The sequence below is a fragment of the Sorangium sp. So ce281 genome (assembly GCF_051527395.1).
Lineage (GTDB): Bacteria > Myxococcota_A > Polyangia > Polyangiales > Polyangiaceae > Sorangium > Sorangium cellulosum_B.
In genome coordinates this window covers 7784530-7842200 of sequence record NZ_CP150322.1, presented here as the reverse complement: position 1 = coordinate 7842200, position 57671 = coordinate 7784530, and the positions used below count along the sequence as shown (strand labels likewise).

General features: G+C 71.7%; 48 protein-coding genes (2 of these 48 only partly in view). 26 read left to right on the top strand and 22 right to left on the bottom strand.

Annotated features, from left to right (window positions below):
- The 4 genes from tssI to WMF27_RS29685 all read left to right on the top strand — a co-directional run.
- On the top strand, positions 1-175 hold the end of the coding sequence (gene tssI, locus WMF27_RS29700; protein WP_437943183.1) for a type VI secretion system tip protein TssI/VgrG. 2492 nt of this gene lie to the left of the window's left edge; the window shows 175 of its 2667 coding nt (coding positions 2493-2667); its start codon lies beyond the left edge, outside the window; it ends in the stop codon at positions 173-175.
- 43 nt (positions 176-218) lie between these two features.
- On the top strand, positions 219-1202 hold the full coding sequence (locus WMF27_RS29695) for a type VI immunity family protein (protein ID WP_437765504.1): 984 nt from the start codon (positions 219-221) through the stop codon (positions 1200-1202).
- 306 nt (positions 1203-1508) lie between these two features.
- On the top strand, positions 1509-2543 hold the full coding sequence (locus WMF27_RS29690; RefSeq protein WP_437943182.1) for a hypothetical protein: 1035 nt from the start codon (positions 1509-1511) through the stop codon (positions 2541-2543).
- A 139-nt stretch (positions 2544-2682) separates the two neighbouring features.
- Positions 2683-3570: a hypothetical protein gene (locus WMF27_RS29685; RefSeq protein WP_437765506.1), complete on the top strand. Its 888-nt coding sequence runs from the start codon at positions 2683-2685 to the stop codon at positions 3568-3570.
- 100 nt (positions 3571-3670) lie between these two features.
- Here WMF27_RS29685 and WMF27_RS29680 read toward each other — a convergent pair whose 3' ends face one another.
- The 5 genes from WMF27_RS29680 to WMF27_RS29660 all read right to left on the bottom strand — a co-directional run bounded on the left by WMF27_RS29680 (position 3671) and on the right by WMF27_RS29660 (position 8571).
- Positions 3671-4192 carry a hypothetical protein gene (locus WMF27_RS29680; protein WP_437765507.1) on the bottom strand — a complete coding sequence of 174 codons (522 nt, stop codon included), beginning with the start codon at positions 4190-4192 and terminating at the stop codon, positions 3671-3673.
- Positions 4193-4578: 386 nt separating this feature from the next.
- Positions 4579-4959: a hypothetical protein gene (locus WMF27_RS29675; RefSeq protein ID WP_437293875.1), complete on the bottom strand. Its 381-nt coding sequence runs from the start codon at positions 4957-4959 to the stop codon at positions 4579-4581.
- Between the two features lie 276 nt (positions 4960-5235).
- Positions 5236-5703: a peroxiredoxin gene (locus WMF27_RS29670; RefSeq protein ID WP_012238595.1), complete on the bottom strand. Its 468-nt coding sequence runs from the start codon at positions 5701-5703 to the stop codon at positions 5236-5238.
- A 139-nt stretch (positions 5704-5842) separates the two neighbouring features.
- Positions 5843-7048, bottom strand: coding sequence for a serine/threonine-protein kinase (locus WMF27_RS29665; protein WP_437765509.1), 1206 nt, complete (start codon positions 7046-7048; stop codon positions 5843-5845).
- A 101-nt stretch (positions 7049-7149) separates the two neighbouring features.
- Positions 7150-8571, bottom strand: a complete 1422-nt coding sequence (locus WMF27_RS29660) for a hypothetical protein (protein WP_437765510.1) — start codon at positions 8569-8571, stop codon at positions 7150-7152.
- Positions 8572-8710: 139 nt separating this feature from the next.
- Between WMF27_RS29660 and WMF27_RS29655 the strand changes: the two genes are divergently transcribed.
- A complete protein-coding gene (locus WMF27_RS29655) occupies positions 8711-9445 on the top strand; it encodes a hypothetical protein (RefSeq protein ID WP_437765511.1) in 735 nt (244 codons plus the stop codon).
- Between the two features lie 63 nt (positions 9446-9508).
- Here WMF27_RS29655 and WMF27_RS29650 read toward each other — a convergent pair whose 3' ends face one another.
- The 4 genes from WMF27_RS29650 to recA form a co-directional block, all read right to left on the bottom strand.
- Positions 9509-10480 carry an HDIG domain-containing metalloprotein gene (locus tag WMF27_RS29650; RefSeq protein WP_437765512.1) on the bottom strand — a complete coding sequence of 324 codons (972 nt, stop codon included), beginning with the start codon at positions 10478-10480 and terminating at the stop codon, positions 9509-9511.
- 187 nt (positions 10481-10667) lie between these two features.
- Complete coding sequence (locus tag WMF27_RS29645) at positions 10668-11528, bottom strand: hypothetical protein (protein WP_437765513.1); 861 nt, start codon at positions 11526-11528, stop codon at positions 10668-10670.
- 298 nt (positions 11529-11826) lie between these two features.
- Positions 11827-12336 carry a SixA phosphatase family protein gene (locus WMF27_RS29640; RefSeq protein WP_437765514.1) on the bottom strand — a complete coding sequence of 170 codons (510 nt, stop codon included), beginning with the start codon at positions 12334-12336 and terminating at the stop codon, positions 11827-11829.
- Positions 12337-12356: 20 nt separating this feature from the next.
- Positions 12357-13532 carry a recombinase RecA gene (gene recA, locus WMF27_RS29635; RefSeq protein ID WP_437765515.1) on the bottom strand — a complete coding sequence of 392 codons (1176 nt, stop codon included), beginning with the start codon at positions 13530-13532 and terminating at the stop codon, positions 12357-12359.
- Positions 13533-13824: 292 nt separating this feature from the next.
- Here recA and WMF27_RS29630 point away from each other — a divergent pair, with 292 nt between their 5' ends.
- Positions 13825-15207, top strand: a complete 1383-nt coding sequence (locus WMF27_RS29630) for a serine/threonine-protein kinase (RefSeq protein ID WP_437765516.1) — start codon at positions 13825-13827, stop codon at positions 15205-15207.
- Here WMF27_RS29630 and WMF27_RS29625 read toward each other — a convergent pair.
- The 3 genes from WMF27_RS29625 to WMF27_RS29615 form a co-directional block, all read right to left on the bottom strand.
- Positions 15155-17275, bottom strand: a complete 2121-nt coding sequence (locus WMF27_RS29625; protein ID WP_437765517.1) for an ATP-binding domain-containing protein — start codon at positions 17273-17275, stop codon at positions 15155-15157. The two genes, WMF27_RS29630 and WMF27_RS29625, sit on opposite strands and share 53 nt — an antisense overlap.
- A 90-nt stretch (positions 17276-17365) precedes the next feature.
- Positions 17366-17980 (bottom strand): TetR/AcrR family transcriptional regulator, encoded by a 615-nt coding sequence (locus tag WMF27_RS29620; RefSeq protein WP_437765518.1) that lies wholly within the window; start codon positions 17978-17980, stop codon positions 17366-17368.
- A 73-nt stretch (positions 17981-18053) separates the two neighbouring features.
- Positions 18054-18788 (bottom strand): tyrosine-protein phosphatase, encoded by a 735-nt coding sequence (locus tag WMF27_RS29615; protein ID WP_437765519.1) that lies wholly within the window; start codon positions 18786-18788, stop codon positions 18054-18056.
- Positions 18789-18859: 71 nt separating this feature from the next.
- Here WMF27_RS29615 and WMF27_RS29610 point away from each other — a divergent pair, with 71 nt between their 5' ends.
- Both WMF27_RS29610 and WMF27_RS29605 read left to right on the top strand, forming a co-directional pair.
- The gene (locus WMF27_RS29610; protein WP_437765520.1) at positions 18860-19399 is read left to right on the top strand and encodes a hypothetical protein; all 540 of its coding nucleotides are present in this window, start codon (positions 18860-18862) and stop codon (positions 19397-19399) included.
- Positions 19400-19562: 163 nt separating this feature from the next.
- On the top strand, positions 19563-20705 hold the full coding sequence (locus WMF27_RS29605) for an ArsA family ATPase (RefSeq protein WP_437765521.1): 1143 nt from the start codon (positions 19563-19565) through the stop codon (positions 20703-20705).
- Positions 20706-20797: 92 nt separating this feature from the next.
- Here WMF27_RS29605 and der read toward each other — a convergent pair whose 3' ends face one another.
- Together der and era are read right to left on the bottom strand one after the other, a co-directional pair.
- Positions 20798-22594, bottom strand: coding sequence for a ribosome biogenesis GTPase Der (gene der, locus WMF27_RS29600; protein WP_437765522.1), 1797 nt, complete (start codon positions 22592-22594; stop codon positions 20798-20800).
- Complete coding sequence (gene era / locus WMF27_RS29595; RefSeq protein WP_437765523.1) at positions 22591-23523, bottom strand: GTPase Era; 933 nt, start codon at positions 23521-23523, stop codon at positions 22591-22593. Before era ends, der begins: the two co-directional genes overlap by 4 nt.
- 612 nt (positions 23524-24135) lie before the next feature.
- On the opposite strand from era, the gene WMF27_RS29590 reads away from it, so the two are divergent.
- Positions 24136-26718, top strand: coding sequence for a glycosyltransferase family 39 protein (locus WMF27_RS29590; protein WP_437765524.1), 2583 nt, complete (start codon positions 24136-24138; stop codon positions 26716-26718).
- 129 nt (positions 26719-26847) lie between these two features.
- Positions 26848-27348 carry a TIGR02266 family protein gene (locus WMF27_RS29585; RefSeq protein WP_437765525.1) on the top strand — a complete coding sequence of 167 codons (501 nt, stop codon included), beginning with the start codon at positions 26848-26850 and terminating at the stop codon, positions 27346-27348.
- A gap of 77 nt (positions 27349-27425) precedes the next feature.
- Here the strand turns inward: WMF27_RS29585 and WMF27_RS29580 are convergent, their stop codons facing one another.
- Together WMF27_RS29580 and WMF27_RS29575 are read right to left on the bottom strand one after the other, a co-directional pair.
- On the bottom strand, positions 27426-28433 hold the full coding sequence (locus WMF27_RS29580) for a zf-HC2 domain-containing protein (RefSeq protein WP_437765526.1): 1008 nt from the start codon (positions 28431-28433) through the stop codon (positions 27426-27428).
- Positions 28434-28452: 19 nt separating this feature from the next.
- Positions 28453-29073, bottom strand: a complete 621-nt coding sequence (locus tag WMF27_RS29575; protein WP_012238576.1) for an RNA polymerase sigma factor — start codon at positions 29071-29073, stop codon at positions 28453-28455.
- 533 nt (positions 29074-29606) lie between these two features.
- Here WMF27_RS29575 and WMF27_RS29570 point away from each other — a divergent pair.
- The 10 genes from WMF27_RS29570 to WMF27_RS29525 all read left to right on the top strand — a co-directional run bounded on the left by WMF27_RS29570 (position 29607) and on the right by WMF27_RS29525 (position 43982).
- Positions 29607-30491, top strand: a complete 885-nt coding sequence (locus tag WMF27_RS29570; protein ID WP_437765527.1) for a hypothetical protein — start codon at positions 29607-29609, stop codon at positions 30489-30491.
- Positions 30492-30517: 26 nt separating this feature from the next.
- Positions 30518-32926, top strand: coding sequence for a tetratricopeptide repeat protein (locus WMF27_RS29565; protein WP_437765528.1), 2409 nt, complete (start codon positions 30518-30520; stop codon positions 32924-32926).
- Positions 32927-33264: 338 nt separating this feature from the next.
- The gene (locus WMF27_RS29560) at positions 33265-37296 is read left to right on the top strand and encodes a tetratricopeptide repeat protein (RefSeq protein WP_437765529.1); all 4032 of its coding nucleotides are present in this window, start codon (positions 33265-33267) and stop codon (positions 37294-37296) included.
- A complete protein-coding gene (locus WMF27_RS29555; RefSeq protein ID WP_437765530.1) occupies positions 37293-38645 on the top strand; it encodes a tetratricopeptide repeat protein in 1353 nt (450 codons plus the stop codon). The genes WMF27_RS29560 and WMF27_RS29555 overlap by 4 nt, the downstream gene beginning before the upstream one ends.
- A gap of 14 nt (positions 38646-38659) precedes the next feature.
- Positions 38660-38908, top strand: coding sequence for a hypothetical protein (locus tag WMF27_RS29550; protein ID WP_437765531.1), 249 nt, complete (start codon positions 38660-38662; stop codon positions 38906-38908).
- 9 nt (positions 38909-38917) lie between these two features.
- Positions 38918-39541: a hypothetical protein gene (locus WMF27_RS29545; protein WP_437765532.1), complete on the top strand. Its 624-nt coding sequence runs from the start codon at positions 38918-38920 to the stop codon at positions 39539-39541.
- Positions 39542-39731: 190 nt separating this feature from the next.
- Complete coding sequence (locus WMF27_RS29540; protein ID WP_437765533.1) at positions 39732-41177, top strand: AgmX/PglI C-terminal domain-containing protein; 1446 nt, start codon at positions 39732-39734, stop codon at positions 41175-41177.
- Between the two features lie 212 nt (positions 41178-41389).
- The gene (locus WMF27_RS29535; protein ID WP_012238568.1) at positions 41390-41965 is read left to right on the top strand and encodes a hypothetical protein; all 576 of its coding nucleotides are present in this window, start codon (positions 41390-41392) and stop codon (positions 41963-41965) included.
- A 38-nt stretch (positions 41966-42003) separates the two neighbouring features.
- Entirely contained in the window at positions 42004-43389 is a 1386-nt protein-coding gene (locus tag WMF27_RS29530) for a hypothetical protein (protein ID WP_437765534.1), read from the top strand.
- A complete protein-coding gene (locus WMF27_RS29525) occupies positions 43389-43982 on the top strand; it encodes a polysaccharide biosynthesis/export family protein (RefSeq protein WP_437765535.1) in 594 nt (197 codons plus the stop codon). The genes WMF27_RS29530 and WMF27_RS29525 overlap by 1 nt, the downstream gene beginning before the upstream one ends.
- 49 nt (positions 43983-44031) lie before the next feature.
- Here the strand turns inward: WMF27_RS29525 and WMF27_RS29520 are convergent, their stop codons facing one another.
- Both WMF27_RS29520 and WMF27_RS29515 read right to left on the bottom strand, forming a co-directional pair.
- Complete coding sequence (locus tag WMF27_RS29520) at positions 44032-44931, bottom strand: PPC domain-containing DNA-binding protein (RefSeq protein WP_437765536.1); 900 nt, start codon at positions 44929-44931, stop codon at positions 44032-44034.
- On the bottom strand, positions 44928-46949 hold the full coding sequence (locus WMF27_RS29515) for an OmpA family protein (protein ID WP_437765537.1): 2022 nt from the start codon (positions 46947-46949) through the stop codon (positions 44928-44930). Before WMF27_RS29515 ends, WMF27_RS29520 begins: the two co-directional genes overlap by 4 nt.
- A gap of 175 nt (positions 46950-47124) precedes the next feature.
- Between WMF27_RS29515 and WMF27_RS29510 the strand changes: the two genes are divergently transcribed.
- From WMF27_RS29510 to WMF27_RS29500, 3 genes are all read left to right on the top strand, one after another.
- Positions 47125-47784: a Maf family protein gene (locus WMF27_RS29510; protein ID WP_437765538.1), complete on the top strand. Its 660-nt coding sequence runs from the start codon at positions 47125-47127 to the stop codon at positions 47782-47784.
- Positions 47781-49322 (top strand): hypothetical protein, encoded by a 1542-nt coding sequence (locus WMF27_RS29505; protein WP_437765539.1) that lies wholly within the window; start codon positions 47781-47783, stop codon positions 49320-49322. The genes WMF27_RS29510 and WMF27_RS29505 overlap by 4 nt, the downstream gene beginning before the upstream one ends.
- 84 nt (positions 49323-49406) lie before the next feature.
- The gene (locus tag WMF27_RS29500; RefSeq protein WP_437765540.1) at positions 49407-49670 is read left to right on the top strand and encodes a hypothetical protein; all 264 of its coding nucleotides are present in this window, start codon (positions 49407-49409) and stop codon (positions 49668-49670) included.
- On the opposite strand, the gene WMF27_RS29495 is transcribed toward WMF27_RS29500, so the two are convergent.
- Positions 49651-50709 (bottom strand): RluA family pseudouridine synthase, encoded by a 1059-nt coding sequence (locus WMF27_RS29495; protein ID WP_437765541.1) that lies wholly within the window; start codon positions 50707-50709, stop codon positions 49651-49653. The genes WMF27_RS29500 and WMF27_RS29495 overlap by 20 nt on opposite strands.
- Before the next feature lie 65 nt (positions 50710-50774).
- Complete coding sequence (locus WMF27_RS29490) at positions 50775-51335, bottom strand: SMI1/KNR4 family protein (protein WP_437765542.1); 561 nt, start codon at positions 51333-51335, stop codon at positions 50775-50777.
- 920 nt (positions 51336-52255) lie between these two features.
- Between WMF27_RS29490 and WMF27_RS29485 the strand changes: the two genes are divergently transcribed.
- Positions 52256-54013 carry a MopE-related protein gene (locus tag WMF27_RS29485; RefSeq protein WP_437765543.1) on the top strand — a complete coding sequence of 586 codons (1758 nt, stop codon included), beginning with the start codon at positions 52256-52258 and terminating at the stop codon, positions 54011-54013.
- Positions 54014-54093: 80 nt separating this feature from the next.
- Positions 54094-54621 (top strand): phosphohistidine phosphatase SixA, encoded by a 528-nt coding sequence (sixA, locus tag WMF27_RS29480; protein WP_437765544.1) that lies wholly within the window; start codon positions 54094-54096, stop codon positions 54619-54621.
- Between the two features lie 32 nt (positions 54622-54653).
- Here sixA and WMF27_RS29475 read toward each other — a convergent pair whose 3' ends face one another.
- Positions 54654-55688, bottom strand: coding sequence for an AAA family ATPase (locus WMF27_RS29475; RefSeq protein WP_437765545.1), 1035 nt, complete (start codon positions 55686-55688; stop codon positions 54654-54656).
- Positions 55689-55818: 130 nt separating this feature from the next.
- Between WMF27_RS29475 and WMF27_RS29470 the strand changes: the two genes are divergently transcribed.
- On the top strand, positions 55819-57363 hold the full coding sequence (locus WMF27_RS29470; RefSeq protein ID WP_437765546.1) for a flavohemoglobin expression-modulating QEGLA motif protein: 1545 nt from the start codon (positions 55819-55821) through the stop codon (positions 57361-57363).
- Between the two features lie 60 nt (positions 57364-57423).
- Here the strand turns inward: WMF27_RS29470 and WMF27_RS29465 are convergent, their stop codons facing one another.
- Positions 57424-57671, bottom strand: the final stretch of a protein-coding gene (locus WMF27_RS29465; RefSeq protein ID WP_437765547.1) for an RNA polymerase sigma factor. The gene runs 601 nt beyond the window's last position; the window shows 248 of its 849 coding nt (coding positions 602-849); the start codon falls outside the window, past its right edge — the gene reads right to left on this strand; its stop codon occupies positions 57424-57426.

The following is a 57671-nucleotide window of genomic DNA, read 5'->3' as shown; positions in this document are numbered from 1 at the left end:
GACCCCCGGCGATGTGGTTGAGATCGCGGCCTTGACCCTACTCGTCGTGGGCTTGGTTCTCGATGATGCCGTTCCAGGAGCTCAGATCGACGATGTGGCCATTCCACCTGCGGTGGCCAGGATCTTGACCAAGCTCGGCCCCCTGCTCAGAGGCCCGGTGCTGGTTGCGCCCTAGGGATTCCGCCGTGCGCGGCACGGCGAGCGTAAGGAGAGAATGTATGTCAGAGGAGCTGCAAGAGATCCTGTCCGTTCTCGATGAGCATCTCAGCGTCAGGGATGGCGAAGGACGCACCGTGCTTCAGATCGCGCTGCTGGCGACGGTGTACTTCGATGACCCTTACAGGCATGAGGTGCGGGAGGCGGTGGTGTCTTGCTGTGAGGACTATTTTCAGCGGTGCGGTCAGCACCTCCGCTGGGCGCTGAATCCAGACACCAAACTTATGGAGCCTTTCGGGAGAGGGAACGGCTCGAACCCGCGGGCGTGGCTGCTGGTTCGTGGAGAGGACGAGAGTTTTTCGTTCATCTATCATGGTTCGGATCACGAGCGGGGCGCGAGCGCATTTTTCTTGGATGGTCTTGGTATGGAGCGCAGACCCTACAGGAAGCTGGGCTACTTCAGGGTGATGTTCCCCTTGCTCTGGTTCGCGGATCGTCAGTGTTCTCTCCCCGATGTCCTGTTGGGGATTTGCTCCAAGCTGCGGCCTGTCGGTGGGTATGGCGGAATCGGCGTTGCCGAGTCCCCCGATGACTTGATAAACGGCAAGTATGAGCCCATCGTCTATAACTGGGCGCAGCGCTTCCCGGGGCTTGAGGCCGACTACCCCATCAGCCACGGACAGTGGCAGAGCAAGGGCAGAGAAGGCGGGAAAGGTGGTATCAAGGGTGTCAACTGGTTGACCGTCGTCGGAGACGGCTGGCTCGCGGAAATGGGTGGGGCCGACGCTGTGGCGGCTGGGGTTGCCGCGCTGGACAGCCGGTTCTCGGTTCACCGTTACGAAGGTGGGATCATGATCCAGGCCGGCCCTCATCCGCAGCTGGGCAGCGCCGAGCACAACCGCTGGCCCGAGCTCTACGTCAAGCTCGCCAAGTACCTCAAGCCGATCCGCATCACCCAGCACCGTCCGTTTCATCAGGGCGGACCAGGCCCGCGGTTCGATCTCGAGCGCAGCGAAGCCTGGCTCAGGCGCTTCGACGACCGGTGAAGAGGAGAGCGCGGGGACGCGCCCCAATTTTTCGAAGAAAGAGTGAGAAATGACAGGCTCTTCCCGGAATGGACCGGCATGCTGGTCGTGCGATGCATCTGCGGTTCCTGCTGGGTATCGCGCCTTCCGCCGAGGTCGTATATAGGCGGACCGTCGGCGGCGAGGGCGTGACCCTCCTGTCAAAGCGGCGAAGGAGATGAAGACATGGCTTTCCGAGGGCTGGGCCCGGTAGTGCTCGCAGCCTCGCTGGTGATGGCGCCGACGCGCGTCTCACTCGGCGCTCCTGCGGGAAATGACGAGGCGCGGGTGGAGACGGTGCGCGAGCTGAAGCGCCGCGGGGAGGCGCTGCTCAGCGAGCAGGACCACGCGCTTGCGCGCGACGCGTTCCTCGCGGCGTGGTGGGTGGACAAGCACTGGACGACGGCGGGCCGGCTCGGGGAATGCGAGCTGAAGCTCAGGCTGTACCGGGACGCGGCGGAGCACCTCGCGACCTTCGTGAGGGGGAAGGAGAACGAAGCGCCGCCGGTGACCGACGAGATGTTGGATCTCTATTTCGAGGCGCGCAGCAAGGTCGGGACACTGGACGTCTCGGTGGTCGCTGGACCGGCTGAGGTGCTGGTGGACGGAGTGTACGTGGGGACCGGGCCTTTCGCGGTTCCGCTGTTCGTGGAGCCGGGGCAGCACGCGGTCGAGGCGCGGCTCGCCGGCAGGACCAACGTGGCGGTGCTCCGCGTGAAGGCGGGCCAGACGCAGAGAATCATGATGAACTTCGGGGTCGAGCCTGGGCACGGATCGGTGTCGATCGTCGACGAGGAGCGGCAGGACTGGGACGGCGTTGCGGCGAAGCCCAGCGGCGGCGTGCCGGAGGGGAACGACGCGGCGGCGGCGACGGTGGAGGCGGACCCGACGACGGCGGCGGCGATGGCACCGCCGGCGCAGGGCGCCGGGGTGGGGCGTGAGGGGCAGCCGAATAGCTACCTCGTGGCGGGTGGCGCGGCTGCGGGCGGCGCGGCGGTGGGGACCGGCGTGGCGCTGGCGATCCTGTCGGCGGCGACGGCCAGCGATGCGGATGAGCTGCTGGCCCAGTTGAAGGCTGGTAGCGTGCGCTGCTCGAGGCCGCCGCAGGCTGGAGGCTGTGCCGAGCTGTTGTCGCTGCGGAAGGAACAAGACCGCCTGGCGAACACGGCGATGGCAGCGCTGATCGGAGGAGGTGTTCTGTTGGCGGCGACGGCTGCGTACACGTTCTGGCCTCGGTCGACCGCGCAGCCGACGACCGCGATTTGGGCGATGCCACTCGCATCGCGTCACAGCGGCGGGCTGTGGATCGGCGGACAGTTCTGAATGCAAGCCGGCGAGCGCAGGAGGATCTCATGAAATGCTTGATTGGAAGGATGCTCGCTTCCGTCGCGTTCGCTGCGATCGGGGTGGGGGGAGCCGCTGCTTGCACCAACACGGCGGGAGATTGCTTGCTGACGAACTCGTGCCCTCTGGCCATCTCGAGCGCTGGCGCTGGCGGCGGCGACACCCGGCCGAGTGCGTCCCGAGCGGGCACGGCGAGCCTGTGGAGGATGGCTGCGGCGTGTTCGTGTCGAGCAGCCTGGGCGAGGACAGCGGCGGAGGCGCGAAGGCGGCGCCCGCGAAGACGCTCGCAGCGGCGAGCGAGCGGATCCGTCAAGAGAATGCGCCGGGCCGGATCTACGCCTGCGCGGAGGAGTTCGCGGAGGCAGTGGAGCTGCCGGCAGGCGCGAGCCTCTACGGTGGGCTCGACTGCAAGCGCGGCTGGGCGTGGTCTCGGGATGCGAAGACGACGATCGCGGCCGGTCCGGATCAGGTGGCGCTCGCGGTGCGGGGCGCGGAAGGTACGACGCACATTGAGGGCGTGCTTGTCCAGGCGGCTGATGCGCAGACCGAGGGGGCGTCGTCGATCGCGATGCTGGTGGAGGGGGCGAGGGTGGAGCTCGTGCGGAGCGAGCTTGTCGCGGGCAGCGGCGCCGATGGGGCGCCGGGAGCACCGGGGGCGGAGCCAGTGGCGCCAGCCGATCCGGTGCCGCCCGCACAGGCCGGTGCGGCGGGCAATGGCGGGGTGAACGCGTGCAGCGATGTCGACGAAACGCCGGGACCGGATGCGATGGCGTCGGGCGGCGCGGTGGTGGAGAACGCGTGCGACGGGGAGAGCTCCGTCGGCGGCAAAGGAGGCGACGGCGCGATCGCGAGCGGCTTCGATGGCGAGGCGGGGGGCAGCTGTGTCGCTCGGACAGGCAGGGCTAGAAGACCGATCACGTTGAGGATTCGAGAGAAAACAACAGGGAGACGAGGGGGCGGGGAGGAAGAGAAAGAAAAATCTCCCCGTCTCCCCGTCTCCCTGTGAAACTTCTGCTCCTTCTCGGGGTTTCAACCTGTTCGGCGCGCTAGGATCGCCAGCAGCGCGAGCGCCCTTCTGGCGACCAGCTCAGCCTCCCGAGCGGTCGCTACGCGTCGCCGTCCGCCGGCGCCGCGGGCTCCCCGGCGGGCTTCTTGTCCGCCGGCTGCTCGGCGGGCTTCTTGCGCCGCCCGATCGCGAAGAAGTCGACCGCCGGCTTCAGGGAGCGCTCCAGCTTCGCGTCCGCGGCGGCCATCCGGGAGAGCGTCGTGTAATAGGCCGTCGCGGCCCACCACGCTTCGCTCTGGGCTTGCAGGATGGTGTCGGCGATCCGCTGGGCGAGATCGTCGACGGCGGCCTGGAGCGGCTTCATGCGCTCGATCAGGAGCAGATCGGCCTTCATCCCCTCGACGCTGATCTTGGGGAGCGTCACGCCGTTCGCATCGGCGAGCTCCCCGACGTGCCTGGCGATCGGCTCGCCGCCGGTGCGCATCTTCGTGGTGGCCTTGCGCTCCTCCGCCGTGAGCTCGACGGTGAACTTCTTCACCTTCTCCTCAAGCGACGACAGCTCCTCGACCAGCCCCTGGATCACCTTCTCCGAGGGGACGTTGTTTCCTACCTTGTTTTGCACGTAGAAACCTCCCGCATGAAAGGGCGACCGTACGGGGACCGAGCGAGCTCGTCAAAGCGGCAGCAGGCTTCCGGCGCATACACGCTAAGTCCGCGTCCAGTCCTTGATTTTTCAGAGTCGTATGCGCCGGCGGCGGAGTCGTATGCGCCGGTCGCCGAGTCGCCTCCGGCACTGCCAGGGGCGACCGAGGCGCCCGCGGACACCGCTGCGCCGCCCGCAGCCACCGCTGCGCCGCCCGCGGAGACCGCTGCGCCGCCCGCAGACACCGCCGCGCCGGCGGCGAACCGCGGAGAGACACGGGCGCGGTGGGGTTCGAGCGGCGCAGCTCCCGACGATGCCCGCGCGGCGCGGGCACCGAGAGCCCCGCTCCCGGGACCCTCGGCGAGCTACTCCCCCGTTCCCCCGTCCACCGCCGGGACGAGCTCGATATCGACGTTCTGAGGCACGAAGCTCTCGCACTCCTCGTTCATGACGGGCGCGAGCGTCTGCTCGAAGTCGTCGTAGCCTGTCCCCGAGATCTTCACCCACGTCACCCCGGCCGTCCACAGCTCGCAGACGAGCGTCTCCAGCGCTTCGGGAGGAGGCTGCGCGCGATCGACGGCGCACACCAGGTTGGCCTCGTCGAGCGTCTTCCAGGTGGTCGGATCGCTCAGGACGAAGATCGGCTCGTCCGCGGCGCTCCACGCGATGTGAACGGTGGTATCCGGCGGGACGGTGGCGCCCCTCGCGCGCACGGTGATCGTGAACAGCGCCTGTCTCGGCCCCATCGGACAGCCGCTGGCGTCGCCCGTACTCGAGCCGCCGGACCCGCCGCCCCCCGCGCCTTTACACGCGCCCACCACGGAAGCGCTCGCGATCGCCGCCGCGGCGATCGCCGCGAAGACCGTGAGCGATGCGATTCGACCGGGAGCAAAAGGAGGGCGTCGTGCCACAAGGGCGACAGGGTAGGGGCGACATGCCAGCAAATCCAGCGTGAGCAAGTTTTTGCGCAAGTGGAGCGCGCTCCTCCATGCGCCCTGCCCCCTCGCAGGCGGTCGCGGCGTTCAGGCCTGGGCCTTGAGCTCCGCGATGTCCTTGAGGAGGGCCTGCTCGTGCCCGTCGGGCTTCACCTTCAGATAGGTCCTTCGCAGCACGCCCGACGGATCGATGACGAATGTCGTCCGGTCCCAGTACAGGGTGCCTTTCCACTCGCTCTGCCCGACGCCCGCGGCCTTGAGCAGCTCGTGGCGCGTGTCGGCGAGCAGGTCGATGGTGAACGAGAACTTGTCGCAGAAGCTCTTGTGCGACGTGACGTCGTCCTCGCTGACGCCGACCACGGCGATGTTGGCGTCGTCGAAATCGGCCTTGGAGGCGGTGAACGACTTGCCCTGGATCGTGCATCCCGGCGTGTCGTCCTTCGGATAGACGTAGAGGACGAGCCATTTGCCCGCGAAATCCTCGAGCTTCACGGTCTTGCCGTCCTGGTTCGGCAGGGCGAAGCGCGGAAACGGCTTTCCAATCTCGACGCTCATCTTCTCTTTGCCTTTGCTGTGGGCCGGAGGAACGCTCCCCCTGGCCGGTGACGGGTCATGGGATGGGACGGATGGGACAGCGCAGCGGCGCGGACGTCACGTCGCTGGTCTGGCCTGGCCTGGCCTACCCACGCGCGATCTAGCGCGGGATGAGCCCCCGGAACCAGGCCGTAACCGAGGACGAGGACTCGTCCTGGAGCGCGTCCGGGCCTTCCAGCTCGTCGGCGAGCCCCCCGAGCGGCCCCTCGCTGCGCGGGGGCGGCGAGCTCGGGTGCTCGTCCCCGTGCGTCAGGATCGTGGCGCCCTCCAGGGTGGGCAGCAGGCTCAGGCCGCTGCCGCCGGCGGTCGGCTCCTTCGTGAGCGACTTGAACTCGAGGAGCATCATGTCGATGAGCTCGGCGATCTTCTGCGTCCCGTCGACCGCCCGCGCCGGCCCGCCCTTGGCGCGCTCTACGAGCGCGGCGACGTCGTCCTCGCTCACCGGGCGGCCGTAGCGGTAGAGGAAGCGGGTCAGGTCGCGGCCGAGCTCGCGCGCCGACAGGTAGCGAGCCGCCGGGTCGCGGGCGAGCGCGCGGCGGATGATCTGCTCCAGCTCGCGCGGCACATCGCTGTTGACCTGCTGGAGCGAGGGGATCACCGCGTCGCGCACCAGCCGCACCGTGATGTAGTCGGAGTCGCCGAGGAACAACCGGCGCCCGGCGAGCATCTCCCAGAGGATGATCCCGAGCGCGAAGATGTCCACGCGCTGGTCGACGCCCTGCTCGAGCACCGTCTCGGGCGCCAGGTAGCCGAACTTCCCCTTGATGATGCCCGCGTCGCTCTCGGCGAGCTGGCTCGACGCCTTCGCGAGCCCGAAGTCCACGATCTTCACCTCGCCGTAGCGGGTGATGAGCACGTTGGCCGGCGTGATGTCCCGGTGCACGATCTGGAGCGGCTTTCCGTCCGCGGTCGCGAGCTCGTGCGCGTAGGCGAGGCCCTGGCACATCTTCGCGGCCATGAAGACGGCGACCTCGACGGTCATCGGCCGGCCCACCTTCTTCTGGTGATCGAGGAGGGCCCTCAGGTCGGCGCCGTCCACGTACTCCATGACGATGAAGTAGGTGCCGTCGCCGACGCCGATGTCGAACACCGACACGACGTTCGAGTGCGAGAGGTGCGCCGAGAGGCGCGCCTCGTCGAGGAACATCGCGATGAACTGCTCCTTCTTGCTGAGCTGCGGCAGGACGCGCTTGATCGCGACCTGCTTCTTGAACCCTTCGATCCCCGCGCTCTCGGCGACGAAGACCTCCGCCATGCCCCCGGAGGCGAGGCGCTTGATGACCCGGTACCGCTGCTGCTCGGACATGCCCTGTCTATCGTCCTCCCGCCCCGTGCCGCCTGGCCGTCCAGTCTAGCGGCTCGGGACCCGCCGCGGATCAAATCCACGAGACGGCACGCGCCCTCGGGTCACCGGAACGTGGCGAGCGCCGCGACCGCCGCGAAGGAGAGCCCGACGAGCGCGGCGAGGGCGAGCGCCGACAGCAGCGGCTCCGCCCGCACGGCGGCGAGCAGCCGGTCGCGATCCTCCCTGGACAGCGGCGCGCCGTGGGCGCCGTCCTTGCCCTCGCCGCCCGAGGCGGCCGCGACGTGCGCCTCCAGGCGGCGCCGCGCGGTCCTGGATCGCAGCGCGAGCAGCAGCACCTGCGCCGCCGCGGACGCGGCGAGGACCGCGAGGCCAGCGCGCCGCGCATGCGAGGCGCGGGCCCGCTCGCGCGCCTCGGCCGCCGGCATCCCGTCCGCGAGCAGCGCCACGCGCCGCGGCGAGGCGGACGCCGCCGCGGGCGCGATCGGCCAGGCCACCGTGCCCGCGCCCTGCTCGTAGGGGTCGCTCGCGACAACGGCCCAGTCCGCCTCCCCGGGCGCGGGGCTGTCCGGGAGCGCCACCCTCCCCGAGAAGAAGCCCGCGCCGTCCCCCGCGAGCGGGACGATCGTCCCGCGCGCACGGCCGCGCGCACCTCCGATCGAGACGTAGGCGCGCGGCCTCGGCGTCGGGGAGATCAACCGGAGCTCGGGCCGTTCGCCATCGAGGCCGCCCGGATCGAGCCAGATGGCTCCCGGGATCACGGGCAGCTTCCCTTCCCAGGTGCCGCTCGCGGTCCGTGCCCCTGGCGGTGCGCTCCCCGGGTGGGTCGCGCGGAGCGTGAGCTCGACCGTGTGCGCCAGCGGCTTGAGCGTGAGCTCCGCGGCGCCGCGCGCATCGGCCGTGATCTGCGCCGGACCGCCGCCGTGCCCCGCGAGCTCCGCCCCGACGGCGCTCGCCTCGAGGCGCGCCCCTGCCGCGGGCGTTCCGTCCTGCGTCTCGAGCGCGACGCGCACCCGCTCCGGGAACGGAGCTGCCAGGGCTCCCCGCGCCGCCGTGACCTGCAGGCGGAGCTCCCCGTGCGCCGCGCCTGGCAGCGCGGTCGCGTGCGCCGCGCCTGGCAGCGCGCTCGTGTCCGCCGCCGGGAGCGGCGGCAGCAGCGGGAGCTGCCGCTCCAGGAGCGTGTCGCTGCCCAGCGCGATCCGCACGGTCACCGGCTCCCGCAGCCCCGCCGGCGCGCGCAGCAGCGCCTCGCCGATGCCGTCCCTGTCGAGCGAGCCGGTCCATCGTCCGAGCGGCGCCCCTGCGGACGCGGCGCTCACCTCGATCTGCCGGATCGCCGCCGGATCGTCGGCGCCGTGGAGGCGGCGCACCCCTTCGATGCGGAGCGCCAGCGCCTCGCTTCCGGCGATGGGCGTCCCCCACACGCGCACGCCGGTGGCCATGCGCGGCGAGCCTGGCCCCAGGATCGCGAGGGCTGCCAGCCCGATGCCCAGCGCGGGCAGGACGTACGTCGCTGCGTTGGGCATCGAGAGCATCCTGTCCCAGCATACCTCTCCGTCCTTGCGGCGCGGGCGGGGTGCGGCTCCCGCCTGGCTGCTCGCGCGGAGCGCTGGCCTGGGCTGAGCCCCTTTGCGTCCGGGCGTCTCCTCCGATAGGAAGCCGCCGATGGCAGCCGACAGACCGGTGAAGCGCAAGCGCAAGGGTTCGGGGACCACGGGGCAGGGCGGTGAGATCGTGTTGCGGCAGCGGACCGATCCGCGGAGCGAGCGGCGCTTCGAGCCGAAGGCGTCGCTCGAGCTCGGCCTCACGATGCTCGGCATGTCCGTCGCGGCGCTGCTGGCCGGGGCGGGTGTTTACGGTCAGTGGTTCCGGGGCGAGGACGCGGGCGCGCACCCGGCAGCCACGTACCTGCTCCTCGGCGCCTTGCTCCTCGGGGCGGCGGTGGGGCTCTTCGGTCAGTGGTCGATGAAGTCGCTTCGTGTCGGTGACGCCGGGGTGGGGCTGGAGAGCGGGCCTGGCGAGATCGAGCGCATCGGCTGGCACGATGTGACGGGCCTGTTGCTCACGGAGACCGCGCTCACGGTCCAGGGCAGCGGCACGGCGATCGCCATCCCGCTGCGAGCGCACCTCGCGGCGGCCGCGCGCGTGCTGGCCGAGGCGAGGGCGCGTATCCCCGCGCGTGCGGCGGACATCAAGGAAGGCGCGCTGCCTCCGCCCGACGATGCCGCCGGCGAGGTGCGCTCGCTGGAGCCGCCGCAGGTCGCCGGCCTCCGCTGCAAGGCGACCGACAAGCTGATCGCCTTCGAGGCCGACGCTCGTCTCTGCGGCCGTTGCGGCGAGCACTACCACAAGGAAGGCGTCCCCCAGCGCTGCGTGACCTGCGAAGCGCCTCTGCGCTGAGCGCCTTGATTTCATGGGGGCCGGGCAGCCGGCACCCCCTTCCGGGCGCTCCGCTCCACGCCCTCAGATCGCGAATCGCCCCGCGTGCTCCCGGAGGAACGCGATGTAGACGTCCGCCTCCTGGTGCGACGCCACCTCGCCCGCCTCGACCGACTCCTCGAGCGCGCGCTTGAGCTCGCCGATCCGCCGCGACGGCGGCAGCCCGAACGCATGCATGATGGCGTCGCCGATGCCGCTCGGCAGCGGCGGCACCACCGCGTCCTCCGCCTGGACCTGGAGCACCCGCTCGGCGAGCTCGCTGATCTGCTTCAGCCCCTTCCGCTTCTTCTCGGGCCGCTTCGTGGTGATGTCCGCCCGCGACAGGTCGAGCACGTCCTTCAGGCAACCGCCCATCTCCTTGGCGAACCGGCGCACCGCGCTGTCGGTCCACGACGCGTCGTACTGGCTCGCCCGGAGGTGGTGCAGGATCAGGAAGCGGATGCTGCTCTTCAGCGCATCCTCCTTCGTGAAGAGCGGCAGCCGCCGGTCGATCTTGTCGAACATGCGCGCGCCGACCTCGGCGTGACCGAAGAAGTGGACCTCGCCCGTCGGCGAGATGGAGCGCGTCCTCGTCTTGCCGATGTCGTGGAGCAGGGCCGCCCAGCGGACCTCGAGCCTCGGGACGGCCTGACGCACCACCTGCTTCGTGTGCTTCCAGACGTCCTTGTGGCGCCACTCCCCGTCGCCGAAACCCACCATCGCCTCGACCTCGGGCAGCATCGCGGCGAGGGCGCCCGACTCGAGCAGGGCGTCGAGCCCGGCCTCGGCGTCGTCGCTCATCATGACCCGGTCGAGCAGCTTGCGGACGTCGGGCAGGTGGGCGGCGGCCGCGGCCTTGAAGTCGGCGGGCCGCCCGGAGATCACCCTGGACGAGGCGCGTGGCTCGGCGCCCGCCTCGGGCTGCTCGGCCTCCGCCTTCTCTGCTCGCTGGACGGCCCACTCGAGGGCCTCCATCGCCCGCTTCGGGCTCGCTTCCTGGGTGAGAATCTCCTGCACGCTGGCCTTCCACACTTTCGAGGTTACGGGGTCGCCCACGGGGCGCCGGCTGGCGCGGCCCGAACGGGGGTTCGCCGGTTTAGAGCCAGCCGCACCTTCGCGCAATGGTTCGTCGCGTTCGTCGCGTTCGTCGCGTTCGTCGCTCGACACGCCGCCGGATGACGTGCGTCCGCAGGCGATGGATGCGTCAGGTGCGGAGGAGCCGCCCCACGTGGTCCTTCTCCCAGGCGAGGGAGCGCTCGTAGTCGCGGAAGAGCCGCTCGCGGGCGAGGAACTGGGGCGGATGGAGCATCCGGCGCCCGTGGCCGTGGCTCGCCGGCATCACGTGGTGGAGCATCTCGTGGTAGATGACGTAACAGATGAAGTAGCGGGGGACCCAGGGCCGGTCGAGCACGGGGTGGATGCGGATCAGCCGCTCGACCGCCGAGTAGCTCCCGAGCTTGATGGTGCGCCGCGGCTTCCGCGCCTTGGTCCGCTTGCCCCAGGTGATCAGCGCGTCGACCCCGCCGCCGAAGTACCCGTGGTTCAGCTTCTGGAACAGGATCAGCAGGTCGTGCGTCCGCCCCTGCGTCGAGAGCGGCGTGCTCACCGGCCGGCTCGCCCGGATGCGGTGGCCGTTCTCGTCGATGTACTGGCCGACCACGAGCGAGGCGGCCCGGTCCTGCGTCACGACGTACCGGACGAGCGCCTCCTGCACGACCGTCGGCGCATCCAGGAACATGTGGTGGACGCGCGCCTGCAGGATGCCCTCCCGGAACGAGGAGGAGATCATCTGCCGGTAGTTGTCGGTCACCGAGAGGAGGACCGGCCGCTTCTGGGCCAGCTCCAGCCGCCGGATGAGCGCCTGGCGCGCCCCCTCGTGCACGTAGATGTGCGGCTGGCCCGGCGGCAGATCGATGTCGATCGGATGATGACGGGGGTCCGGCACCCGGACGACCGCCCGGGCGACACGCGGCAGCAGGGAAGTACGCGCCGCGCCCTTCCCACCGCTGCGCGACAGACGGCCTGGAGGGGGTTGAGCGAAGGGGAAGGCCATCTGTCCCGCCATCTCAATCCTCCTTATTTGGGCGTATTCTCGGGTGGGATCCTTGTCAAGCGAGCGGCCGAGAACATCGAAATCATTCGGATTTGTGACTATGGAAGCGGGGGGGCCGGCCCCACCGGAGGGAGACGGACGGCGTCCCGGCCGCCGCTCGCCGGTGATCTGGATTTTCTTTGCAAATTCATGTGGTTGGTGTGAAGGCCACGAGCGCCTGCGCCGGTCGGGCCGCCTTCCGCCTCGGACGCGCGTCTTCTGCTCCTGCTCTCTCTCCCGCCATGACCGGGCGCCGTGCGCAGCGCCTCGCTCATCGCGAGGCGAGCGCCCGGGGATCGAGGATCTGCGTCATGCGCCAGCGGCCCTGCGCGCGCCGGGAAGGCTCCGGCTCGAGGGCGACGACCAGGGCAGTACAGAAGCCGGCGGGGAGCAGCGCTGTCGCGCCCCGGCCGGGCGTGTCGACGAGCGTACGGACGAGGTGCTCGACGTTCGGCTGGTGCCCGACGAGCAGCGCGTCGGCGCCGCCTCGGGCGAGCACGGCGACCAGCGAGCTCGGGAGCCCGGCGTCGAGCGCGAGCTCGTCCCGGAGCGCGACCTCCGGCGCGCCGCAGATCGGCGCCGCGATCTCGGCGGTCTCTCTCGCGCGCGCGAGGGGGCTCGCGAGCACCAGCGGCAGCGGGGCGCCGCCCCGGAGGCGGTGGAGCTCGAGCGAGACCCGCGCCACGCGCTCGCGGCCCTCGGGGGTGAGCCTCCGGTCCGCGTCGCGCCCGCTGGTCGCCCGCTCCTCCGCCGGGCCGTGCCGCATCACGTAGAGGTGCATGGCGTCGGTGGCGGCCGGCGTCAGTTCGTCTTGCCCGGGGGACGGCGGGCGTCCTGGCCGGACGGGGCTGCCTCACCGCGACCCTTCGCCTGCGCGGGGGCCTCGGCCGCGGCTCCGCCCTTCGGGCCGGGGCTCGCGGCGCCGTTCGTCGGGGCGGCCCCGCCGACGCGCGAGATGCCGTGCTTCGCGAGGACCATCGACTCGATCTTGTCGAGCACCGCCGGGTGCTGCTCGAGGTAGGTGCGGGCGTTCTCCCGGCCCTGACCGATGCGCTCGCCCTGGAACGAGAACCAGGAGCCGCTCTTCTCGATGATGCTCGCCTCGGTCGCGAGGTCGATGACGTCGCCGCTGTGGCTGATGCCCTGGCCGTACAGGATGTCGAACTCCACCTCGCGGAACGGGGGAGCCATCTTGTTCTTCACGACCTTGACGCGGGTCCGGTTGCCGACGACCGCCGGCTCCTTGCCGCCCGCGGCGGCCTCCTTGATGGCGCCGATGCGGCGGATGTCGAGCCGGACCGAGGCGTAGAACTTGAGGGCGTTGCCGCCGCTCGTCGTCTCGGGGCTGCCGAACATGACGCCGATCTTCATCCGGATCTGGTTGATGAACATCAGCAGGCACTGCGAGCGCGAGGTCGTGCCGGTCAGCTTGCGGAGCGCCTGGCTCATCAGCCGGGCCTGGAGGCCGACGTGGCTGTCGCCCATGTCGCCCTCGATCTCGGCCTTGGGGACGAGCGCGGCGACCGAGTCGACGACGATGATGTCGACGGCGTTCGAGCGGACCAGCATGTCGGCGATCTCGAGCGCCTGCTCGCCGTAGTCGGGCTGGGAGATGAGCAGCTCGTCGGTCTTCACGCCGAGCTTCTTGGCGTAGTTCACGTCGAGGGCGTGCTCGGCGTCGATGAACGCCGCCGTCCCGCCCGCCCGCTGGACGGCCGCGATGGCGTGGAGGGTGAGGGTCGTCTTGCCGCTCGACTCCGGCCCGTAGACCTCGACGATGCGGCCGCGCGGGTAGCCGCCGATGCCGAGGGCGATGTCCAGGCCGAGCGAGCCGGTCGCCACGGCCGCGACCTCGTCGTGCAGCGTCTGCCCGTCCTTGAGGCGCATGATCGCCCCCTTGCCGTACTCCTTCTCGACGCTGGCGATCGCGAGCTCGAGGGCGGCAGACTTCTGCTTGGTGTTCTTCTCGTCACTCATGCGTACCTCGGGAGGGAGCGATGGGAGGGGGCGACGGCGGGGGGACCGCGGAGGTGGACCCACGACGCGCGGGGCAACAGTTTCCGGCAGCTTTACTGTCCGGTTGTTCAGGAAGCAAGACCTCCGCATCCCGGATAGGACCGAAAACGTCCGAGCAGCGGGCCGGCCCGGCAGGCGCTCCGGAGGGCGGTGATGTCGCGGTCGGAAGCGGTTCCTGGTTGAGGTCGAGTCTCACAACCAGGGCAACAATCGTGATCGTCGCACACAGGGAGCACTGGCGGGCTCTTCAACTGTGCGCCACATCTTCCACGTGGGGGGCGGGGGGCGCTTTTTCCCGGGGTTTTCCCTGGGTCGGTACGAGCTCGTCCTGCGGGTGGCCGCAGGCGACGTGGGTGAGGTCTGGGCGGCGCGGCTGAGGCGGGAGCACGGGTTTCAGCGGCTCTTCGCGATCAAGGTGCTTCGCCCGGAGCTCTCGCCCGATCCCGACGCCGTCCAGACATTCCTCGACGAAGCCGCGCTGGCCGCGCGCATCAGGCACCCGAACGTGGTGCCCGTCGTGGATCTGGGCGAGACGGACGGCACGTTCTTCTACGTCATGGAGTGGGTGAGCGGGGAGCCGCTCTCGTCGGTGCTGCGCGCCGCGCGCGGGCGCCCGGCGCCGGTGCTCGTCGCGGCGAGGCTCGCCTACCAGATCTGCGCGGCCCTCGACGCCGCGCACGAGCTGCGGGACGAGGGCGGCAACCCCCGGGAGCTCCTGCACTACGACGTCTCGCCGGACAACGTCCTCATCACGTCCGAGGGGCTCGTCCGCATGGTCGATTTCGGCATCGCGAAGCTCGAGGAAGGGCGGATGTCCGAGCGACGGCCGCAGGCGCTGCGCGGCGACGGCGGGCGCGCTTCAACGGTGGGCGCGGCGGGCGCGGCGGGCGGCGAGGGGGGCGCGTTCCTGTTCCGGAGCAGCGCGCCGTACATGGCGCCGGAGCACATCCGGGGGCAGCCGTGCGATCGGCGGTCCGATCTCTTCGGGGTCGGGGTGCTCCTCTACGAGCTCCTGTCGGGCGCCCATCCCTTCCAGGCCGACGACAGCGAGAGCACGATGACCCACATCGCGAGCGAGCGGCCTGCCGCGCCGCTGTCGTCGCGGGCGGCGCCGTCCCGGCGCGGGTTCGCGGAGCGCCTGAGCGCGCCGCCGCCGCCCGAGCCGATCCCGCCCGCGCTCGATCGCCTCGTCTCCGAGGCGCTCGCCAAGTCGCCCACCGCGCGCACGGCGACGGCCGCGAAGCTCATGCGCGCGCTCGAGGAGGCGATCCCGGGCGCCGCGAACCCGGGCAACGACGCGCTCGTCGCCGGCTGGCTCGGACAGATCCTGGGCGCCGCGTCCCACCTCCGCACGCAGCAGCTGCGCGCCGCGCTCGAGTCGCTCGATCCCGGGGATCGCTCGGCCGACGACGAGGCGGAGCCCTCGCCCGCCCAGCGGCGCTGGCTGCAGGCGCTGCTGGTGTTCGGGGCCGCCGTCCTCGGGGTCGCGCTCGCCGGGATCGCGGCGGTGAGGGACAGCCCGCTCCCGCCCGCCGCCGTCTCCGCGCCGGCCGGGCCGCGCCCGAAGGGCGCCGCGGCGAGCGTCAGCTCGCCCCCACGTCGCCGAGGAGCGGCGACCACGCCGCTCCCGAAATGAGCCAGAGCTGGTGCGAGGTCCGCGTCACCGCGACGTGGAGCCGCCGGCGGGCCTCGTGGTTCATCGGGTACGCCGCAGCGGTCGCGTCGGGCACGACGACGTAGTCGAACTCGAGCCCCTTCGCGCTGTCCACGTCGGTGACGTCGATGCCCGGCTCGAACGAGAACGCTCCCTCCAGCACGAGCCTCGCCTCCGGCAGCTCCGCGATCAGCGCGTGGAGCTCCCGCGCGGCGCCTGCGTCCCGCGCGATGACGGCCACCGAGGCGCGGGGCTCCCGCCCGACGAGGTCGCGGAGCGCGCCGGCGAGGAACAGGTGCGCCTGCGCCTCGCTCGGGAAGCGGAAGAGCCCGACCGGCGCGCCGTCCCGGGCCGCGCGCGCGGGCGCCTCGGGCGCGAGCTCGCCGAGGAGCCGCCGCGCGAGCTCCGCCACCGGCCGCGGGCACCGGTACGACACAGCGAGGCGGCAGGTCGCCGCGTCGCCCACGCCGAGCGCCGCTCGCGCCGCGTCCCACCCGGCGAAGCTCGAGGAGGTCTGCTGCGCCTCGTCGCCGGCGAGCGTGACGCTGCGCGTCTCGCCAAGGAGCTTTCCCAGGACGAACAGCTCGAACAGCGAGAAGTCCTCGGCCTCGTCGAGCACGAGGTGCGACCACCCCGCCCCGTCCAGGCCGCGGCGAGCGGCGCGAAGGAAGAGCAGGATCGGCAGATCGTCGACGTCGAGCGTCCCCGCGAGCTCGTCCGGCGTCCCTTCCGCGATGGCGCGGCCGTCGAGCGCCCGCTTCCTCTCGGCCACGGTGATCGAGGCGAGCTGCCGGTCGAGCGGCTCGGCGATCTGCAGCAGGGTGTGCCGGACGGTCTCCTCGACGGCGCTCCTGGGGAGGTCCCCGCCCGAGGCGGCGACGACGCCCTCGAGGAACCCTCGATCCGTGAAGACGTCGGCGAGGCGGCGGCGCAGCCGCGGGAGCGTCGTGTTCGCCGGGGCGAGCCTGGCGAACCGCTCGCGCAGCGCACTGTAGAGCGCCGGGTGGCGCTTGAGGCTGGAGACGAGCGCCGGGGGATCGTCGCACAGGGCGATCGGCTTGCCGAAGACCTCGCGCGCGGTCGCCGACGACCAGGCGTCGAGCGTCTTCACCTGGGCCTCCCCCGCGCCGAGCGGCGAGAGCAGGCGGCGCGACAGCCGCGCGAGGCCCTCCTCGGGGACGACGACGTTCATGGCCGAGAGCGGGCAACGCGCCGGATCGAGCGCGGCGATCCGGGCGAGGCGGTGCAGCGCCACGGTCGTCTTTCCGCTCCCGGCGCTGCCGAGCACGAGGAGCGGCTGCTCGGGGGGCGCGCACACGGCGGCGTACTGGTCGGCGTCGAGCAGGGCGGTGACCTCCGCGGCCTTCGCGTGGTCCGTGGCGCCGGCGCCGACGCCGAGGCTCCCGGGGCGGGCGGCCGTGCCCGCGCCGCCCGGCTGCATGGCGAGCGCCGCGCGCTCGGCGAGGGTCCATCGCCCGTCGCCTCGCCGCGTCAGGACGAGGCCGTCGCCCACGATCCGGGTGAGGGCGCCGCGCTCCACGACGACGATGCGGCGCGCCTTCACCACGCCCTCGGCCACGCGCCCCGGGAAGACCTCCTCGTACTCGTCGCCCTCGCGGTACCGGTAGAAGATCTGCGCCACCGGCGCGACGCGCCAGTCGAGGATGCGCACGTCGGCCGACGGATCCAGGAACGTCGCGTGGCCGAGCAGGTAGTCCTTCGCCCCTTTGCCCTCGTCGATCCGGAGGTGGGCGAGGTACGGGCAGAGCGGGTCGGGCAGCGCCTCCCTGGGCTCCTGCTCGATGAGGCGCTGCCGCACGCTCATCTCGAGGAGCACCGCCGGCAGATCGTCGGCCGAGGCCGCGGCGGCCTCGTCGCGGAGCTCCCGGAGCGCCGCGACGGACCTGAGCTCGCGCGGCGCGCGCCCGCCGACGCGCGCCGCGCGCTCCTGGGCCCTGTCCAGCGCGGCGCGCACGCGCTCGAGGAGCGTGGCCTCTTCCTCGAGGACGGCGCGCGCCTCGACGGGCAGATCAAGCGTGCTCTCCAGCATGATGGGCCTCCTTGCGCCCCTCGCCTCCGCGAGGGGTCGAGCTCGATGGGTGAATGGTTCGTTCACTTTTGAGGCGAGGCAAAGCGAAGGTTACGCGAAGAAGCTCCTGAGTCCGGCAAGGTGGTATTTCGAGTAACCGTGGACCGCTTCCCGGATGGCGTCCTCGTCCTCGAAGCGGGCGAGGGCGTTCACCATCGTCCTGACGAAGCCCTGGTAGATCTGGTCCAGGTTGAACCGCATCGCCTCGGTCACCGAGAGGCACGGGTCGAGGGCGCGGAAGTGCTCTATCGCCAGCGCGATGAGGCGCTCGACGGTCCCCTCGGAGAACCGCTCGTACCTGGAGCCGACGGCCCGCCCCAGGAGGATCACGACGCGCAGCCGGTTCTCGATGCAGAAGCGGAGGAGCTCCTCGGAGATCAGGTGGTAGGCGGCCGTCGGCGGGAGCGCCCGGACGTCCTCCACGCCGTCGAGCGCCTTCACGCGGCGGCGCAGCAGGATCGTGAAGGCGCGGGCGAAGCCGTCGTCGACGATCCCGTAGAAGAGCGCGTCCTTGTTCGCGAAGTACCGGTAGATGTTGCCCGTCGAGACGCCCGCCGCCCGGGCGATCTCGGCCATGGTCGCGCTCTCGTACCCCTTCCGCGCGAAGATCATCAGCGCGGCGGAGGTGATGCTCTCCTGGACGTCGTCTTTGAGGTACTGCGCCATGGTGAATAATGAACGTTGCGTTCACTTATAGCGACGGGCGCCGGCGCGTCAAGCGAGCGGGCGGATCGCGGCCTCAGGGGTCGACGGTGCCTTCGAGGATCGCGCGCGGGCCGTCGAGGAGCATGAAGCGCGCCTCCTCCTCGCCGACCCTGGCGAAGAGCGCCTTGATGCCGTCGCGCACGTCGGGGACGTCCTTGGCTGCGTGGGCGTCGCTGCACGCGGCGTAGTAGTAGCCGGCCTCGAGCAGCTGCTCGGCGGCCCGGCGGGGGGTGCGCCCGTACTTGCCGGTGAGCGCGGCGACGTCGAGGAGGAGCACCGCGCCCGCGTCGAGCAGCGGATCGAGCGAGGCGATGTCGTCGAAGACGGGCTCGTAACGCTCCGGGTGGGCGATGACGGGGCGGAGCTTGCGGCGGCTGAGGTCGAAGAGCCGCTCCGCGGCGCGGGCGGGGAAGCTCCGGGTCGGGAACTCGACGAGCGCGGCGCGGCCGCCCGGGAAGGGGAGGGCGCTGCCGTCGAGGAGGCGCTGGAAGACGATGTCGTCGAAGAAGTGCTCCGACGAGAGATCGAGCGCGGGCAGGTCGCGCGCGCCGGCCGCGGCCCGCAGCGCGGTGCAGGTCGCGTCGTAGGCGGCCTGGAGGCCCTGCCGGGTGTTGTCGAACATCCCGGGGCGCATGTGCGGCGTCGCCACGACGGTGTCGAACCCGGCGCCGCGGAGCGCGGTGAGGAGGGCGAGGCTCTCCTCGACGGTGCGGGCGCCGTCGTCGACGCCCGCGACCCAGTGGGAGTGCAGATCGATGAAGCCGCGCATCGTCGCTCCGAACTTAGCAAAGTTGGCCGCCCTCGTGCGCTGCGACCATCCTTCGCGTCGAGGAGGTGTTCGTGTCGCTCTCGTTATCGAACCAGCAGCTTGTGCCTCAGCTCGCGTCGGATGGCTGCGCTGGCGGCCAGCGCGGCGGCAGGCCGGGAGGCCGCGCAGAGCGCCCGGTCGATCCCGGCGCACCCTCGGTCGAGCAGGGCACACCGGCCCAGGATGAGGGGATCCCCACCTCCGAGCGGCGGCGCCGCCGCAGCGACGATCCGGTCACCGCGCTGCACTACCAGCTCTCGACGACCCGCGCGGAGGCGAACCTGGACGTCGTGGTCCTCGTGGACGACAGCGGCTGCCTCGTCGCCGGGGCGGGCGCGTGGCCGGCGTGTGAGGAGCTCGCCGCCTACGCTCCGCTCCTCGCCAACCCGGACGCCGTGCAGAGCGCGGCGGTCGGCTCGCGCATCGCCACGCTCACCGCCGACGTCGAGGTCCAGAGCCTCTCGGTGTCAGGCGGCGAGGTGCTGCTCTGCGGCCGTGGCGGCACGGCGGAGCGTGGCGCCTCCATTGCCCGGGCCGCTGCGGGGTGCTTGCGCATCCTCCGCGCCGCCTGAGCGGTCGCTGCGCCGCAGGCTGGGCGCTCGCACCCCCCGGGTTCGTGCTACAAGGGGCCGCGGCCTCAGGTCGCGCGCAATGCCCGGCTCGCTCGCACCCCCTCGGAACAGCCCGCCCGCCGTCGACGCGTCCCTTCAGGCAGACCACGCCGGTCTGGCCCCGTTGCTGGCCTCCAGCAGGGTGATCCTCTGCGTCGGCTGCGGCGGCGTCGGCAAGACGACAACGACTGCAGCGCTCGGCCTGGCCGCTGCCCGCCGCGGCAAGCGCGTCCTCTGCCTGACGATCGATCCGGCGCGCCGGCTGTCCCAGAGCCTCGGGCTCGAGGAGATGACGACGGAGGCGCAGACGATCGAGCCCGTCCGCTTCGCCAGGGCGGGGGTCGACGTGCCCGGCTCGATGACGGTCATGATGCTCGACACGAAGTCGACCTTCGACGGCCTCGTCGCGTCGCTCGCCCCCACGCCCGAGCAGCGCGACCGGATCCTCGGCAACGTCCTCTACAAGTACATCTCCACGTCGCTCGCGGGCACGCAGGAGTACATGGCGATGGAGAAGCTCTACGCCGTCAGGGGCGACCCGAGCTACGACCTCGTCCTGCTGGACACGCCGCCCACGGCGAACGCGCTGGATTTCCTCGACGCGCCGGAGCGCCTCGTCGGCGCCATCGACGGCGCGGCGACGCGGTGGTTCGTGCAGGCCTTCCAGAGCTCCGGCAAGCTCTCGCTCAACCTGCTGGCGCGCTCGACCGCCGCGGTGCTGCGGGGCATCGGCAAGCTGACCGGCAGCGGCTTCCTCGAGCAGATCGCGGGGTTCATCAGCGAGATGAACGCGGTCTTCGGCGGCTGGAAGCAGCGGGCGGACGCGGTGGCGTCGGCGCTCCGCGGCCCCGACGTGGCCTACGTGCTCGTGACGACGCCCGATCCGCTCTGCGTGCGCGAGGTGCTGTACTTCGCCGATCGCCTGCGCGAGCAGCAGATGCATCGCGACGCGTTCGTCGTGAACCGCGTCCACCCGGTGTACGGCGCGCTCCCCGGCGTCGGCGAGATCGCCGCCGCGCTCGACGGGAGCAGCCTTGCGCTCGCCCCCGGCGCCGCGGCGCGCCTGCTCCAGGCCGCCAAGGACGAGAGCCGCATGGGCAAGCTCGATCAGCTGAACCTGATCGCCCTCGAGGCGGCGCTCGAAGACGAGCAGAGCGCCGGCAGCGTCCGCGTCGACGTCCCGGCGTTCCCGTACGACATCCACGACGTGGCCGGGCTCGCGAGGATCGCCGACGTGCTGGCGCCGCTGCCCGGGGCGGCGGGGTAGCCCGGGGCAGCTCGTCGGTTCTTCTGGCTGCCCCGGGGTAACCCGGAGCGGTCGGTGAGGAGGCAGCTGGGCTGCCCCCGGCTTATCCCCGCCTATCCCCGCCGCCTGCGCTCCTTGTACTTCACGCGGACCGGCACGCCCTCCAGCGCGAACGCCTGCCGGAGCTGGTTCGCCACGTAGCGCCGGTAGCTGAAGTGGAGCTTGGCGGGATCGCTCGCGACGACGACGAACAGCGGCGGCGACGTCTCGGCCTGCGTGACGAAGAACAGGCGGGGCGCGCGGCCGCCGTGCGTCGGCGGCGGGTGCGTGAGCAGGATCTGCTCGAAGAAGCGGTTGAGCTCCCCGGTGGGCACGCGCTTCCGGTAGGCGTCGGCCACCTGGGCCACGGTCTCGATGAGCTTCGCCACGCCGCGCCCGCTGCGCGCGCTCACGTGCACGATCGGCGCCCACGACACGAACGAGAGCTTGTCGCGGGCGTCCTGCTCCGCCTTGGCGAGCGCCTTGCGGTCGAGGAGATCGATCTTGTTGAGGCCGATCACGACGCCGCACCCGCGATCGACCGCGAGGCCGAGGATCTTCGCGTCCTGCTCGGCCACGCCCTCGGCCGCGTCGCAGAGCAGGAGCACGACCTCCGCCCGCTCCATGGCGCGGATCGCGTGGATCACGCTGACCGCCTCGACGGCGCTGTCCTCCTTCGTCACCTTCGACTTGCGCCGGATGCCGGCCGTGTCGATGAGCAAGAACCGCTTCCCGTCGCGCTCGGCCAGCGTGTCGATCGGATCGCGCGTCGTGCCGGGCGTCGCGTCGACCAGCATGCGCTCCTCGCCCGCGACGCGGTTGACGAGCGACGACTTCCCCGCGTTGGGCCGCCCGATGATGGCGATGCGGAGCGCCCCCGCGGCCGACTCCTCGGGCGCCGCGGGCTTCGCGGGGAGCGCCGCCTCGATGGCCATCTCCAGATCCGAGATGCCGCGGCCATGGAGGGCGCTGATCGGGAGGAGCCGCTCCATCCCGAGGCGATACAGCTCCACCGCCTCCGCCTCGGCCTTCGGCGAGTCCGCCTTGTTGGCGACGTAGATCACGGGCTTGCCGGCGCGGCGCAGCAGGCCGAGCTCGGCGTGCTCGGACGGCGTGACCGGCGTCACGGCGTCGAGCACGCACACGATGACGTCGGCCTCGGCGATGGCGAGGTCGATCTGCCGCTTGATCCCCTGCCGCATGGGATCATCGCTCTCGGGGTCGAACCCGCCCGTGTCGATGAGCGTGAAGCGCCGTCCCCGCGAGGTGACGTCGCCGTAGTGGCGATCGCGGGTCACCCCGGGCTCGTCGTGCACGATCGCGACGCGCTTGCCGATCAGCCGGTTGAACAGCGTGCTCTTGCCGGTGTTGGGCCGCCCGACCAGCGCCACGATCCCGGCCGACGGGGGCGGCGCAGGCGCATCGGCCGCGGCGTCCTCGGCGGCCGCGATGATCTCCTCGGCCAGGTCCGCCGCGAGCTCCTCCCTGCCCTGCGCCGCCTCGTGGCCGATCGGCTCGGCGAGAGCACGGCCCTTGCTCGGGCCTGATCTGCTGCCCTTCTTCGATCCGGCGGCGCTCTTGCCGGGCGCCGCCGCCTTCTTTCCGGGAGCAGCAGCGCCCTTGCCGGGGGCCGCTGCGCTCTTTCCGGGAGCGGCAGCGCCCTTCCCGGAGGCGGCAGCGCCCTTCCCGGAGGCGGCAGCGCCCTTCCTGGCGGCGGCAGCGCCCTTCCTGGCGGCGGCAGCGCCCTTCCTTGGAGCGACGCCGCCCCTCTTCTTCTCGGGGGCGTCGCCCTTCTTCGCCGTCCGCCCGCCTCCGGCGGCTCCCTGGCTGCGCTTGTTCGATCTGGAAAGGGCTGGCTTTGCCGCGCTCACGAGGTTTCTCCCTTGTTGTAACCGAGCTCGTCCAGCCGCTCCCGCGACTCACGCCACTCCGGCGTCACCCGGACCCAGAGCTTGAGGTTCACCTGCCGGCCGACGAGCTCCTCTATCCGGAGCCGAGCCTCCGTGCCGATGCGCTTCAGCTGCTCCGCGCCGGCGCCGATCAGGATCTTCTTCTGCCCGGGCCGCTCCACGTGGATGGTCGCGTCGATGTGCAGCGCGCCCTCGCCTGTCGGCTCGACGTAGCGCTCGATCTGCACGGCGCTCGCGTGGGGCACCTCGGCCTTCGTCGCGCGCAGGATCTGCTCGCGCACGTACTCGGCGGCGAAGAAGCGCGTCGGCCTGTCGGTGAGCTCATCGGGCGCGAAGCCCCAGTCGCGCTCGGGGCAGAGCTTCGCCACCTCGTCGAGCACGCGCTGGACGCCGTCCTCGCGCAGCGCCGAGATGGGGACGATCGCCGCGAAATCCCGGAGCTTGGCGAACGCGTCGAGGAGCGGCAAGAGCAGCGCCTTGTCCCGCATCCGGTCGACCTTGTTGAGCACGAACACCACCGGCGCGTCGCTCCCCAGGTCCGCGAGCAACGTCAGATCGCTCGGGTGCGGCGCGAGCGGCGGGCCGTCCTCCCCCTCCTTCACGCGCCGCGGCAGGCGCGCGGGATCCGGCGCTTCGGTCACGAACACGATCACGTCGGCGCCCCGCGCCGCCTCGCGCGCCGCCTGGTTCATCACGCGCCCGAGCTCCGTGCGCGGCCGGTGGAGTCCGGGCGTGTCGAGCAGCGCGATCTCCGCCGGGCCGTGGTGCACGACCCCGAGGATCGCGTCGCGCGTCGTCTGAGGCGTCGGCGAGACGATCGCGAGCGGATGACCGAGCGCCGCGTTCAGCAGCGTCGATTTGCCCACGTTGGGGCGCCCGACCAGGGCCACGCGCCCGGATCGTTTCGGCAGCGAGGCGTCGGTCTCCTCCGTCCGCCTCGGCTCGGCCGCCTTCCTGCGCTGCTGCTGCGCGGCGCCTCGCGCGCCTGCCGTCCGGCCCGCCCGCTCCGAGAGCGGTCGCCCCTTCGTGTCGCCACCAGGGCGGGATCCACGCCCCGTCTGGCCGCGGGCCGCGCCGGACGAGCGCGCCGTGGGGCTTCTCTTCTTGCTCGTCTTGCTCGTCCGGGGCTCTTCGCCGGACGGCGCTCCCCGGCGGCTGCCTTCGCTACCTTTCTTGGCAGGACGGGGGCCACCGGCGGCCGGGGCGGGCTTCGGCGCCTGCGGGCGCGCTTTCGCGCCCTGGGGCGCGCTCTGGGGACGGGCTTTCACCACGCCGCGCGCGATAGCAGACGCCCAGGGAGGCTACAAACGCTTCCCCACGATCCGTGGTCACGCGCGCGCGAAGGCGGTAAGGGGATGCCCTGCATGTCGAGCGTCCACCGAGGGGACCCACAGCGCGGAGCCCCGCCCGCCGCCCCCGACCCGCACGCGAGCGGAGCCCCACCCCGCGCCGAGGCGCCCCCTCTCGAGGCGCGCTCGGCTGAGATCGGTGACGCGCCGGCCATGGACCGCGACCGCGCGGCCGCCGGGAGCGGGCGCGCCGGCCTCGCGAGGCTCGCGGCCGTCGCGCTCGCGGCCGTCGCGCTGCTGCCGCTGATCGGCAAGAGCGGCATCTGGGACCCCTACGAGCTCGACCGCGCCGACCTGGCCCGCCGCATCGCCATCCACGTCTTCGGCGCGCGCGGCGTGGATTTCCCCGACGCTCCCGGGCAGCTGCCGACCCTGACCGATCTCGGCATGGGCGAGCTCGGGTTCACGTCGATGGCGCTCGGCTTCCGCGTGTTCGGCCTGCACGACTGGGCCGGGCGCCTCCCGCTCGCGCTGTGGGGGCTCGCCGGCGCGCTCGTGCTCTACGAGTTCCTCGCCCGCCTCGTCGATCGAAGGGCCGGCCTCTACGGCGTCGCGGCGCTCGTGACGATGCCGCTCTACGTGATGCAGGCGCGCACCCTGCTCGGCGACATCGTCACGATGGCCGCGCTCACGATGGCGTTCTGCGGGCTGACCGGCGCGCTGCTCGAGGGCGGGCGAGGGGCGCAGCGCGGCGCTCTGCTCGCGTCGGCCGCGTGGCTCGCCGTGGGGCTCCTCGGCGTCGTCGCCGGATACCTCAGCCGCGGCCTGCTGATCGGGGTCGCCGTCCCCGCGCTCGGCGCCGGCCTGACCTGGCTCCTGCTCCGGACGTCCGGCGCCTGGCCCGCGCCGGAAGGCCGGGGGCCCACGCTGGGCGACCTCGTGGGCGCCGCCGCGCTGGTGCTCGGCGTCGCGGCGGCGGCGCAGGGCGCCCTCGTGCTCGCGAGCTCGAGCGCCGGCGAGCCGCTCCCCCGCGCCCTCGGCGTGGCGCTCCTCAAGAAGCCGCCGGTCGAGGCCACGTTCGATCTCACGCTGCGCCAGCTCGGCCACGCCCTCTTTCCATGGAGCGCCTTCCTGCCGTTCGCCGTCGGCCGGCTCTTCCGGGCCCCCGCCGCGGACCGAGCGGGCGAGGTCGTCGCCCCCTGCCTCGATCGCGAGGCCGGCGTCCGGATCGCCCTGATCGTCACGTCTGCGCTCGCCTACGGCGCCTTCGCGGTCCTCGCGCCGCACGCCGGGGCGCTCCCGTTCAGCGGCCCCGCGCTCCTCGCCGCCATCGCCGCGCTCGCCATCCGCGATCTCGAGCGCGGCGCCCCCTCCTCGCGAGCGCTCGCCGTCGGCTGCGCCGTGCTCGCGTTCGTCCTCTACCGCGATCTCGTCACCTCACCGGACAGGGCGCTCAGCGTCTTCTCGGTCGACAAGCCCGTCTTCCCGAAGAGCTTCGAGGGCGAAGCGGCCTCGGCGATGCGCTTCGTCCTGCTCGCGTTCGCCGGCCTCGTCTCGCTCACCTGGTTCGAAGAGCAGCCCCGCGAGCTCGATCGCAGCTTCAGCGCGTGGGCGCGGCGCGTCCTCGACGAGGTGCACGCCGGCGCCGCGGAGCTCGCTCGCATCTGGAACGGCAACCTGCTCTTCCTGCTGATCGTCATCGAGGCGGCGCTCGTCGGCGTCGGCGCGATGCTCTTCGTCGGCAAGCGCATCGGGTGGGGCACCGTGGCGAGGATGCCGGACCACCTCGCCGCGTACGGGATGAACGCCTGGTGGGCGCTGCCCATGGTGATGGCGGCGAGCCCCGTGCTGCTCCTCGTGGCGCGCGACGCGTTCCGCCACGCCGTCGCGCGCGCCTCCCTCCCACGCGCCGTCGGCACGCCGCTCGCCGGCCTCGTCGCCGGCTTCGCGCTGAGCTTCTGGTACTATCCGGCGCTCGCGGCCCAGCTCTCGCCGAAGGAGGTCTTCGCGTCCCACGAGTCCCTTCACAAGCCCGGCGAGCCGCTCGCGACGCTCGGCGTCCGGAGCCGCACGGCGGCCTATTACCAGGGCGGCGAGGTCACCTCCTTCACCGATGTCCTGCAGGCGTTCGACTGGCTCACCGCCGCGGGGAGCCCGCTGGACGGCGCCGCCGCTCCGGTCGTTCCCGCCGCTCGCCGCTGGCTCGTCGTGAAGTCCGACGATCTGCCCCGGTTGAACAGCCTCTTTCGCAAGCGCTACCGGCGCAACCTGCCCGTGCTCGACGGCCGCTCCAGCCAGATCCTCCTTGCGTCGAACGAGCTCGGGGGCAGGCCGAACGAGAGCTGGCTCGGCCGTATCGTCCTCGACGAGCCCGCCGCTCCCGAGAACCCGCTCGACGCGATGCTCGAGGATCAGCTGGAGGTGCTCGGCTGGGAGCTCACCGACGACGACGGCCAGAAGGTCTCGAGCGTCGTCCCTCAGAAGAGCTACCACCTGCGGACTTACTTCCGGGTCCATCGGCCGATCACCGGCAACTGGAAGATGTTCGTTCACATCGACGGGTTCCAGCGCCGATACAACGGCGACCACCCCGTGCTCGAGGGGCGCTACCCGCTGAGCCTGTGGCAGCCGGGCGACGTCGTCGTGGACGACCACGAGCTCCAGCTCGAGCCCAACTTCACCCCGGGCGACTATACGCTCTACTTCGGCCTCTTCGCCGGTGAGACGCGCTTTCAGGTGACGCGCGGGCCGGAGCACGAGGACCGCATCCGCGGCGGCGTCATCCGCGTGCGGTGAGCTGCCCTCGTGGGGGGCCCGACGCATGCCGCGGTGCGCGGCTCGTCTTGCGCGGCCCGGCGACGCACGCGTGCTCCTCCTCGTCGAGCGCCCTCGACGCGCGTGCGGAAAGCGGCTAGTCGCAGACTCATGACCGGGGGCCGTGGGGACTCGAACCATCCGCCCGACGCGCCGGGCGGTACGCCGCCGTCCTGCGCGCAAGCCGGCGCCTACGGCGACGCGCATCGCCCCGGCGAGGACGCCGAGCACGAGGTCCCCGCCCCGGATTCGCTCGACCGACGCTCGTCCGAGCGCCTCGACGTCACCTGGCTCGTGGACTGCGAGACCGATGACACGTTCCTCTACGCGTCCATCACCAACATCTCGGAGATGGGCATCTTCGTCCGCACGACGCAGCCCCTCTCGATCGGCACGCGGCTCACGCTCCGCTTCTCGCCGCCGGGGAACGACGGCTCGTACGTGCTCGAGGGGACGGTGCAGTGGATCAACGAGGTGCGCCCCCTCCACGACAACCCGAACCCGGGCATGGGGATCCGCTTCGTCGAGCTCACGCCGGACGATCGCGAGCGCATCGTCGGCACGATCAGGACGATCGCCTACATCCGCGACGCGCCGGTGAGATCGAATTGACGCTGGCGCCGCCGCGGCGGGCGCGGTGAGGTCGAGGCGCCGGGGACGGCGGAGGCGCGGGCCGCGCCGGCGATCCGTCAGCGGGACGTCGCGGTGTCGGCGGGCGCCGCCTGCGAGGGGCCCGCGGCGCCTTGCTCCGCAGCGCCTTGCTCCGCGGCGTCGCGCGGCGGCGCCGCGGGCATCGCCGCCTTGGGCGCAGCGCGCCGCGCCGCAGCGGCGGGGGCGGCGGCCGCCGGCGCCGAGTTCTGCGCCTGCGCGCCGGCGGCGTTCGCCTCGAGGCCCGCGAGCTGCTGCTCGGCGCGGTCGCCGTAGCCCTTCGCGGAGCGCAGCGCGAGCAGCAGCTCGCGCGCCTTCGCCGTGTCCCCGGAGGCCTGGTAGCAGCGGGCCGCCTCCCACATCGCGGCGTGCGCTGACGGCGTGCCCGGGTACTGCGCGCCGACCTCGTCGAGCTTGCCGACGGCGGCCGCGCAGCCCGACTTGCGCTGCAGCGCTTGCGCCTCGTGCAACGCGGCGCTCGCGCCGTCGTCCGGGGACGCGGGCGCCCGCGCGCTCTTCTCCTTCGCCGCCTCCGCCCTGGGCGCCTCGTTCGCCTTGGCTTCGGCCGAGCGCCGGCCGTCGCCTTCCTCCATCGCGACGGCCGCGGGGGTGGGCGCGGCGGCGCGGGGCGCCTCGTGCTGATCCGACGACGCGGGCTGGCCCCACTCGGTGACCCGCACCGGCGCCACGCCCGTCTTCGGCCGCAGCAGCAGCAGGCTCGATCCGATGACGAGCACGAACAGCGCCGCCATCGCCAGCTGCGGCCGCATCGCGTGGCTGCCGGCCCAGGCCAGCGCGCGGAGCGCCTTGCGCCGGAACGGCGTCTTCTTCTGCGCGACCTCGACGGCGTCGAGGATCCGCGCCTCGAGCTCCTCGCTCGGCTCCTCGAACGGCAAGGCGCCGACGTCGCGGGCCGCGCGCAGCCCCGCGAACGCCGACGCGCACCGGGCGCAGCCGTCCATGTGCCGCTTCATGGCCGCATACGTCAGCTCGTCGAGCTCGTCGTAGAGCGCGTCCATCACGTGCTGGTCGAACTTCTCGCAGTCCATAGGCAGCTCTTCCGGAGCGCTAGCGCAGCGCCCTCGCGTAATCCTCGTACTCCGAGAGGGCCTCCTGGAGCCGCTCCAGGGCGTAGCGCATCCGGCTCTTCACCGTGTTCTCGGGCACGCCCACGATGTGGGCGATGTCCTTGAACGGCACGTGCCCGATCTCCCGGAGCAGGAAGACCTCCCGCTGCTCGTGCGGGAGACCCTCGACGGCGCGGACGATGCGCTGCCCCATCTCGGTCCCGATCGCGACCCGGTCCACCGCGGCCTGGGGCGCCGGGTCCGCGGTCCGTTCGCCGAGCGTCGGGCCGTCGCCGCCCTCCCCGGAGCCCTGGTCGAGCGACGGGTGGCGCCGGAGCGACATCTTGCGCAGGTGATCGATGCAGACGTTGCGCGCGATGGCGAACGCCCAGGTGGTGAACCTGGCCTCGTGCTTGAAGTCGGAGGCGCTCTGCACGATCTTCACGAACACATCCTGCACCAGATCCTCGGCGATCGCAGGCCCGCGGACCTGTCGCAGGATGAAGTTGTAGATGGACGTTTTGTGCCGCCGGACGAGCCCGGCGAACGCCGCGCGGTCGCCGCCCTGGAAGCGCATCATCAGGGCTTCGTCCGTGACCTCCTCTCGAGAAATCGGGACCATCCTAGCTCCCGGCGCGGCCGAGCCTCTGCGGCGCTCCTTCGGCGGCCCGGGCGGCGGGGTGTTCGCGGCGGCGGCCGCGGCGTCGGATCGGACGCGCGGCGCGGCTCGAAGATCTGAGGAGCACTCCTTCCCCTGACACAAGCGCACCTTAGCGGATCCGCCCCCGAGCGAGCGAGCCCCCTTCGCCCGTGGCGCCCGCGGCCGGGGAAGGGCAGGGGACGGGCGCGCGCGCCGCGCGCCGCCGGTGGGGGGGAGCCGGTCGCGGTCGCGTGACGTTCTCGGGGCAGCGCCCTGCGGACCGGCCGAGGCCGCGGTCCGCGCCCGCCGCGGAAGGGCCCTCACACGATTTCGGCTGCGCCGTGCTGTGCTTGCTGTGCTGTCTTCGCGCCGTCAGCGACGGGAGCCTGCGCCGGAGGAGGAGGCAGGTGCCCAGGTCGTTGCGCTCGGAAGCCCGCCGCCACTAGACTCCCCGGCACCGGGCGTGAGGTCGCCCCCCTCTGCCGACGAGGGTTCAACCACGAGGTTACCTTTCGATGCGACTTATCAGGATGATGGCAGTGGGGGTGGGGGCCTCGTTCTTGATGTCGATGCCCGCCTTCGCGCAGGCCCCGGGCGGCGCGGCGGGCAAGGTCGCTGTTCCCGCCGCCTCTGTGGCGCCGGCGGCCTCCACAGCGCCCGCTGTCCCCGCAGCGCCCGCGCCTGTCAACGGAGCGCAAGCGGCTCCTGCGCCCGCTTCGGCGACGGTCGCCCCCGCTGCGGGCGCGACGGCGGCGCCCGGCGCGACGGCCGCCCCGGCGGCGCCTCCTGCCCCGACGAGCGCCCCGGCTGCGGGCGCGGCCGCCGCTCCGGCGATGGATGGTCCGACCTACGCGGTGCGGCTGCGCGATCTGGAGCAGCGCATCGACGAGCTCAAGGAGCAGATCCGCCGCAGCCACACGCGGCTCTCGCTCCTCAGCGACACGATCCTCTCCGGCGGCGGCGCCGGATCGCGCGCCTCGATCCGGTTCAACAACGAGCTGTCGTCCGCGTTCCGCGTCACGCGCGTGCTGATCGTCCTGGATGGCGCCGTCCAGTACAACAAGACCGATCAGTCGGGCGCCCTCGCCGAGCAGACCGAGATCCCGATCTTCAACGGCTCCGTTCCGCCGGGGGATCACACGCTCCAGGTCCTCGTGAACCTGCAGGGCAACGGCTACGGGGTGTTCTCCTACCTCCGGGGCTACCGCTTCGAGGTGCGCTCCAGCCATTCCTTCACGGCGGTCGAGGGCAAGACCATCAACCTTCAGGCGGTCGCGTTCGAGAAGGGCGGCGTCACGACCCCGCTCGAAGAGCGGCCAGCCGTCCGGTTCGTCGAGAAGATCGTGAGCGGCCTCTCGGATTCTCCCGGGCAGCCGTCCGGCGCCGCGGGTGGGAAGTAGGCTCGAGCTCGTTAGGACAAGCCACCATGACCTGGGACACCGGATCGCGGGTACTCCCTGCCTTGCTTGGCGTGCTCGCACTCGGCGCGGCGACGACCGCGGCCCCCGCCGAAGCGTGGGCCCTGGACGCTGAGCGCGCCTACACGGGCGCCTCTCAGCAGATCGGCAGCGTCACCTCCGGGCTGGGCGCCATCCAGGCGGCGATCCACAAGTCCCGCGGCGAGCAGCGCACGCCGGCCCAGCGCATCGCGGACGCCCAGCTCCTGATGGGCTCCAGGGATTACGAGCGGGCGGCGAACGTGCTGAACCAGGTGGTCGAGAAGTACCCCGACCATCCGACGGCGTACCCGGACGCGCTCACGCTGCTCGGGGAGACGTACTTCCGCTCGAAGCAGTACCTCTCGGCCCGCCGGGTCTTCCAGCGGGTCGTCGCGAGCGGCGCCGAGCCGCGCTTCGCCGCCTACCAGGCGAAGGCGCTCGGCCGGCTCGTGGACATCTGCCTCCGGATCAAGGACTACGACGCGCTCGACGCCGTCTTCGCGTCGATGAACGGCGTCCCGGCCTCCACGGCGGGGAGCGCCCTCGCGTACGCGCGCGGCAAGGGCCTCTACGTGAAGAAGGACTTCGGCGGCGCGAAGGCCTCGCTCGGCGCGGTCGACCCGCAGAGCGAGTACTTCCACCAGGCGAGGTACCTGCTCGGCCTGATCGCGGTGAAGGAGGCGACGCCCCCGCCGGAGCCGCTCAAGGAGGGCGAGGCGCCCCCGGCGGTGCCCAAGACCCGCTACGTCGCCGCGATCGATCTGTTCCAGAAGGTGACGCAGCTGCCGGCCGACACCTCGGAGCACCGGCGCGTCATCGACCTCGCGTGGCTCGCGATCGGGCGGCTCTTCTACGAGGCCGACCAGTGGTCCCAGGCCGTGCAGGCCTACGGCCACATCGACCGCGTCTCGCCCGAGTTCGGGACGATGCTCTACGAGCTCGCGTGGGTGTATGTCCGCCTGGGCGACGTGGATCGCGCCCAGCGGTCGCTCGAGATCCTCGCGATCGCCGAGCCGGACAGCCAGAACATCGCGGACGGCTCGCTGCTCCGCGGCGACCTGATGCTGCGCGCGGGCCGCTTCGAGAAGGCGCTGAAGGTGTACGAGGGGGTCCGCGCCACGTACGACCCGATGCGCGCGCGCGTGGACGCCTTCCTCGGCTCGACGAGCGATCCAGCGGTCTACTACGACAAGCTGAGCCAGGAGCAGATCGAGGCGCTCGACACGACCACCTCGCTCCCGCCGCTCGCGGTGCAGTGGGCGCGCGAGGCCGAGGACGGCCCGGCCGCGTTCGCGGTGATCGACGACATCAACCACTGCCGCGAGCTGATCAAGCAGTCGAACGAGCTCATCGAGAAGCTGAACGCCGTGCTCAGCTCGCCCAACCGGGTGCGCGCGTTCCCGGAGCTCAAGGCCGGCGAGGAGAAGGCGCTCGCGCTGCTCAACCGGGTCGCGCTGGCGCGCCTCGCGCTCGGCCAGGGCATGGACGACGTGGAGGACGACTCGCTCTCGGGCGAGATCGGCGGCGTGCGCGCGAGGCGTAGGGCGCTGGAGAAGCGCCTCGCGCGGGTGCCCGTCACGGACGCCGACTTCCAGGATCGCGAGGCGCAGGCGCTCAAGCAGTGGAACACCCAGTCGCAGCGCTTGCAGCAGCTCACGCTGCAGATGGACTCGCTGCAGGCGACGGTCAACGGCCTCAGGCGGCTCCTCCGCGATGGCCCGCACGCCGGGGTCGTCCGGGATCCCGCGAGCGTCGCCCGGTTCGAGATCGAGCTCGCTCAGAACGAGCGCGACCTCGCGCTCTACCGCCAGCAGGCCGACGTGCTCCGCAAGCAGATCAGCGCGGGCCGGGTCCAGGTCGGCTTCGGCGATCAGCGCTTCATCGAGGACGCGCAGGTGCGCAAGGCCCACCGCGACGCGTTGACGCGCGAGGCGCAGCTGGCCGCGGCGGGCGCCGGCGGCGCGGAGCTCGCGGCGTACGCGCAGCGCATCACGCCGGTGCTCCGCGCCGGCGACGCGGCGGACGCGAAGGTCGAGGCGGCGCTCCGCGACATCGAGGGGGAGGTCGCCCAGAAGTCCGCGGGGCTCCGGCAGATCGTCGGCCGGGAGACGGCGAACGTCGTTCACTACTCGGTGCAGCTCGATGGGCTCGATCGGGAGGCGCGCCTCGTCGTCGGCGAGGTCGCGATGCGAAACTTCGGCCTCGTCCGGGACCGGCTGAAGAACATCATCCTGCGCGCCGACGTCGGCATCACCGAGGAGGCGTGGGAGGTCCGCGAGGAGCAGATGACGCGCGTTCGCAGCCTGCAGGTCGAGCGTGCCCGTGAGGATCGGGTCCTCAAGGAGGAGCTCAACGAGGTCCTCGACGACAGCGGCGATCCGGAGGACGAGAAGTGAGCAAGGAGCGTGGTGGCGCGGACGCGCCGCAGATCTCTGGCGCGCCGCGCGGAGGGGCAGGGGCGCAGCTCCTCGGATCGGCGGTCGCTCGCGCGCCGCGCGGCGCTGTGCGAACGGTGCGCCGTCGCCCGCGCGGCGCCCTCGGGTTTGCCAGCCTTGCCCTGGTGCTGGCGGTCGCGCCGCTCGCGCTCTCTCAGCCGGGCGGCCAGCCAGCGCCGGCGGCGTCTGCCGTTCCCGCGACCGCGCCGACCCCGGCTGCGCCTGGCGCCGTGGCCGCGCCGACCACGACTGCGCCGACCCCGGCTGCGCCTGGCGCCACGGCGCCGGCTGCGCCAGCGGTGCAACCCTTCGCGCCGTCGATGTCGGTCGGGCGCAAGCAGGCGCCGCCGCCTCCTCCTCCGACGCCGGCCCAGCTGGCGGCGCTCGCCGCGCTCGAGAAGGAGGCGGCCGCCTACGAGAAGGCGGCGCGCGACTACCGGAGCGCCATCACCCGCATCGTGCAGCACCACTACGAGGACCGGCGCCGCCGCATCCTCTCGTCACTCGACCGCGAGATCGAGATCGAGAGGAAGGGGCTCCGCGACGCCCGGGAAGAGGCGATCCGCCGGCTCGAGGTGTTCGTCGAGCGCTACAGCGGCCCGAACGCCCACCCCGAGAACACGCCCGACGCGATGTTCCGCCTGGCCGCGCTCTACGAGGAGCGCGCGCGCACCGACAACGACGCGAGCGAGGATCTCAGCGTCGCGCTGCTCCCGGCCATCGCGCTCTACAAGCGCGTCATCCGCGAGTTCCCCCAGTACCGTGAGCTCGCCGGGATCTATTACTATCTCGGCCATGCGCTGAACGATTCGGTCCGGTTCCCCGAGGCGCAGCAGGTGTGGCGCTCGCTCGTGTGCCACGCCAAGTATCCCTATCCCGTCGAGACCGACCCGACGGATCCGACGCGCGACACCGTCGGCAAGCTCCCGCAGGACCACGACAACGATTACTGGACCGGCTGGGAGGCGCGCCACCCGACGCCCATCGGGTCCACGCCGGGCGGCCGGGCGCTCCAGGCCACGCGCAAGGGCGCGCGGGGGCGGGCGCCCGTCACCGAGGACGAGACGGCGTACGTCGATCCGTATCCGGACGATTGCCAGCCGATCCCGCAGAAGACGGCGCTCGGCGCGGAGCCCCGCTACGTCGCCGAGGTCTGGTGGCAGATCGGCGACTACCATTTCAACGAGATCGACCGCGCCGGCGGCCCGTTCAACTACAACAGGGCGGAGTCGGCGTACCGGCAGTCCATCAAGTACAAGAAGCCTCCTGTCCACGGCGTCGCGATGTACAAGCTCGCCTGGACGTACTTCAAGCAGCAGCGTTACGAGACCTCGGTACGCCAGTTCATCGAGCTGCTCCGCTACACCGACGAGCAGGAGAAGCTGACGGGCGATCCTGGCGCGGATTTCCGCGCGGAGGCGTACACCTACATCGCCGGCTCGCTCACGTACCTCGACTTCGTCGGCCCCGGACCGGACGAGCCCTACGTCCCGCGGAACGACGTCCTCGACGTCGAGACCGACCCGCGCATGGCCGAGCAGAAGATGCGGATCGCCATCGAGCGCGTCCAGGATCCCAAGCTGATCCCGCAGGATCAGAAGTGGACGGTCGAGATCTACAAGGCGCTCGCGCTGGAGTTCAAGGAGCTCAATCAGTACCGGAACACGATCGAGGTGAGCGAGATCCTCCTCAGGAAGTGGCCGATGCACCGCGACGCGCCCGTGGTCCAGAACCAGATCGCGGACATCTACGACACGCTCACCTCGCAGTCGCGCGAGGGGACGGCCGAGCGGGCGATGAACTCGGCGAAGGCGCTCGAGGCGCGCACGAAGCTCGCCCAGTACGTCGGGACGACCCCGTGGGTCGAGGCGAACAAGGACGATCCCGAGGCGATCCAGACCGCCGAGCGGCTCGTGCGCGGCGGGCTGCGCCGTGCTGCCGCCGATCACACGAACGCCGGAAGCGCGCTCGTGCAGCAGGCGCTGACGGTCGGCGACAAGGAGACGCGCGACCCGATCTTCGAGCGGGCGCTCGGCGAGTACCGCCTCGCCGCGCAGGGCTGGGCCGGCTACCTGGCCCAGGACGAGAACGCCCCGGACGCGTACGAGAGCCGGTACTGGCTCGCCGACGCGCACCACATGGTCGTGGTCATCACGGTGGCGATGGATCGCTCGCCCGCGACGCACGAGATCGAGCAGGCGAGGAGCTCGGCGGTCGGCGTGCGGGACTCCAACGAGGACGACAAGTACCTGCAGCCCGCGGCGTACATGGTCGTCGACACCGCCCACCAGGCGCTCCTGGATCGACACAAGCTCTTCCAGCGGACGAGCGGCGCCGAGGGCATCGAGCCGCGCGAGAAGGTCAAGATCGTCGGCGAGGGCGACCAGCAGCGCGTCGTCGCCGAGCCGCTGCCCCCCCAGGTCCAGGCGGCCGTCACGGCGCGGGACGAGTACATCCAGCGGGTCCCTCCCGCGCTCGACGCCCCGAAGAACATCGACCTCTACGCGTTCCAGGCGGCCGACTACTACTTCCTCTACGGCCAGTTCGCCGAGGCGCGCAAGCGGATGGAGCCCATCTACGAAGCGCAGTGCGGCAAGACGGAGTTCGGCTACAAGGCGTGGGAGCGGCTCACGACGATGTCGAACCTCGAGAACAACGTCGAGCAGAGCCGCAAGCTCGCCGAGGCGGCGCTCACGCGGAGCTGCGCCGTCAGCGAGGAGCAGAAGCTGAAGGAGGGCGACATCGCTCGGCCGACGATCTCCCGCGGCTATTACATCGACGCCGCCCGGGCCTTCGAGAAGGCCGAGAAGATGCCGGACGGCCCCGCGCGCGTCGCCGCCTGGCGCGAGGCCGCGGCGCTCTACAAGGTCGCGCTCGAGAAGGCGCCGGCCCGCGACGAGGCGCCGGAGGCCGCCATGAACGGCGCTTACTGCTACAAGCAGGTGGGCGACTACGACCAGGCCATCGCGATGTACTCCCTGTTCATCAAGGAGTACGGCAGCGAGGAGAACCTGTCGAAGCTCGAGAAGGGCGATCCGGGCGCGAACCCTCCGAAGAACCCCGACCCGAAGCGCTACGCCGAGCGGGTGAAATACCTGAAGCAGGCCTACGACGCGCTCTCCGCCGCGTACGTCCTCTTCTTCAACTACCGCAGCGCGGCCGAGACCTACGACACCATCGCTCGCAACGGCCGGTTCGAGCAGGCGGCGCGCCGGGACGCCGCGAGGAACTCGGTGTTGCTGTACGCGAACATCGGGGAGCGCGACAAGATGACCGCCTCGCGCGCGACCTTCATGAGCCTGAACCCGCCGCCCGAGCAGAAGGCCGACATCGATTTCCTCGTCGCCTCGGCGGACCTGAAGGCCTGGGACGAGCGCGGGGCCGACGAGGGCCCGAACCGCGCCGCCCGGACCAAGGCCACGCAGTCGATGGAGGCCTATTACGCGGCCAACAAGAACAACCCGGCCGCGAGCGGGTATGTCGTCCAGGCGGCGTACCATGCATCCAAGATGCGCGCCGCCGGCGGCGACCCGAAGGCGCGGGATTGGTGCAAGAACACCATGACAGCGTTCACGTCCTTCCGGAGCTCGGCGACCGGCGACAAGGTGAAGGCCCTCGGCTCGGTGCAGGCCGACATGGCGGCGGAGTGCGCCTATAAGGCCATCGACGATCGCATCAAGGCCGAGTTCGACTACGACACCGGCCATCACCGCTACGAGGGGGTCATCGATCAGGTGAAGCGGGCCTTCGAGGCGGATGTCGCCAAGGCCAACGACAGGTACTGGAAGGAGCTCCAGGAGGTCATCACCGCCTACGAGTCGCGCCCGTGGTCGGTGGCCGCGCGCGCGCGTCAGGGCTCGCTCTACGACTCCTGCCGCACCGGCCTCTACAACGCCCGCCCGCCGGGGCTGAGGCTGTACACCGACAAGGAAGAGAAGCTGCTCAAGCTTGCCGAGACGAGCGATCGCGAGGATCTCCAGGAGACGGCCGACGCGCTCCGGCAGAACCGGCGCGAGCAGTGGCGCGCGGCGCGCGAGCGGCTCCTCAACGACGCCGACAAGGCGATGGTCAAGTTCTACGTCGAGTCCGTCGTCTGGGCGAAGGCGTGGAAGGTCCGGAATCCAGCGGTCGACCTCGCGATCCAGCGGCTCGCGTTCTTCACGGACATCCTCGGCGACGCCAAGCTCCGCGAGTGGAGCCAGGGGGTCATCGATCCCGAGACGAAGCGCCCGTTCGAGTACAAGGATGGCCTCTTCCTCCGGACGCGGCCCGGCATGACTCCGCCGCTCGCGCCCGACGGCCTCCCCCTGCCCCTGCCGGTCGTCCCATGATGCGCCGCCTCCCTGTCTCCCTCTTCGCCAGCCTGCTCGCGGTCATGTCGCCGTTTGCCCTCGCGTCCTGCGGCGAGGAGGCGACGCCGCCGCCCAAGGTGCCCACGGTTCCAGCGGGGCCCGCCGCGACCGCGCCCGTCCAGGCGCCGTACGGCATGAACGACATGCCGAGCTCGGCGCGCCCCTACGATCTGCCCGCCCAGACGGCTGCGCCGGCCATGAACGCCCGGGCGGCGGCGCTCTACCAGAGCGGCCTGCAGGCGTTCGCGACCGGCGATCTCGTCAGCGCGAGGGCCCAGTTCGGCCAGGCGACGCAGGCCGACCCGCGCGCGCACCAGGCCTTCTATTCGCTCGGCGTGGTGCAGGAGCGGCTCCGCGACGCGGGCGCCGGCGCGAGCTACCGCCAGGCCTTCACGCTCGTGCCGGACTACGAGCCCGCCATCATCGCCTACGCGATGCTCCTCGCCAGGAAGACCCAGCTCGGCGAGGCCGAGCGGCTCCTGAGCGAGAAGCGCGGCCAGATGCCGAAATCGGCGGCCGTCGCGGCGACGCTCGCGGAGGTCAAGTCGCTCCAGCGGGATACCGGCTCTGCCCAGCGGATCGCGCAGGAGGCGCTGAAGATCAACCCCGACTACCGGCCGGCGATGGTGATCATCGCCCGCGATCACTACAGGAACCGGCGCCTCGATCTCGCGCTGTACGCGCTCCAGGCGATCCTGGACGGGTTCGAGCCGGTCAGCGAGAACCCGCCGCGCGACAGGGACAACGCCGAGGCGCTGCTGCTCCGCGGCCTGATTTACCGGGAGCAGGGGCAGCGCGCCGCGGCGCTGGAGGAGTTTCGCAAGGCGGTGACGCGCCGCCCCGATCTCGTCGAGGCGCGGGTGCAGCTCGCGACCTACCTGCTCGAGGCGGGCAGCGCCCAGGAGGCGCTGCCGCTTCTCGAGGGCGCCGTCCGCTTCGATTCCGAGCACGTCGCCGCGCACCTCAACCTCGGGGACGCTTACCGCCTGCTCGAGCGCTACGCCGACGCGAAGCGCGAGTTCGACTGGGTGCTCGCCCGCGACCCGAACCTGCCTCAGGTCCACTACGACCTCGGCCTGCTCTACCTGTTCGCCCCCGCCGTCCCTGGCATGACGCCGAAGCAGCAGGTGGCGGAGGCGATAAAATCGCTGACGAGGTTCCAGGAGCTGCGCAACAAGGGCCAGCGCGACGACTCGGAGGAGCTCCTGAACCGCGCCAAGCTCAAGGAAGGGGAGCTCAACGCGGCTGCCGCCGCGGCCCAGCCCGCGGCGCCTCCTCCTGCCGCCGCGCCGGATGGAGGCGTCGCCGACGCCGCGACCGACACGTGAGGGAGACCATGAGCATGTACAAGGCACTTGCGCTGGGTTCGGTCCTGCTCGCGATCCTCGGCCACGGCGCGCCGGCGGGCGCGCAGGAGAAGGGCAAGCAGCGCGGCGTCATCACGCTCGCGGAGGTGACGATCACGGGCCGCATCCAGAAGCCCATCGCGGCCGTCGACGTCAGCCGGATCCAGCCGAAGCTCACGCTCGCCGAGCTGCGTCAGCCGTTCCTGGACCGCATCGAGCAGGCGATCTTCAAGGAGCCGTTCTAGGCGGCCGGTGTGTCCGCCGCCGCCGTGCTCTTGAGCGCGCTGTCGATCGCGTCGAGCGCCGCCTGCGCCGCGATCTCGTGGAAGCACCCCGCGCAGGTCGCGCGCGCGGCCGGCGGCGACCTGATGTCGCTCGCGCGCTCGCTCCGCGCGCTGCCCGGCGAGGCGCGGCTGGCGGAGCTCGCGAGGCGGTCGCCGCCGGAGAGCTGGGAGCGCCGCCTCGCGATCGAGGTCATGGCCGTCGCCGACCCGCGCGCGAAGATCGCGGCGGCGAACGAGCTCCTCGCCGAGATCGAGCAGCGGCTCGACGCCGGCGCGGGGTGGCCACGCGCGGCGGCGCGCCTGTCGGCGCTCGCCGCGCTGTTCCTGGCCACGCTCTCGTACCTCGCGCAGGCCGGCCCCTCGGTCATCGCGCTCGTCCTGGGCGCGGGGGGCGCCGGCGCGATCGCGTCCGCGGCCGCTGGGCGGGCCGGCCGCGCCGCTGCCGCGCGGGGGCGCGAGGCGATCGACGGGCTCGTGCGGGTCGCCCTGGAACCGCTCGATAACGCCGATAGCGCCGGTAACATCGACGATGGCGTCGGGGGCCCCGGGCGCCCTTCCGGATCGCCCCGACGCGCTCGCCGGGCGCCCCGGTGAGCGCGGCGCGCTCTCCTGGACCGCCCCGAGCTGTCCGTGTACCCTCGCAAATTATGGTGCCCTCCGCTGCGCGGCGCGTCGCTCGCGGATCCGGGCCCGGGGCCTGCGGGGCCCCGGAGCGCGGCCCCGCAGGCCGCGCGCGATCGCGATCGGCGCCCGCTTCGTCCCCCCTCTCCCGGAGTCCTTTGGAATGACCCAGCAGCACCCGCACCCCACCCCGTCGCGCCCCGGGCAGCCCGGGCAGATGACCGCGGTCATGCGGGCGGTCGCACCGGTGACCGGCCCGAAGGTGCTCAGGATCGGCCTGGTTCAGGGGGGGAAGGTGATCGAGGAGCGCGTCATCAAGCAGCGCACCCACGTCACCATCGGTCCCAGCGAAAAGAGCATGTTCGTCATCCCGAGCAAGAGCATCCCGCCGAATTTTCGGGTGTTCGAGCTCGTGGGGGGCGAGTACTTCCTCAATTTCCTGGACGGGATGACCGGCCGTGTCGCCTTCAAGGCCGGCGTCTCCGAGCTCTCCGCGCTCAAGTCGTCGGCCAAGCGCGTGGCGGTCGGCAATGTCCAGGCCTACCAGGTCCAGCTCAGCGAGGAGGCGCGCGGCAAGCTCGTCGTGGGGGAGACGACGTTCCTCTTCCAGTTCGTCGCGCCGCCGCCGGTGCAGCCCAAGCCGCAGCTGCCCGTCTCGGTGCGGTCGGGGATCGCGAACGACATCGACTGGACGACCACGATCATCGCCGCGTTCTCGTTCCTGTTCCACTTCGGCGCCGTGGGGTCGATCTACTCCGACTGGATGGACCCGGTGGTCGACGATGAGATCGACGTCGCGCAGCTGCTCGAGTCCGTGAAGCAGCTGCCCCCGCCGCCGGTGGAGCAGCCGAAGGAGGACGTCGAGGCGCCGGCCGCGACGGCGGCGCCTGCTGCCGAAGCGCCCAAGGCCGCTGGCGGTGGGAACAAGGGGGCGGCGGCCGCCAGCCCGGGGAAGGGCTCTGGCGGGATGAGCGACGCCCGCGCGTCGGCGCTCACCAACGAGCTCGCGCAGCTCGACATGCAGATGCTTGGCGCGCTCAACTCGAGCGGGAACGCGACCGCCAGCGTCCTGAGCTCGGGCGACGTGCCCACCGGCTTGCTCGAGAACGCGGCCGCCTCAGGGGCCGGCGTCGGCAAGGGCGGTGTGGCGGGATTGAACATGGGCGGCGCCGGGAGTGGCACCGTGCGACCTGGCGCGGCCGGCGGTGGCGGCCTCGCCACGATTGGCAATACCGGGACCAGCGGCCCTGCGACGGCCGGCTCGGCACAGACGGTCAAGGGGCCGGTGGGCAACGCCCAGGTGGGCGGCGCCGCAGTCTCCGGCGGGAGCGTCTCGAACGCGCCCTCCGTCGTGGCCGGGATGACCGCCGGCTTCCGTCGTTGCTATAACAAAGGTCTTCAAGAGGACCCGAGCATGAAGGGATCGGTCCGGATCACCGCGAAGATCGGCCCCAACGGCGAGGTGCTCTCGGCGACCCCCTCCGGCGGCGGCGGGCTGTCCGGTACGGTGGTCTCGTGCGTCGTCGCGCGCGTCCAGAGCGCGCAGTTTGCGCCGCCCGAGGGCGGCGGCGCGACGGTTGTGATTCCTGTCACTTTCGTGAGCCAATAGCCCCCGATGCTCTCCGGGTCTGTGAACAAGACGCAATTCTCTCTCCTCGCTTGCACGTGAATGGCGTGCTGACGTCGCGCATCGAACCGAGAGAGCGCCGTACGGGGGCTCCCGACGGACGCGCGCTGCTGGCTGCTCGGCATGTTCATTGCGTTTTGACAATTACGTCTACCCGCACCTATACTGCGCGGGTCTGACTTCCGGAGGCTTCGATGAAGCGTGAACAGATCCCTGGCTTCGCCGCAGTGGCGCTGATCTCGGTCGTGGTCGGCCACGGGATCGCCGCTGCGCAGGCGCAGACGGCGCCTCCGCCGGACGCCTCCGCCGGCCTCGCGCGGCAGGTGACGCTCTCGCCCGCAGAGCAGCTCGCGCAGAGCGAGACCTACCTCGCCCGGATGGACGGAGCCCGCACGTCGGTTCGTCGCCAGCTGGAGACGGCCCGGTCGCAGCGCGACGTCGTGAAGACGCTCTGTCTTGACGACAAGCTGAATCAGATCGATGTCGCCATCCGCTCCGCCCGCGAGCGGCGGCAGGGCCTGGAGCTCGCCGTGAATCGGCGTGACGTCGATCTCTCCAACCATGAGTTCACGATCCTGACGGTGCTGCGGCAGCGGACTGAGCAACTGACGGCCGAGGCCAACCAGTGCATCGGACAGGAAGCGGGCTTTATCGGCGACAGCGCCGTGACGGCGACGATCGATCCGAACCTCCCCAAGGACGATCCTTCCGAGTATCCCGTCAGCCAGATCATCATCGAGCCGCCTGCGTGCAGTAGCTGTTTTCGGTAGGCGACCGCCTCTCTCGGATTGCCACTGCCCAATAGGCGATGAAACTTCGTGAAACCATAGCCGCTGCCGCAGTCACACTCACTCTGTCCCCGGCGTTGGCCCTGGCGCAGGATCAGCCGTGGCTCAAGGATCGGCGCTACACCGAGGGCATCGGGATACGCAGCGGCGATCTCGAGCTGCATCCCGGAGTCGCTGCGGAGTTCGGTTATGACTCCAACTTCTTCCGCCGGGACGAAAACGATTATGCAGGCCTCAATGATCGCGGGCCTGTTGGCTCGTTGCGGCTCCGGATCACGCCGTCGTTTTCGCTCTCGACGCTGAGCCAGCAGCGCTACGAGGTGACGCCCGACGCGCCGCCGCCAGACGTCGAGTTTCGCGCCGGCATCGCCGCGACCTATGAAGAGTTCTTCCCTGTATCCGGCAGCGAGGTCGGGCAGGATCGGCTGAGTGAGCAGCGGAACATCGGCGGCCTGCTCGACGCCAAGCTGACGATCCTGCCCCGGCGCCCCTGGTCCGGGATCCTCGATGCGTCGCTCGGCCGGACCATCGCCTCTTCGGATCTCGGGATTTCCAACCAGAGCTTTCGGCGCGTCCACGCCGACGCCGGCGCGGAGCTCGTGTGGACGCCCGGCGGGGGGCTGCTCGACTGGCGGCTAGGTTATCGCTTCCTGGGCACGTTCTTCGAGGTCGACGAGTTCGACAGCCTGACGAACTTGCACCACTCGATCCGGACGCGGGGTCGCTGGCGCTTCTTGCCCCGCACCGCGCTCATCTACGACGCGTCGCTCGGGTTCGTGAATTACCCGAACCCGGCCGCTCAGCTCTCCTCTCATCCCCTGCGCGCGCAGCTCGGTATCAACGGCCTCGTGACGTCGTCGTTTGGCCTCCTCGCGATGGCCGGCTGGGGCGCGAGCTTCTACACGTCAGACAGCCAGGCCGAGGTGCACGACTTCGACAGCGTCATCGGCCAGCTCGAGCTGAAGTGGTACCTGACGCCGAACCCATCGGCCGATCCCGAGGCGGCGACGCTCGCGCTGTCGTCGCTGTCGGCCGGATTCACGCGCGATTTTCACGACAGCTATCTCTCGACCTACCACGAGCGCGATCGCGGTTACCTCAAGCTGACCTACTTCTTCGGTGGGCGCTTCCTGCTGATCGCCGACGGCGGAGTGGCGGCCCATGTGTATCCTGCGATTCCGGGGGACGGGATCAACTCCACGTCTTCGGGTCCCTGGACAGACGTCCGCGTCGACGCGTCCCTGTTCGGTGAGTACCGCATAGGGGATTCGCTGGGGATCAACTCGACGCTACGTTACGGCAACAACATCAGCGGCAAACATCTGACGCCTCCGCGGGAGACGACGCCGAACTACCTCGGATGGCAGCAGTTCGAGGCGTACCTGGGCGTGCGCTGGTTCATGTGATGCGGCGCTCTGGTCGGTGGACCGCCGCCGTGCTCGCGCTGGCCCTGGCTGCGTGCTCATCGCGAGCGCCCCAGCCAGCGAACCTGCCTGCGCCGGTGGAGGCGACGACCATCGGGGTCGGCGACGTGTTCGAGCTCCGCATCGTCGGAGAAGACAAGCTGCCCTCGACGTTCACCGTCGCGCCGGATGGCACCGTCGACTTGCCCTACCTGAAGCGGCTCAAGGTGTCGGGCCTCGAGCCTCAGGAGGTCGCGGAGCTCGTGCGCGCGAAGCTCATGGAAGGGCAGGTCCTCACCGACCCCAGCGTGAGCGTGAGCATCAAGGAGTACAACTCGAAGCGGGTCGAGGTGCTCGGCGAGGTGCAGAAGCCCGGGTCCCTGCCGCTCCAGCCCGGCATGACGCTGCTCCGCGCCATCTCGATGGCGGGAGGGTTCAACAGCATCGCGGACAAGGATCGGATCACGATCCGCAGGAAGTCTCAGGGCAAGACGGTGTTCACCACCGTCTCGGTCGAGGACATCATCGACAACAAGATCCCCGATGTGCCGCTCCAGGCAGGGGACTCGATCCACATCGCCCAGCGGGTCTTCTGAGCGCGCAGGCGCCGTCCGCCACCTCTCGACCGAGGTGGCGCGGTCGCTCTCAGTTCTTTCGCGCGAGGCGGAACTGCTTCCTGCCTGTCGCCGCGTCGACGGTGGGAGGCTCGATGCGGAGCATCGTCAGCGAGACCTCGCGCACGCGGCCGTCGCGCTCCTGGCGGAGGCGGATCCGCTCGCCATCCGAGCTGATCACGGTGCAGTCGCCGAAGTGAAAGTGGGTCACGCTGTCGCCCACTTCCGGATAGGGCTCGTCCTCCTGGCGAGGACGGATCGGGCGTTGCGGTAGCGGCGTGGCGGCGAGCTCCGCGGAGCCCGTTGAGGCCGCGCGCGGCGGCTCCACGGCGGGCGCCGGAGGCGTCGCGCGCGGCGGCTCGATGGCGGGCGCCGGGGGCGTCGCGCGCGGCGGCTCCACGGCGTGCGGAGGCGTCGCGCGCGGCGGCTCCGCGGCCTGCACCGGAGGCGCCAGGCGGGGCGGTTCGCCCGCGAGCGCGGGGATGGCGGACGACTGGGTCGCGAGCTGCATCGCGCCCGTTCGATCGTCGAACACCCGCACCAGGGGCAGGTCATCGAACGCCGTGACGCGGAGCTCGAGCCCGTAGACGCGCGCCCACACGAGCTCGCCGGCGGCGAGCTGGAGGCCGACGCCCGACTCGCGGGCGAGCGTGGCGGACAGCCGAAGCGAGGTCTCTCCCTGCTGGAGCGCGATGTTCCCCGAGAGCGCCACCACGTCGCACGGGCCGTCGAGGACGCGCGTCTTCGCGTAGGTGCGGGAGGCTTGATCGAACAGCGCCACCTCGGCCTTCTCCAGCGAGCCTACCCCCTCGATCCAGCCGGAGCGCGCCTCGGCCTCATCGAGGGCGCGCACCAGCGCTGCAGGGAGCTCCTCGCCCCGGTCGAGGCGGATGATCAAATGGCGGGCACGGCGTGCCTCGAGGACATTCATCTCTGTTTCTTTTCTCCGGTCGTCGAGGGGGCTGCGCCTGGAGCACCCGGGGCTCCTTCAGAGCGCCGAGCGCGGGTCGCCGTCACCTCGATCTGGGGCGCGCCAGGCGCGCGCTTGGCTGATGGGTCGCCAGCGGCGGCCGTGATCCGGTCCGCCGGCAAGCCCGCGGTTGCAAGGAGCTCCTTGACGGCGCTAGCGCGCGCGCCCGCGAGCTCGAGGGCGCGCGTGGACGGATCGCCCTGACGATCGGCGTAGGCCTCCACGATGACGATGTCGAGGGGCATGCGCCCGCGCATGAGCTGGGCGATCATGCCGAGCTGCGCCGCGAGGGCCGGCGGCACGCGGGCGCTCGCTGCCGGGAAGCGGGCCAGGCCGTCGAGGACGACCTGATCGCCGGACCACCGCGGCAAGGACCTGCCGGCCGGCTCAGGGCAGCCGTCGGCGTCGTTCGTGCCGTCGATCGTCTCGGCGGTCATGGGGCATGCGTCGGCCGCGTCGACCACGCCGTCCTCGTCGTTGTCGGGCTCGGGGCATCCGTCGTCGTCCTGGAAGCCGTCGCGATCCTCGGCGTTGTCCGGGCACTGGTCGCTGGCGTCAGGGACCTGGTCGATGTCGTTGTCGGGATCGGGGCACCCGTCGTCGTCCTTGAAGCCGTCGACGTCTTCGGCGCCCATGGGGCACATGTCGCGCGCATCCAGGATCCCGTCGCCGTCGTTGTCGGGATCGGGGCATCCGTCGCTGTCCTGGAAGCCGTCGCGGTCCTCGGGGTCGTTCCGGCAGGCGTCGGCGTCGTCCGGGACGCCGTCGCTGTCGTCGTCCGCATCCGGGCATCCGTCGCCGTCCTGGAAGCCGTCGATCGTCTCGGGCTCGTCCCGGCACCTGTCGCGACCGTCGGGGATCCGATCGCCGTCGTTGTCGGGCTCGGGGCATCCGTCGCCGTCCTGGAAGCCGTCGCGATCCTCCGCGACGAGCGGGCACTCGTCGTCGCGATCGAGGACGCCGTCGGCGTCTGCATCGCGCCCCGTCGGCGCATAGCGGAGCCCCAGGTTGAACCGGAAGCGCGGCGCGGTGAGCGCGCCGCCGGAGGCGAACGGGATGGCGCCGCCGCCGCCCGCGGACAGCGAGACGTCGCCCGCGAGCAGCGGGGCGCTCGTGGCCGACAGGATCCACTCCGCCGGCACCAGCGGCGGGGCTCCGGCGGGCTGCTCGGCGAGCGTGTAGAGGGCGAACGCCTCCGCGGACGCTGTGAGCCAGCGGTCGGGGAGCACGTCGACCGAGGCGCCGAGGGCGCCGAGGAGCTGGGGGCCGACCTCGGTGTCGATCAGCGTGCTCGAGCCACGCAGCCGGGCCCCGACCTCGGTCGCGAGCAGGAGCTTGCCGAGCCGGTACGCCGCGGTGACGCTCGGCGCGAGCGTCACGGTCCCGGCGCTGGCGAACACCGACCCGTCGCCGGTGGGCACGCCCAGATCGAGGCGCGCTGCCAGCGAGAAGCCATCGAGCGGACCACGCCGGGCCGGCGGCACGATCGCGAACGCGGCGCCCAGGCGAGCGTCGCGCATCACGCTGCGCTGGAGCTCCGTGTCGGTGCCGAGGACGTCGGAGAAGCCTGCCCCGTCCTGGTACAGGGTGACGGGAGCGGCGACCGTGACCTCCAGGCGATCGGTGAGCCCGAACGACGCCAGGAAGGTCGCGTCGACCATGTTGTCCAGCGCATGGATGACCGTCCCCTCGGGGTCGGGCGAGGCGGTGCGCAGGCCCACTGGCCGCGACAGGTAGCTCGCCACGAGGCCGAACGAGGCCTTCGCGCTCGGAGCCGTCCCTGTGCTCCCCACGGCGAAGAAAGGGCCGCCGCCTGCGTGAGGCCAGAGGTTGTCGGCATCGATACAGCCCGACAGCCCGCTGGCCGGCGCGCACTCGTCCGCGCGCGCCGGCGCCGGAAGGAGGGCCGCCATGAAGACCCCGGACACCGCCAGCAGCGGGAGGCTCGATCGTGCAGGCTCCCTCCGGTTGGCGCGCATCGCGCCCGACCCTCTACTACTGCCGGGGGGAGAGTCAAAAGAGCAATCGACGCGCCGCGATCCGCTGGCGTCCGCGGCTTGGTTTGCGTCGGAATGCGTCGTGCTCCGCGGTCGCGCTGGCGCCGTGCTAGGACCACGCCCGGCCGGGGCCGGCGCCGCCGGCGTCCGCACGACCATGATCGACGACTCACACCCGCTCCTGCTCGGCTCCGGCTCGCCGCGCCGGCGAGAGATCCTGACCACGCTCGGCCTGCCTCTCCGCGTCGCGGCGGCCGAGGTCGACGAGGCGGGGCGCGCCGCCGAGGACGCCGCTGCCTACCTGGAGCGCGTCACCCTGGCGAAGCTCGCGGCCGCGCGGCGCCTGCGCCAGGCGGCCGGGGCGGGCGCGATCCTCGTCGCCGACACGTCGGTCCTCCTCGGCGATTCCATCCTCGGCAAGCCGCGGGACGAGGTCGACGCGCGCGCCATGCTCCGCGCCCTCTCGGGCCGCGAGCACCAGGTCTGGACGAGGTTCGCGATCGCCGGCGGCGATCGGGCCGACGTCGCGACGGCATCCGCCCCGGGCCTCGCCGAGGCGCTCCACGCCGAGACGGTCGTGACGCGGGTGCGCTTCCGCGAGCTCGACGACGGCGAGGTGGCGTCGTACGCGGCGACCGGCGAGGGGCTCGACAAGGCCGGCGCCTACGCGATTCAGGGCATCGGCGCGTTCGCCGTCGCGCGCATCGACGGCTCCTATTCGAACGTCGTCGGTCTGCCCGCGTGCGAGGTCGTCGCTGCGCTGCGGGCCACCGGCTTGCTCGCGCGCTTCCCGCTGTCGCTCGCGCGCTCGTCATGAGCGACGGCGCCTCGGTCGCCGCGCGTCGGCGCGACGCGGGCGCGATTTTCGCGCTCGCCCTCGCCGCGCGGCTCGCCACGGTCGTCTGGGCGGCCGGGCGCTTTCCGCCGACCGCCGACGGGACGTACTACCAGCGCATCGCCGAGCGGATCGCGGCGGGGCTCGGCTACACGTGGCTATGGCCGGACGGCGCCGTCACGTACGCCGCGCACTACCCGGTGGGCTATCCGGGCGCGGTCGGCGCGCTGTACGCGCTGCTCGGCGCGCACCCCGCGGTCGCGATGCTGCTGAACGCCGTGCTCGGCGCGCTCGCGGCGCTCGCCGTCCATCGCCTGGCGGCCCGCGCCGCGCCGCGCTCGCGCGCCGTGCCGGCGCTCTCCGGCGGCCTCGTCGCCCTCCACCCCGGGCTCGTGGCGTATACCCCGGCGCTCATGACCGAGGGCGTCACCGGTTCGCTCGTCGCCTGCGCGGCGTGGGCGTCCGCGAGGGCGCGCGAGCGCCGCCCCGCGCTGGCCCCGTTCGCCGTCATCGGGCTGCTCATCGGCGCCGCCACCCTCGTCCGCCCGCAGGCGCTCCTGCTCGCGCCCCTGTTCGCCGGCCTCGCCCTCTCGGGCTCTCCGCCCGCGGGCGGTCCCCGGCTCCTCCCCCCGTTCGCCGCGCGCGCGGCGCCCGTCCTGCTGGCCGTCATCGCGGCGCTCCTCGTGTGCGCGCCCTGGACCGCGCGCAACTGCCTGCGGATGAACCAGTGCGCCCTGGTGAGCGTGAACGGCGGATGGAATCTCCTCATCGGAGCGGACCCGGCGTCCACCGGCGCCTGGGCGCCGGTCCAGGTCCCCGAGGCGTGCCGCGAGGTCTTCGACGAAGCCGGCAAGGACGCCTGCTTCGGCCGCGAGGCGCGCCGGTACATCGCGGAGCACCCGGGCGAATGGCTCGGGCTCGTGCCCAGGAAGCTCGCGGCGACGTTCGACTACTGCGGCGCGGCCGGGTGGTACCTCCACGCCTCGAACCCGTCGGCGTTCAGCGAGGCCGACAAGGTCGCGCTCGGCGCCGTCGAGACCGTCTTCGAGCGCGTCGTCCTCCTCGCCGCGCTCGTGTGGGCGGCGCGCCGGCCCGCGCAGGCGCCCGGCGCAGCTCGCCTTCCCCTGCTCGCGCACCGCGCGCTCGACGTCGCTCGGCTCGCGCTGTTCGCGCTGGGGGTCGTCGCCGCGCTGCACCTCCACGCATGGGTCGGCTACCTCGCGCTCCTCGGCCTCGCGCTGCTCAAGGGCCGCGCGCTCCTCCGGGCGCCGGTGCTGGCAGGCGCCGCGCTCGCCGTCCTCGCTGCGACCGCGGCGACGCACGCCGTGTTCTTCGGTGCCGGGCGTTACGCGCTGGTCGCGTTCCCGCTCCTCTCGGGGCTCGCCGCCCTCGCCGCGGCGCGCCAGGAAGCGGATCGGCCTGCCGCCGGCGCGCCCCGCGCGACCACCCACATGCCCGCCGCGCCCCTCACGCCGCCGGGCGGGCGCCGGGGCGGGCCGTCGGACGACGAGCTACTTTGACAGCGCCGCCTGGGCTGCTGCATCCTAGGCCCCCGTCGGCTCGGGAGCGCGTGCCCCCGGCTGGCGAACCTGGAGGAGAGACGGATGCCCTTGATTGAAACGGAAGAGGCGGCGCGCCGCCTCGCGCGCGCCATCGCGAGCGATCTCTCGCTCTACAACGAGGAGAAGATCGTGCAGGGCATCCAGCAGGATGACCTCTTCACGGTCTTGTCCGAAGAGATCGAGGAAGGGCGCGCCCTCTACAAGAGCCGCGTCTCGCCGGACCTCTACCAGAAGAACTTCTACGACCGCGCCCTCATCGACATCCTCATCAAGTCCAAGGGCCACATCAAATCGAAGATCTGGTAGCGAGCGCCCGCAGCTGGTCGAGCGCCTTGCGCATGTCCGCTGGCAGCGCGCTCTCCCAGCGGACGGGCTTTTGCGTGGCGGGGTGGATGAACCCGAGCACGCGCGCGTGGAGGGCTTGCCGGCCCAGCTCCTCCGCGATCGCCCGTACCGCCGGCCTCTTCGGCGGCTTGCCGTAGAGGGGGTCTCCGAGGACGGGGGTCCTGCCGCGCTCGGCGAGGTGCACCCGGATCTGGTGGGTGCGGCCCGTCTCGAGCGAGCACGCGACGACGGTCGCCGCGTCGCCGAGCCTCTCGAGCACGCGGACGTGCGTCACGGCGCGGCGCGGCGCGGCGACGCGTGAGCCGGGCGCGCCGGCCCCGGCGCCGGGTCCGCCGGCGCCGCCGCGGATCCACGACGTGAACCGGAGCCTGTCGGTCGGGTGCCGGCCGTGGAGCGTGTCGTAGGTGGCGTCTCGCGCCTCGCCGGCGACGATCGCGGCGTACTCGCGCTCGATCGCGTGCCTGGCGAACCGATCTTTCAGCGCCTCGCGGGTGGGCTCGTCCTTCGCCACGACGAGCAGGCCGCTCGTCCCTCGGTCGAGCCTGTGCACGATCCCCGGGCGGACGTGGCCCATGGGATCGCGCGGATCGGCGGGCGCCAGGGCGAACCCGGGCAGGGCGAGCAGCCCGTTGACCAGCGTGCCGGACGCGTGGCCGCGGGCCGGATGCACGACGAGCCCGGCAGGTTTGTCGATGACGAGCAGGTGCTCATCCTCGTACACCACCGGGACGGCCACGTCGGGCTCGGCCGCGGTGGACGAGGGCGGCGGCTCTTCGGGTCGGACCTCGACCAGCGCGCTCGCGCGCACCGCCACCGACGCGCGCGCGGGCTCCCCGTCGACGAGGACCCGACCGGCGGCGATCCACCGCTGCACCGCCGCGCGAGAGGCCGCATGGCCGGCGCGGTCGAGCAGGTGGACGACGAGCTTGTCGAGCCGGTCACGAGGGTCGCCGTCGTCCACCCGGAACCGGAAGTGGAGCGCTTCTGCACCGGCAGCCATCGCGTTCGTCACGGACGTCGTGCGCGGCCGGGCGATGCCAGGGTGAGGGCGCCGCGGCCGCGCGATCAATACTCCGTGTCGCCCTCGTCGTCCTCTTCGGCGGCCCCGAGCTCGGGGTTGAGCGCCACGTGCGACTCGAGGTCCTCGAGCCGCTGCGCTTCGCGCAGCTTGATGAGGCCGCACTGCTCGGCGAGGTACAGGTCGAACGCGGTGTAGCGCGGGAAGACCCGGACGTTCGTGTCCTCGTTGTCGAGGCCGAGGATGACGAGCTCGCCGTCCCGCCTGGCCTCCCCGAGGTAGAGCGCGTTCCATGGCTGACCGGGGAGGTTGGGCAGCCTCACGAGCTTGGCCCGGAGTCGCGATTCGGTCCAGCCGAGGTCGGTCTTCGCCTCGGCCAGCTTGCGGACCGAGGTGAGCTTCGGTCGAGGCGCCGACGGGTCCTGGCCGAAGCGATGCTTCCCCTTGAACCGCGGGCCCAGGCTATCGAGCCTGAAATCGAACTCGAGGAACGCCCGCAGCGTGGGCGGCAGCTCGACCATCAGCCTCGACTCGAGCGCATCGAGAGCCGCCTGGCTCGCCCCCTCGGCGGTATGGCTGGAAGGGCGCTTCTTCAGTTGCGCGATCACGCGATGCACAAGCTCAACGCCACGTTCGATCGGTGCCATGTGTCCACGGGCCGCGGTTACGCGGTGTTCTTCAGGACCCAAAGGGCCTCACTGGGGCCGCGTCTCTGGGCCCCGACTGTTGCAGGCTCGCCGCGCGCTCGGTCGGCTCTCTACATCGGCCGACCGGGTGCGCATCCCTCTATGGTGCCTACCGGTCCGGTCCGCTCGGTGTCAACCTGCGATCGCACTGCGATCGATCATTCCTCTTCTCCCTGAAGTGCTCGCCTGGTTTCCCGTTTCCCGTCATCCTCGTCTCGAGGAGCGCGGTCCGCCTCTCCCGCGTGCGCTGAAGGCGCGCCGCGCTCGCCAGATCAGGACGGCGGCTGCGATGAGCACCACCGCGGCGCCGATCCCGAGGATGACCCATTGTGGCGCAGGGTAACGCCCGCGCTGAAGGCCAGGGGGCGGCCGCTCGTACTCGATCTGGAGCTGCGCGCCCACCGGCCCTCGTTACACGCGGATGCTCCGACCCGCAACTGATCCCGTGGCGCGAGCTGGCCGGCTCGGCGTGCAGGCCAGCTCGTGAGCAGCCCTCGCGGCTGCTCGGGCCGGCCGCGCAGAGCGAGGAAGCGCGCTCCAGACCAACACCTCGCCGACCGGCCAGCGCCAGCGGATCAGAACTTGCTTTCCTGGAAACTCGGGGTTGTCAAGTGGACCAAAGCGCGGGCACCGTGCGGCCGGTGCGAGAGATGAAGCCGGGCTCTTCAGTGTGGGTCGAGGGGGCGCTTCCGCGGCCTTCCCGGATTCGACGGTACCTCATCGCGCTCGGCGCATGGGCGGCGCTCGGCGTCCTGGCGGGAGCGTGCGGCCGGACGAGCCTCCCCGACCTCTCGAACGCCGGCGCTGGAGGGGGCGGCTTCGGTGGCGCGACGAGCGGCAGCATGTCGACCTCATCGAACGGAGGCGAGGGCGCCGGAGGCTTCGACGCGTGCGGCGGCCCCACGGACTGTGACGATGGCGACGACTGCACCAGCGACGACTGCGTAGGCGGGCGCTGCGACCATCGCCCCCGCGACGACGATCGGGACGGCGTCGGCCCGACGTTCTGCGGCGGGAGCGACTGCAACGACCTCAACCCGTCCGTCTTCCCGGGCGCGCCGGAGATCTGCACGGACGCCGCGGACAACGACTGCAACGGCGTCAGCGACTGCTTCGATCCCGCGTGCGCAGCAGGGGAGATCTGCGGCTGCACCCCGAGCCCTGCCGGCGAGCGCTGTCAGAACGGCGCCGACGACGACTGCGACACGATCGTCGACTGCTTCGACGCGGACTGCTCGGGGACGCCGGCCTGCGGCTGCTCCGCCTCGGAGGCCGGGAAGTGCGGCAACGGCGTCGATGACGACTGCGATCTCGCCTTCGACTGCGACGACGCCGACTGCGGCTCCGACCCGCTCTGCGCCTGCAGCGCCCAGCGCGAGCGCTGCGACAACCGCGAGGACGACGACTGCGATCTCCTGGTCGACTGCGGCGATCCGGACTGCCGCGGCATCTTCCCTTGCGCGTGCGAGCCGCCCGGCTCGCCGGAGCGGTGCGAGGACGGCGTCGACAACGACTGCGACGGGCGCGTCGACTGCGCGGATCCGCAGTGCGTCTCCGCGCCGGCCTGCGCGCGCTGCGTGCCGGAGATCTGCGACGACGGCGTCGACAACAACTGCGACGAGCGCGTCGACTGCGCGGACAGCGCCTGCGCCTTCGCGCCGAACTGCGAGCCGACGCCGGAGCGGTGCAACAACCACGTCGACGACGACGGCGACGCCCTGGTCGACTGCCAGGACCCGGACTGCGCGAGCAGCCCGGTGTGCGTGCTCGAGCAGGCCAACTGCCTGTCGCCGAAGCGCATCCCCGGGACTGGCACGTACACGGGGGACACCACGGGGCACGTGAGCGAGACCCGGGGTGAGTGCGGCGGCGACGCCGGCGAGGCGGTCTTCTTCTTCGTGCTCACCGCGCCGTCGCGCGTGCACGTCGACTCGCGCGGGTCGGCCTTCGACACGGCGCTCTACGTTCGCACGGGCGTCTGCAGCTCCGGCCGGGAGATCGGCTGCGACGACGACAGCGGCGGGTCGCGGGCCTCCCTGCTCGATTTCGGCATCCTGTACCCCGGCACCTATTTCGTCTTCCTCGACGGCTTCACGATCGATCCCGCGAGCGGACCGAACGAGGGCCCCTTCGTGCTCAACGTCGAGATCGTCCCGAACCCGCGCGAGATCTGCGACGACCACCTCGACAACGACGGCGATCACTACGTCGACTGCGCTGATCCCGGCTGCGCCACCTTCGGCTCATGCCGGAGCTGCGCGAAGGGCGCCGCGCCTGGCCCCGAGTTCGGGACCGCCGCGTGCACCGACGGGATCGACAACGACTGCGACGGCGCGCTGGACTGCGCTGACGAGGACTGCAGCGCGAGCGACGTCTACGTGACGGAGTGCTGTAACGGCCTTGATGAAAACGGGAACGGGTTCCCTGACGATTTCACCTGCCGATGCGCCTCCGACGCCGATTGCGACGAGGGGCAGATCTGCTACACGCACACGTCATTCACGTGCGGTTTCCCGTGCGAGAACTTCCTCGGGAGCATCTGTCCCTTCGTGGCGCCGGGCTCGCACTGCAACGACGCGACCCATCAGTGCGAGTTCTGATGGGCGTCGAGGTGGCGCCGCCGCCCCTTTCGCGCGGACGGCGCTCCCCGGCTGGCGCTCGTCCAAGCTAAGGTCAGGTCATGGAGATCCTGATCATTCGCCACGGCCACGCCGTGGATGACGCGCCGGACCTCGGCGACGCGGGTCGCTGGTTGACGGGCAAGGGGCGCAAGCTGACCCGGCGCGTCGCCAAATGGCTCGCGAAGCAGGAGGACCGCTGTCCTGGGGTGATCTGGACGAGCCCCCTCGTGCGCGCGGTGCAGACCGCGGAGATCGTCGCCGACGCCGCCCGGCTGACCGACGAGGTGTCGGTGGTCGCCGAGCTCTCTCCCTCGCGCGACACGGCCGAGATCCTTCGCCGGCTCTCGCAGCACCAGGGGGCTCAGCCGCTGGCGCTGGTGGGGCACGAGCCTTCGTTGTCGGCGCTGGTGACGTCGCTGCTCGGCGATGGCGGCTGGGCCGGCCTGAGCCTGAAGAAGAGCGGCGTCGTCGCGGTGAGCTGGGACGGGCGCGGGCCGGGGACGCTGCGCTTCGTGTTGGATCTGAAGGCCATGAAGGCGGTCACGCCGGTGAAGGACGCGCAGCAACAGGCGCCCCGCGCGCGGTGATGGCGTCGACGGGCGCCCGCGCCGCGGCGCCGTCAGCGCACCGCTCTCTCCACGGCGCTCAGCACGTCGACGTCGCGGACGCCGTCCGCCTCGGCGCGGTACGACAGCACGATCCGGTGCCGCAGCGCCGGGATCAGCAGCGCCCTCACGTCGTCCACGTCTGCGGCCGCTTCGCCGCGGAGCGCAGCGCGCGCCTTGGCCGCGATCACCAGCGCCTGGCTCCCGCGCGGCCCCGCGCCGTAGCGCACGTAGTCCCGGACCTCCTGCGCCGCGCGCTCCGCCCCCGGCCGCGTCGCCCGGGCGAGGCGCACCGCGAGGTCCACGGCCTCGTCGGTCACCGGGATCCGCGGGACGAGGCGCCCGATCGCCAGCACCTCTCTCGCCTTGAGCACCGCCGCGATCGCCGGCGGCTTCCCCGAGGTCGTCCGTCGCGCCACCTCGCGCTCCTCGGCCTCGCTCGGGTAGGTGACGTGAATCTCCAGCAAGAAGCGGTCGAGCTGCGCCTCTGGCAGCGGGTAGGTCCCTTCCTGCTCGATCGGGTTTCGCGTCGCGAACACCTGGAACGGGTCGGGGAGGGCGTGCGTGGTGGTCCCGACGGTCACCTTGCGCTCCTGCATCGCCTCGAGCAGGGCGGCCTGCGTCTTCGGCGGCGTCCGGTTCACCTCGTCCGCGAGGACGAGGTTGTGGAAGATGGGGCCGGGCTGGAAGCGCAGGCTCCGCGACCCGTGCTGCTCGTGCAGCACGTCGGTCCCCGTGATGTCGGCGGGCAGCAGGTCAGGCGTGAACTGGACGCGCCCGAAGCTGAGGTCGAGCGCCCTCGCGAGCGACGACACGAGCAGGGTCTTGGCGAGCCCCGGGACGCCGACGAGCAGCGCATGCCCGCGCGCGGCGAGCGTGATCAGCATGGCCTCGACGACGTCGTCCTGCCCTACCACCGCCGCCGCGATCGCCGAGCGGAGCCGCCTGGCCCCCTCCGCCGTGCGCTCGAGGAGCGCGGCATCCGAGAGGGCGGTCGATTCCTCCTCGGCGGTCGTCTCGGCGTCATTCCTGTGCTCGGGATCGCTCATACGGGCAGGGCTCGTACCCCGAGGCCGCGATGCCGACAAGGACCCGGCGAAGCCGGCTCTCCCCGCGGCGCCTGTCCTGGCCCGTGGAGGTTTGCTCGGACAGGTGAGCCGGTGTTAGCAATCGATCGCAATGGCGCAGAGCTCTGAGGCCCGGGAGAGGAGGGGGGCGCACGCGGCGGACGTGGAGGCGCAGCGCGAGCTCGAGGTGAGCGAGCCAGCGGACGAGCCGGGCAGCGGCAGCGCCGGCGCGGCGGAGGACGGCGCGGGAGCGGCCGCGAGCGGCGGCCAGGGCGGCCCTGGGCAAGGCGGCGCGGAGAGCGGTGAAGCGCCGTCGGCGCCGCTCGAGTCCCTGAGCTTGCACGACGGGCCGATCCCGCACGCGCCGCTCCCGCCGGTCGCGGCGCCGTGGCGCTCCTACAAGGAGATCCTCGCGAGGCTGGCCCAGCGCGTGCTCGACGCGCAGCGGCCGATCCGCATCCTCCAGGCGCTCCGCTGGGAGGCGGACGTCGAAGAGCAATTTGTCCGCTCGAAGCAGCGCGAGCTGCCGAAGGTCGCCTACTCGGACGATCTGGGGTTCGACCCGGAGGCCAAGCAGCGCGAGCTCGAGGAGATCCTGCGCGACGCCGAGCGGGAGCTCGGCAAGCGCGATCGGCTCGGGCAGATCCTCCGCGCGACGGCGGACGAGTACCGGAAGGTCGTGAGCATGCTCATCGGGCGGGGAACGAAGGCGTTCTACGCGCTGTCCCGCGAGCTCTACGGATCCCCGAAGGACAAGCTGCCAGACGGAAAGACGAGCGTGCGGGACATGGGGTTCGTGCTCTACGACCTCCTGACGGCGATCGGCGGTGAGCGGCTCGGCCCGTCGCAGCAGCGGGAGATCACGGCGGAGATGGCGGCGCTCGATCTGAACGCCCGCTTCGACCGCTTCTTCGGCGGCGCGTCGATCCGCGTGCAGGTGGACGACTCGCTCCTCGCGGACGCCGCCGCCGGCAGCGACTACGTGAAGATCCGGAGCGGCGCGATGTTCTCCAAGAGCGATGTCGACATCCTCGAGGCGCACGAGGGGTGGGTGCACGTGGCGACCAGCCTGAACGGGCAAGCTCAGCCGGTGGCGCGCTGGCTCGCGAAGGGGCCTCCGCGCACCACGGCGGTGCAGGAAGGGCTCGCCGTTCTGGTGGAGATCCTCACCTTCAGGAGCACTCCGCGTCGCGCGAAGAAGCTGAACGACCGCATCCTCGCGGTGGACAAGGCGGAGGACGGGGCGTCGTTCCTCGACGTGTTCGAGTGGTACCGCACCGAAGGTTACGAGGAAGACGAGTGCTTCCAGAATGCCAGGCGCGTCTTCCGCGGCGGCGTGCTCGCGGGAGGGGCGCCGTTCACGAAGGACGCCTGCTACTGTAAGGGGATCGTCCTCAACTACGCCTTCATGCGCGCGGCCATTCAGCACGATCGGGCGATGCTGATTCCCTTCTTGTTCGTGGGGAAGGTCGCGCACGAGGACGTCCCTGTCCTCCACGCGCACATGACCGACGGGATCATCCGCCCGCCTCCGTATCTCCCGCCGATCTTCGACGACATGAACGGGCTGGCGATCTGGATATGCTATTCTTCCTTCTTCTCCCGCCTGGGGGGGACGGCGCTCGCCGAGCACTACGGCAGGATGCTGGAGCGCTGAGGGCGGCCGACGCCGGGGCCTCGGTTGCGCCGGCCTCCTTTCGGTACGTGCGGCGGTCGCCTACGGAGCTGGCGCGGCGCAAGCCGCGGCGCTCGGGCCCGCCGCGTGCGCCTCGGCGATCTCGCGCGTGACCGCGAGCCAGATCCTGCGCCGGGTAGCGTCCGGCACCTCGGGGATGAGCCTGGCGGTGCTCATGAGCGACTCTTCGTCCGCCCCGCGGGAGCGCTCGGCGACCTGGAGGCTCAACGGATCGTGGAGTGCGCGTCGGTCCTCGGCGTTCATGCGCTTCACCGCCACGCGGAAGTCTT

Coding starts and splice junctions, on each gene's coding strand:
- WMF27_RS29695 (WP_437765504.1), top strand. CDS start 219: ATGTCAGAGGAGCTGCAAGAGATCCTGTCCGTTCTCGATGAGCATCTC.
- WMF27_RS29675 (WP_437293875.1), bottom strand. CDS start 4,959: ATGGGGCCGAGACAGGCGCTGTTCACGATCACCGTGCGCGCGAGGGGC.
- WMF27_RS29670 (WP_012238595.1), bottom strand. CDS start 5,703: ATGAGCGTCGAGATTGGAAAGCCGTTTCCGCGCTTCGCCCTGCCGAAC.
- WMF27_RS29665 (WP_437765509.1), bottom strand. CDS start 7,048: ATGTCCGAGCAGCAGCGGTACCGGGTCATCAAGCGCCTCGCCTCCGGG.
- WMF27_RS29660 (WP_437765510.1), bottom strand. CDS start 8,571: ATGCCCAACGCAGCGACGTACGTCCTGCCCGCGCTGGGCATCGGGCTG.
- WMF27_RS29655 (WP_437765511.1), top strand. CDS start 8,711: ATGGCAGCCGACAGACCGGTGAAGCGCAAGCGCAAGGGTTCGGGGACC.
- WMF27_RS29645 (WP_437765513.1), bottom strand. CDS start 11,528: ATGGCGGGACAGATGGCCTTCCCCTTCGCTCAACCCCCTCCAGGCCGT.
- WMF27_RS29640 (WP_437765514.1), bottom strand. CDS start 12,336: ATGCACCTCTACGTGATGCGGCACGGCCCGGCGGAGGAGCGGGCGACC.
- recA (WP_437765515.1), bottom strand. CDS start 13,532: ATGAGTGACGAGAAGAACACCAAGCAGAAGTCTGCCGCCCTCGAGCTC.
- WMF27_RS29625 (WP_437765517.1), bottom strand. CDS start 17,275: ATGCTGGAGAGCACGCTTGATCTGCCCGTCGAGGCGCGCGCCGTCCTC.
- WMF27_RS29620 (WP_437765518.1), bottom strand. CDS start 17,980: ATGGCGCAGTACCTCAAAGACGACGTCCAGGAGAGCATCACCTCCGCC.
- WMF27_RS29615 (WP_437765519.1), bottom strand. CDS start 18,788: ATGCGCGGCTTCATCGATCTGCACTCCCACTGGGTCGCGGGCGTCGAC.
- WMF27_RS29590 (WP_437765524.1), top strand. CDS start 24,136: ATGGACCGCGACCGCGCGGCCGCCGGGAGCGGGCGCGCCGGCCTCGCG.
- WMF27_RS29585 (WP_437765525.1), top strand. CDS start 26,848: ATGACCGGGGGCCGTGGGGACTCGAACCATCCGCCCGACGCGCCGGGC.
- WMF27_RS29580 (WP_437765526.1), bottom strand. CDS start 28,433: ATGGACTGCGAGAAGTTCGACCAGCACGTGATGGACGCGCTCTACGAC.
- WMF27_RS29575 (WP_012238576.1), bottom strand. CDS start 29,073: ATGGTCCCGATTTCTCGAGAGGAGGTCACGGACGAAGCCCTGATGATG.
- WMF27_RS29570 (WP_437765527.1), top strand. CDS start 29,607: ATGCGACTTATCAGGATGATGGCAGTGGGGGTGGGGGCCTCGTTCTTG.
- WMF27_RS29565 (WP_437765528.1), top strand. CDS start 30,518: ATGACCTGGGACACCGGATCGCGGGTACTCCCTGCCTTGCTTGGCGTG.
- WMF27_RS29555 (WP_437765530.1), top strand. CDS start 37,293: ATGATGCGCCGCCTCCCTGTCTCCCTCTTCGCCAGCCTGCTCGCGGTC.
- WMF27_RS29550 (WP_437765531.1), top strand. CDS start 38,660: ATGTACAAGGCACTTGCGCTGGGTTCGGTCCTGCTCGCGATCCTCGGC.
- WMF27_RS29540 (WP_437765533.1), top strand. CDS start 39,732: ATGACCCAGCAGCACCCGCACCCCACCCCGTCGCGCCCCGGGCAGCCC.
- WMF27_RS29535 (WP_012238568.1), top strand. CDS start 41,390: ATGAAGCGTGAACAGATCCCTGGCTTCGCCGCAGTGGCGCTGATCTCG.
- WMF27_RS29530 (WP_437765534.1), top strand. CDS start 42,004: ATGAAACTTCGTGAAACCATAGCCGCTGCCGCAGTCACACTCACTCTG.
- WMF27_RS29525 (WP_437765535.1), top strand. CDS start 43,389: ATGCGGCGCTCTGGTCGGTGGACCGCCGCCGTGCTCGCGCTGGCCCTG.
- WMF27_RS29520 (WP_437765536.1), bottom strand. CDS start 44,931: ATGAATGTCCTCGAGGCACGCCGTGCCCGCCATTTGATCATCCGCCTC.
- WMF27_RS29515 (WP_437765537.1), bottom strand. CDS start 46,949: ATGCGCGCCAACCGGAGGGAGCCTGCACGATCGAGCCTCCCGCTGCTG.
- WMF27_RS29510 (WP_437765538.1), top strand. CDS start 47,125: ATGATCGACGACTCACACCCGCTCCTGCTCGGCTCCGGCTCGCCGCGC.
- WMF27_RS29505 (WP_437765539.1), top strand. CDS start 47,781: ATGAGCGACGGCGCCTCGGTCGCCGCGCGTCGGCGCGACGCGGGCGCG.
- WMF27_RS29500 (WP_437765540.1), top strand. CDS start 49,407: ATGCCCTTGATTGAAACGGAAGAGGCGGCGCGCCGCCTCGCGCGCGCC.
- WMF27_RS29495 (WP_437765541.1), bottom strand. CDS start 50,709: ATGGCTGCCGGTGCAGAAGCGCTCCACTTCCGGTTCCGGGTGGACGAC.
- WMF27_RS29485 (WP_437765543.1), top strand. CDS start 52,256: ATGTCGACCTCATCGAACGGAGGCGAGGGCGCCGGAGGCTTCGACGCG.
- sixA (WP_437765544.1), top strand. CDS start 54,094: ATGGAGATCCTGATCATTCGCCACGGCCACGCCGTGGATGACGCGCCG.
- WMF27_RS29475 (WP_437765545.1), bottom strand. CDS start 55,688: ATGAGCGATCCCGAGCACAGGAATGACGCCGAGACGACCGCCGAGGAG.
- WMF27_RS29470 (WP_437765546.1), top strand. CDS start 55,819: ATGGCGCAGAGCTCTGAGGCCCGGGAGAGGAGGGGGGCGCACGCGGCG.